Below are 57,671 nucleotides of genomic sequence, written 5' to 3'. Positions count from 1 at the left end.
CAATTCCCGTTACACGGCTTGCCGTAAGAGGAACATAACGTAAAAGGACACCTGCATGAATAGTGAAATAATCTACCCCTTGCTCCGCTTGTTCAATAAGCGTATCACGGTACACCTCCCACGTTAAATCCTCAGCGACACCATTCACTTTTTCTAATGCCTGATAAATTGGTACTGTCCCAACGGGTACTGCAGCATTTCGAATAATCCATTCTCTCGTTGTATGAATATGCTTGCCAGTTGATAGATCCATAATATTATCAGCACCCCAGCGTGTAGCCCATGTCATTTTTTCGACCTCCTCTGCAATCGAGGATGATACAGCTGAATTTCCAATGTTCGCATTAATTTTCACATGGAAGTTACGACCGATAATCATTGGCTCTGCCTCTGGATGATTAATATTGGAAGGCATAATAGCTCGGCCTGCTGCAATCTCTGAACGTACGAAATCTGGGTCCATATTTTCGCGTATCGCTACAAATTCCATCTCAGGTGTAATAATTCCTTTTCGAGCATAATGAAGCTGTGTGACATTTCCATCCTTTTTTGCACGTAAAGGCTTTCTCACCAATTCCGGAAAGACGTTTTCATGGATACGCGGATCATCAGCGCGACGGAAACCATTATCCTCCGGTTTAATCGTACGCCCTCCGTATTCCTCAACATCCCCTCGCTCTTGTATCCAAGTACTTCGTAAAGCAGGTAAGCCCTTTGTAATATCCACACGAAAGGCCGGATCTGTATATGGGCCACTCGTATCATACACCCGAATGGGGGCATTTTCTTCATCTCCAAAGCTACCAGTCGTCGGACTTAATGCAATTTCACGCATTGGTACTAAAATATCTGGACGAGATCCTTCCACATAAACCTTTTTACTTCCTTCAAAGTTAGACATAATCGTAATGTTCTTTTCACTAATTGCTGACATGAGCTACTTCTCTCCCTTAAATGTATTTTAAGCAAGGACCGAATCTAGCTCACCCAACAATCAATACAATAAATAAAGGCCGAATCCAAAATAATAATTGGATCCGGCCATGAATGTAAAGGGTCTATTGATTGCACGTAATAGGCAATAGCTTCTTAACTTTCCCACGCTGGTATGAGCCAGATCAGGTCCAAAGGGTCAAGAAACCTCTATGCGTTTCCCTCTCAGCCTGACTCATCAGACTCCCCTAGTTAATACTATTCAGTTTGATGCTAGTGTAGCAGATATTGCTAAGAGATGGAAGATATCATTAAAATATTTTCTATTAGGTAAACAATACATCCGCAATATAAATCACAATCGTGACCGTTATACAACTCACAATGGTTGAGAATAAAACAGTTTGAGCAGCTGTTGCGGACTCTACATCATATTCTAATGCTAGACTTGAACTGTTGCGGGATGTGGGAAAAGCACTCGCTATAAATAATGATTGTGCCACAACCCCATCTAAACCTAGCGCATAGATAATGACTAAAGCCACGGCTGGTCCGATAAATAATCGTGTGAAGCAGCTGACGAATACTGTTTTATTAAACATCGTTTTGATCTCCAGCTGAGACAATTGGGCTCCTAGCGTGATTAATGCAACGGCAATAAAACCATCTGCTACATGGTCTATTGGTATTTTAATAAACTGCGGAATGCCAATATCAAAATAATTCATGGCCACTCCGATTATTAGAGCGTGAATAATAGGCATTTTTATAAAATCCTTAAAAATCGTCATGCCCGATTTAGTAGAGGAAATTAAATTATATAAACCATACGTATATGTTGTCATGTTTTGAAAGATAACGAGTATAACCTGGATGGCTACACCGATAGGTTGAGTGGCAAAAATCATTTGAGCTACCGGAATCCCATAGTTCCCAGAGTTAATGAGTACTACACTATTTTTAAAAACAGCCGCCTCAGTTTTGGCGAGGCCAAGCCCTTTCGCTAAAAAGTGACTAAGCAGCATTTGACTCCCGATAAAAAGTACAACAAACAATCCGACTTCTCCTAGAACAGACAGCTTTATATTCGTCTCATATAAATTAATAAATACAGCGGCTGGCATAAAACAATATGTAATAAGCTGTGATAATGCTTTTAAATTAAAGCGAAATTTCTTTTGTAGAATAGCACCTAGTACAAGTAATACTAAAATAGGTGCGACAATTTGAAAGAAAATCATTCCAAGATACACCATATTGATGTCCCTCCTCCCTTTTAATAGTAGTGTCGATCATGCACTAGGTCAATGCCACTTACTTTCATAATTAAAACCGTTGACTTCCACTACGGACGGGGCGCGCCTTGTTCATATGGTTGAAAAGATTCAAAAAATCAAATCAATGAAAGAGAACAATGTACACAATGTAAGAATCACCTAAACTCATTCATTTAGGACTGTGTATGATTGGGCAGCAAAGAACTATTTTTAATGAAGGATAAATAAAAAGGGAATCGAGCATGATCTTCTCGATTCCTTTTATCAAAAAGTCTGAGCTACCTTTAGATTCTAGGTGGCCTTTTTCTTTACGCAAGCTTAAATCTATTAACAACCTCTTGCAGTTCATTAGAGATATCATTCATATTTTGCATAGACTCTGCCACTTTTTGCAATTCAGCTTGTTGGTCCATTGCAGAGGCACTTACTTGCTCAGCAGAGGCCGCTGTTTCCTCTGAGATTGCCGAAATACTTTGAATGGACATAATCGCTTGATTTTTATGCTCTAACATAGTAGACAACTGTGTCATTAGTTCACTAATAGAAGTTGCAATTGCACGTGACAAATCACTATTATCTTTAAAGGCCAATTGCGTGCTTTGTACGGACTCATTTTGAGATTGCATTAAGTCTGCATTTGATGCAATGACTGCAACTGTTTGCTGAGAATTTTCTAAAATACTTTCTACCGTGCTTTTAATAATTTCTGTTTCAGTTTTTGATTGCTCTGCCAATTTTCTTACTTCTTCCGCCACGACGGCAAAACCTTTTCCATGCTCACCAGCTCGTGCAGCCTCAATACTTGCATTTAAAGCTAATAGATTAGTTTGCTCCGTAATGCTTTGAATGGAGGCAATAATTTGATTAATATTGGCAATATTAGAAGCTAGCGATTCCATTTGCTGCTGAATACGGCCGTTCATCTCATTCGTCTCTATATTATGTTCATGTAAACTTTGAACCTCTTGCATGCCTTTTTCTGTTGTCACATTTGTCTTGTGAGATAAATCGTCCATTTCATTCGAAAGTGCAGTAATGGCGTCTATTTGTTCCGATAAATCCATCATACGATAGTTCGTTTCTTCAGTATCTTCTGATTGCTTCGATGCACCCTGTGCAATTTCATTAATGGCTACTGATACCTCTTGACTAGAGGACACGATTTCAGTAAACGCCTCATGGACCTGATTAGAAGATTGGTTCAATAGAGTCGTGGAGTTTAACACGGCTTTAATAGCACTATTAGTTTTTTCCAACATATTATTATAGGCCAGTGCGACTGCCCCAATTTCATCTTGTTTAATATATTTCTCCTCTACTTTTTGTGTTAAATCTCCTGCTGCTGCTGTTTCAATTGAAGCACGTAAAAACTTGAGCGGCTTTAACTGTTTGTAAATAAATAGTACACTTGCAGCAGTCATCAGGGCTACCATTATAATGGATGCAATAATCGTATATACAAATACATGGTTATATGTTTCTAAAATTTTTGATTCAGCTAATACGATTTGAACGGTCCAAGTTTCGTCAATGTCCTCTAAAATCATTGGAGCAAACACATTATAAGCTTTATCCTTTAGTTCATTAGACTCTATGTACATACTTGTTAGCTCGCCGTTTTCCATTGTCTTACTTATGCTTGTCCAAGCAGAGTCATCTTGCATATTTTGACCGTCCAGCTCTTTACCGAAACTGTTAGCTGTTAGTACACCGTTATTTGTAATAATTGCTGCATAGCCGCCTTCCGGAGCAACAGACATTGTCAGCTCATTTAAATAATCTATCGACACATCCGCCGTCAATACACCAAAAAACTTCCCTGAAGCATTGACTAATGGTACAGAAATTGTGGTCATTAGTACGGTTTGACCGTTTACACTATAGTCATAGGGCTCCGTTAAAACAGTCCGTCCCTCTTCTTTTGGTACCCAGTACCATTGGGATACATTTTTATCATCTACACCTTCAATAAGAGTGGTCGTTATTTCATTCCCATTTTTACTTAAGTATGGCCCAAAACGTTTTTTGGAATCTACCAATGTAGCCTCATCATTTGGGTTTACAATAAGAGAATTCTGTTCAAAGATAGCTCCTACCCCTAATAAATCATCATTATTGGCTAAATTATTTTCCATGATGTCTAAAACACCTTTGGTAGATAGCGTCTTATTCTTCTCCATACTTTCAACGATCCGTTTCGTTGTTTGTAATGTTGTATTGGCTTTTTTAAAGCGCTCGCTCATAATCGCCGCTGATGATTCAGCCGTTTGCAATGTTCCATACTCTGCATCTTTAACACTTTGCTTTTTTATAATAATCCCCGTTGTCACTGTATAGGATAAAAATAATACTAGAAACAATCCTATTATTAGGGAAGATAGTTTCAATGCAATTCCTCTTGATTTCTTCATCACAAACACCCCCACTTTTATAAATAATCATAATGGATGGAAGGTCGTATCTCAATAAAATATTTAGCGAATAAAGTAGAAATTTACATAATTATAGATAAAAATACAGGCATATTAATAGATTTTCCTTATATATTTCAAAGTACTTATGACTCATTCGAGTTGCACCAATTAGTAAAACATACACTTAAAATACTAAATTATAGTAAAATATGGTATATTATTTATTAGATAAAATGATTGGAGTGACTTGCATGACAAATAAAGCGCTATCAACATTAATAGCCACGGCGATGACAGCGACACTAGTATTACCAGTGTCTACTGCACAAGCCTCTTCTTCCCTAAATCAATCAAGCTTATATGAAGCACAGTTTCAAGTTGCAGCAACAAAAAAAGTGGTCGGCAATGCCGTAACGATTAAAAACATTACAAATGATACGGTCATTACATCAAACGGTACATTTAGAATCCACAATGATTTAAAGCCCCTTTTTGATCATTCAAACAAAACAGCATTAACGAATGCATCGGCCACCATTGTCGTAAAAAACAAGCAAATTATTGATGTGACATCATTAACATTAAATAAAGCTGGTACGAGCAAAAAATCAGTATATTTTGATGGGGGTGACGCTCATGTTTCTGGTGATGTTACTGTGAACGCAGATTATGTAAACATACAAGACATTACAATTGATGGTCAGCTAATCATTACAAACAGAGTAAAAAAAGCTATTACACTTGATGACGTTTCTGTGAGCGATACGATTACACTAAAACCACTAATTATAAAGAAGAATGACTGGCTGTATGTTACGCTAAGAGATATGAAATCATCTACTATCAATGTAGCACGTACGAAGGTGAATATATCTTCTGACCAAGCGCTTTCCAAAATTGATATAGGAGGTAAAGTTCCTACTTTTGAGTTGAAGGCAAATGTGGAAAAGCTAACAATCAATGTAGAGGAAAACTTCAACCTTTTCGGCGAGGGTAAAATTGAACAAATCATTGTCAAAGGCGGATCAAAAGTAGCATTAAACTCCGGACACCAGGTGGGTAAAGTTCAAGTGGACAATAAAAGCGTTTCCGTTATCCTACCTGTTATTGATAAAAAAGAGCTAACTACGCTACTAGCATCCCCCCCTTACGTACAGGTTTCTATAAATGGATACGATATTTTAACAACTGACAAATGGACAATGCAGGTTGATCGTAATATTTTTGATTCTGCTGTGACCAGCGCCAGAGCTGTAGCAAACAACAATAGCGCCTCACAAGAACAAGTAAAGAATGCTATTACACAATACAGAAATGCTTTATCCGTCTATCAAACTGCTCAAAAGTACGGCTTAAAATATGGCTATGGCTACGGCAATAGCGATAAAGCTACTCTTCAATCTTTAATTAATTCAATTCAGTATGTAACGGTTTCGTGGGGCTCAGATGTTTACCATAATAATCCATGGACAACGCAAGCTGAGAGAAACGCTATAGATTCCGCCGTTTCAGCTGCTCAAGCAGTTGTTAATAATTATTACGCTACTCAAACTGATATTACCAGTGCTATCAATAACTTAAACAATGCTATTTGGACTTATAAGAGTGCTTTTAAGTATAATAATAATTATTATTATGGTAATAAATACAGCTTACAAACGCTTGTTAATCAAGCAAAAGGGATATATGTGACTGTTTCAGAGGATGGATCGGGTTTATCGTCTAATACCAATTGGACAACATATATGGAATGGTACATTTTCGACTCGGCCGTATCATACGCTGAAACGTTTTTATCTAATAATTATTTCTCTGACTACGAAGTCTCATATGTCATTAATTATTTAAACAGCGCTATTTCAACCTATAAAGGCCAGTATAAAAAAGGGAAAGATTAAATTCTTTCAGCATGAAAAATAAAACAATGATGCTGACAAAACAAATCAATGAATATAACGTTTGATCCATTAGTTTCATAAACCTGTTAGGACGAAAACTAGCAACAACTATATCATCAACCGTGCGTTAACTTCTCAATGGCTTTTATTTTTTCAATCTAGGGACTCTGCAAACTGCAAGAGTCCTTTTTATAATCAGTATTCTATATAGTTAAACATTCATGTGCGTTAGCGCATTTGTCTGCTTCCATCTTTTATACCAATTCTCAATTTCCTCACTTGGTTCCACAGCCAAATGCTCCTGAAGCGCTTTTTTTAACAGCAAGTATTGCTCCTCAACAGCCGCTACATTATTCAGTAAATCGTAAAGTTTCATCAAGATGAAATAGTTTTCCTCTTCACCTGCAAAAAGAGCTTGAACTGTTTCCTGAACCTTAATAGCAGCCGAATAGTTTTCATTTGTTATATAAAATTCACTAAGCTGATGGGCATGATGTAACCATAGTCGCCTTAAACGCTCTTTCTCACTTTCTGCCCATAGATAATCACAATCCCCTAAATAATCACCAGTATACAGTTGGAATACTTGTTCATGCTGATCCACGGTTGACTTTTCTAGTGAAGGTAAGGCTTTCAAGCTAGACAACCATTGTTCTACATCGACAACAGTTTGTTCCAACAAAAGTTTATAACCTGAATTGAGCAATGGACTTGAAATTTGCACACCTTCCAGCCCATAATTTTTTAATGTTTGACGTATTGTATAAATGGCCGTATAAAGTTGTTTCGATGCTTTATCTCTATCAGACTCTGGCCAAAATAACTCTAAAATGGTATCACGATATATAATTTCATCACGGTGATTAAGTAAGTAGGCAAATAACTCTTTCGCTTTGGAAGTTCGCCATTTTAAAATTTGTGTTTGGCCGTCTGGTAATACGACACGGAGTCCGCCAAATAGATTAATAATTGTAGAGTTCCTCGAACTTTTTTTGTGTTTATTATTAATCTGTTCAAGACGATCCAATGTCTTTTCTAAACGTGAAATTTGTATGGGTTTCAATAAATAATCAACGGCATGTAAATTAAAGGCATCTAAAGCATATTGATCGAACCCTGTTGTAAAAACAATCTCTACATCTGGCAATAATTCTTGAATTTTCTCCCCCAGTGCTAAACCATCCATATCCGGCATGACTATATCTAAAAATACAACACTTGGTTGTAGACTCTGTATCTCATCCATCGCTTTTAGAGAATCAGTGTATTCTCCAACTACTTCTATCCCTGGAACCTTACTTTCTTCAAGCAAGGTTTTTAATCTCGTTATTGATAAATATTCATCATCTATTAGCACGATTCTCATTATTACTCCTCCTTAAAAACTACTCCTTTACTTATTATCGTTTATTTTTCTAAAAAATTGAGGGATAGCATTACTTTTGAAGGATAAATAATCCAATTTGTAGACATCTACTGAAATAGGATATAGGAGTGTGAACCTCCTGAAAAAATTCCATATTTTAATTATTTTTTTCCATTATAAAATAAACTGTCCTAGCCGCTCATTTTCAAATTTTCTCTGTCAGATGATTTTTCGTCATTACAGCCCATTATTATCCGGTAGTACTTAAACAATTCTTTTTTAATGCCGTTTAAATAGGTACTGAAGTTATATACTCTCACTAAAAACACATAACCAATCTACCTATTCGACCAAAAAATGCATAAAAAAATCCTAGGCTATGATAAAATTGATACAACACCATATATTGGATAGATTTGCGTTTCGAATAATATAATTAGGAGGCATCTCATAGTATGAAAAATAAAAAAAAATTAGCCCTGCTGTCTTTAGTGGCGGTCCCATCGCTCCTTTATAGTGCACCAGCATCTGCTGCTAATGTGACTGGACAACCAAGCGTGGCATACATATACAGTACTTCTTACTACAATTCTAACGTGTCAAATGTTATACAATTGATTAACAATATTAACTACACAACCTCTACCTTCCAAGTAAATTTGGAGGCAGCACTAAAAGCCTACAATGCACTAACAGAGCTGGAAAAGCAGTATGTAACAAACTATTCCACATTGTCATCACATCAACAGACAAGAATTTCTTACCGTAAGCTGGCGGCACAAATTGAGGATAAGTTATATTCAGTAGAATCTACAGCTGTTAATTATTATCAAAATGTCATGGAAACAAGAGATTGGTATAATACCTTAAATGCAGCACAAAAAACTTTTGTAAGTGCAGCCGCGCAAAAAATATTAACATCATATATTGCGCCTAATACAACAGTTGATAAAGTAGTAAATAAAATTCAACTCATTAATTCATCTCGTCCAACTTTCCATAAAGATGTAGCTGATGCTCGAGCAGAGCTATATGCCTTACGTAGGTTTTCATATGTTTCTTTACCTACTGGGGTTGAACAACTTCTACTTGACGCTGAACAGCTTGTATTGAAGGATAAGGCTGCTGCTAAGGCTGTAGAAAGTGCCATTGCAGCTCTATCACCCAAAACGTCTACCCCTCAGGATGTACAAGAAGTAAAAACGTCATTTGAAGCTCTAACACCTGTACAGCAGCAACTCGTGCCAAATGTTTGGACTTTGGTTGATTTTGTTCAAGGGAAATATACACTCCCTTCAAAAGGGAACGTCCCTAAAACACCTGTACTATCAGATATGGTAGCTCTACCAGGTAAAACAACGGCTATGACGAAAAGCAAGAATATTTATAAAGCCAAAATAAATGTTTCTGATTCAGAGATTGATACAGAACGCTTTATTTTAACAACAAAGGATAAAATAACAATTATCATTCCGCCACTTTATACATTAATCAATGAAGATGAAGGTGTAATCGACATTCAAGTAACAAAAAGGGGAGATCGCATTACTCTTCAGGCTACATTAAATAAAAAGCAAGTTAAATTCGATGCGAACATGGAGATTATTATTGAAGGTTTATCAGCAAGCTCATCGATCAATCACTTAAATGACTTTGGCAAGCAAGTACCAGCCGACTATATCATTAGTGGAAACCGTCATATTATCCAAACAATGACACCTGGGACATTCCAAATTATTAGAAATTAAACAGTTAAAAGCACTAAAGATACCCATTTCAAAGGTTTCTTTAGTGCTTTCTTAAAGCGCCTCCCTTAACCTGTTGTCCATTTACGAGGCACCCTTTATTTAATTTGCTGTAGCTAATAGACGATTTACAATGAAATCAAGCTGTTTAGTTAATGAATATATATCGTTGTAGTAACAAAAACCAAAATCAATTTCCACAAGTCTGCCTTCTTTAACAGCTGGAATAGCGGACCAAACTGGATGGTCAGTTAAATCTACCATCCCTTCATATGATGAACGAAAAACATAATCTCCTGCATACTCCGTTAATACTTCTAAGGATACATCTATCGCCTCCTGAGTATTATTCTTATCATCTATTTTCTGTTGAATAATTTCTGGCGCACGCATTCCTAAATATTCATACAATGCTTGAGAACCACGTCCGAAGGTATAACTTGTTACAACTGACATTTTCCCTTTGCCGCCTTCCATAATACTAACTGTTTTATCTAATACACCCGCCGCTTTTAGCTGTTCTTTACTGTCTTCTACTTTTGTATAAAAATTAGTCAAAAGATCTTTTGCTTCTTTCTCTTTCCCCAGCACTTCTCCAATTTTTTCTAAACGTTGATCTAGAGATGTTGTGGCGTCATCTATCACAATAGTTGGAGCTATTTTTTTCATCTGCCCATATAGTTCTTCATTCTTTGGAATAATGATGACATCCGGCTTTAATTGAATCACTGCCTCAACATTCGGCTCAAACCATTCACCTAAACTTTCGACTGTTTTTAATGCCTCCTCAAATGCAGCGCCGTCCTGTATCTTAGAAGATCCCACAGGTGTTACACCAAATGCTAGGACGTCACCAGTATAATACATCACAACTACTCGCTCAGGATTAACGGGTATTTCAACGTCCCCTTTAATAGTGGATACAACCTTTGTTTGTGATTTAGTTGCTGTTTGTGCAACAGAGGTCTTTCCCTCGCTCCCCGTATTCGTAGATGTTCCGTTGCTACAAGCGCTTAGTAAAAGTGTTAAGCATAGAAAAAGTGTTGCAATAGTTGATAATCCTCTTTTATTCATTGATTCATACTTCCTTCCTTTATATTGATAACCATTCTCAATATAATCTTGGAAGCTCCAATCGACAATGGAGTATCTTTCAGACATTGAAGGACTATCCTTTACTAGATGATCTATTTGTTCTTTTTGGCGAAACTTTATGGGTGAGATACCTACTCTTTTTTTGAATAGTCTACTAAAATAATAAACATCATGATAGCCAACGCCCATAGCGATATCACGTATGCTAGCATCTGTCTCCACAAGCAAAGTGGAAGCCTTTCCGATTCTTAGCTGAATTAAATACTCAATAGGACTACAGCCTATCTGTTGCTTGAATTGAATAGATAAATGTGATGGACTATAACGTAATGCCTTGGCAATTGTGTCTAACGTCAATGATTTTGCGAAGTTTTCTTCTATGTATGCTTGAATTTGATAAGAGACATTCAACTTTGGTATGTCGAGACTCTCTTGATCTAACTGTATAAAAATTTCATTTAAAAATTGATAAAATAGTGATTTAACTGTAAATTTATCTAGATTACTGGCATTTTTCCATTTACTATACATTTGATGTGTTTTTTCGAACATGGTAACAGGTGAGCTTGGTACAAAACCGTATTGATAGTTGAAAGGATTATTTCTATACACGGCAGCTACTACCCTTTTATTAGAAGCTAAAGGAATGAAGGCTCGATAGAATACCATATAGTATTCAAATCCTTTATCCTTAGCCATGATTTGCAGAGTAGAGCCCTTCCCACTGTGTATAAGATGAAAGCCCTCTAGTGTATATTTGTTTAAGTCTATATAAATATCTGCACTACCTCCTGTAGCATAAAGAAACATATTAGCAGGTAATTTATACAATTTACCAATTTCCTCAGGTTTGAATAGCTCATAACGTATATCTAGTATTTTTGTTGTGGCATGATTCCAAAGAAATAGAAACTCCTCATCAGGTAGCATTCTTTATCATTCCTTTCCATTCAGCTACTCCAAGTTTATTACAATTGATAATAGTTCTCAATTATATTTTTTAATAAATAGATATTAATAAAAAATCACTCTGGCTATACAATGCTAGAGTGATTTTGAACTTATCTTTTATTTTTTTAACTTGTAGGACGATCATTTCCGTTACTTCTTCGATTTGCCCAAGTATAGAAATTGGATCTGAAAACCAGAAACTCCATCCATCGATTTCGAAAATTTGATCATTCTGTACGGCATCGAGTGTTTTCCAAACAGGTTCACTTTTATAATCGTATGTTTCTGTTGCTTTATCAACTGCCACAAAAATATAATCACCTGCATATTCTGTAAGTAATTCAGGGGATAATTGCAACCAAGGTTTTTCAGGATCCATATCATTGATTACTTTTGGGGGTGGCGTTAGTCCAAGCCCATCATAAAAGGATCGCCCTGTATAGCCATTACCGTATAATGTTATATCATTTTTTGCCCCGCCAGCTAGAATAGTAACAGTTTGATCCTTGCTTATAATATTTTGAACGGTTTGTTTGGCTTTTGCTACTCTCTGATGATAGTCATCTAACCATGCCTTCACGTCTTCCTCTTTATCAAATATTCTACTAAACTCCTCCAATGTCTCATCCATTTCTAAAGTAAATGGTATTAAAACGGTAGGGGCTATTTTAGAAAAGGCTTCATATTTCTTTTCATCACCTGTAATAATAAGGTCTGGCTTCAAATCTACTACGGCTTCAAGGGAATCCTCAAAATAAGTAATTCCTTCGTTATAGTCTTTTAAATAAGGGCTTTTCATATAAAGCTCCTGTGTACCTACTGGTTTTATGCCCAAGGTCAATAAAAAACCAGGATACGTATCCGTTACGACACGTTTCGGGTCAACTGGAATTTCTACATCCCCTTTCACAGTAGAAACGATTTTCGTTGTGGACTGCACTTCCGCTGCCTGATTGGTTGCCGCCTTTGTCTCTCCATTATTGGTAGTATTCATAGCACTACCAGAACATGCACTTAGCAATAAAGTGAAACATAGCAATAAAGTCGTCATCATAGAGGACTTTGTCTTTTTATTCATCAGTAAATCTCCTTTTTGTTTATATTGATAATAATTATCATTACCAATATAATGTTGTATCCACTTTTTATCATTAGACAAAGAAAGCCGATACATAGGACGATACGATTTATGTTGATTTGGTTGCTGTTTAAATTTCATGGGGGTTAGACCACTGTGCTTTTTAAAAATACGGATAAAATAAGAAACATCTTCATAGCCAACACTCGAAGCAACCTCTTGCAAGCTTAAAGTTGTATGTATTAATAATTGCCGCGCTTTTTGAATTCTTATTTGAATAAGATAATCAATAATACTTCTACCCGTCTTTTGTTTAAATTGCTTAGCTATATAGGGCACACTATAATTCAACATTTGGGCAAGTGATTCTCGAGTAATTGGTAGACTGTAATATTCATCTATATAATTTTGAATTTGCTCCACGGGATCTGGCTGTTGCACATTGACATGCTGTTGATGTAATTGCTGCAAAAGTTCATAAATAATTTGGTAGAAAAGTGCTTTGACATGGAAATGTCCTAGATTATTCTGTTTGAGCCACTCTCGATGCATAGTTTCTATTTTTTCCTGCAATGTAAGTGCATTTGTAACTTGAAAAACATATTGAAGCTGAACAGGTTTTTCGCGTTCCCATAGCACTAGCATGTCTTTCCTAGATGTAATAGGCAACGTCGCTTTGTAGAGAATTAAGTAGTACTCTAAACTATTTTCTACAGCACTAATATGTAGGCAGCTTCCTTTAACAGCATGCGCTATATTAAAACTTTCTATCTTATAAGATTTATTGTCTAATATTACATTAGCTTTCCCTTTGATAGCGTACAGGAAGCCGCTAGCTGGTAAACGATATGAGCTAGGCTGCTCATCACCATGTATCTTGATATACCGTATATCAAACACTTGGATAGTAGCAGACTTCCACAGAAGGATATGATCATCTATATTCACTGTTTGTATACACACCTTTCAAGTTAAATAATAGAATGCCCCCTCTTGTAAACATTATAAATGATAAACATTCTCAATAATATCAAAAAATGTAATAATAAAAAGAAGCATCTTCACTAGGAAAGATGCTTCTATAAGTTTCTTAATTGAGACGGTTAAACTAAATAATCGCTCACCATTTTCTACTATTTTTTATTCAGTAGCCAATTTGTTAATTCCTCAACTTGAGCCAAGACCGCTGTTGGGTCATAATACCATGAACGTTCCTCTGGCCAAACATAAAGATGGTCATTTTTCACAGCCGGTAAATTTCCCCATATTGGATCTTTCTTATAATCTTCAACCGTTCTATCATTCGAAGTCAAAATAATGTAGTCTCCTGCGTAATCTGCCAATACTTCTTCAGAAATTTCCGCCCACTGCTTTTCCATAATTTCATCTGCCTTTTTAGCTGGTAGCTTTCGACCAAGTGACTGATAGATTGGCTGTCCTCCCCGACCGAAGTTATCACCATAAACATAAATAGATTTACCTGCATCCTCAATAATAGAAAAGCTTGCATCCTCTGGGATAATCGCATCTACCTGTGCTTTAGCATCAGCAATCTTCTGATCATATTGGGAGAGCCAATCCTTTGCTTCTTGCTCTTTTCCAAGTAACTCACCGAAATATGTAAGCTCCTCATGCGCATTTTTCAATTCCCCGTATGGGATAACTACAGTTGGAGCAATTTTACTTAAAGCATCATAGTTTTCTCCATTGCCAGTAATAATCAAATCAGGTTTGAGTCCTAAAATCCTCTCAATGGATGGTTTCCCATAAACACCGATATCCTCTACATCCTTTAATGCATCCTTAACATAATAATTTTCAAGAGCCAAACCAGGAGCTCCTATGGGCTTCACATCTAAAACAAGTAGACTTGCGATATATTCCTCTGCTACAATTCGCTTCGGATTAGACGGAATAACAATATCACCTTTTATAGTCTGAACCGTTTTTGTCTCTGCTTCTTTCGCATCTTGCTCTCCAGTTGGATTAGCTGCCCTTTCCTCTTGGCCGCAAGCTGTTAACATAAGCATTATGAGCAGAAATAATAGTCCTACAATCTTTCTATTTTGTTTAAACAATTTTTTCCCTCCATACACAACAATTGATAATCATTCTCAATAATTGTAGAAGAATGCCAAATAACTGTCTATGCATGAAAGTGATTTATTGCCATGTTATTTTATGATGTCAGTACTTCCATCAATTTTTGTAATTGAACTGCTGTAGATAATGGATCATACCCATAAAATGTTTCATACTGGTTCATAAAATACACCTGTTTCTTTTGGACAGCCGCCAGCGACTTCCATTTATCAGAGTGTAATACTGCTAAGAGACTCTCTTTTCCTGAATCTTTTGTTGGAAGTGCCGTAACAAAAATATAATCAGCTGGAAAATGTACGATTTCTTCAATATTTACTGTTAAATATCCTGTCTTTTCTATATTATGTGCGACAATTTCGTCCGGCCGACTAAACCCTAAATCCTCGTAAAGTATATGGCTTCCCCTCCCATGACTACTATTTAGACAATAAGCTGCATGACTACCTATTTCCCAAACAATAGCGGTACCCCTTGCCCCAAATCGTCGATCAAGAAGCTGGTTACAGTGAACTATCTGTTCATCATATTGTCGAAGCCAATGATTGTACACTTCTCGTCTATCTACTAAATTTGCAATTAGTCCAAATTGTTCGCGCCAACTTAATTGTCTACAGGATAGCTCAAAAACAGGGCCTATTGACAGTAGAGCCTGCTTTTCCATGCTTCCACTATAGTTAATAACGACATCAGGACAAGCAGCTATTATTTCCTGATAATTCGAAGCAATATCTTGCTCATAGCCTGTAAGTTTCTGCGAGGATGGAACAGACTTAATATTTTCCAAAAATGGAGAGTACACCCCCAATACTGGCGTAATCCCTAGGGCCAGTAAGCAGGCAGTATGATTGGCATTCAGTACAATAAGACGTTTCGATTTTTGATAATAAACTGTAGGCGATACACCGACAATTTCTTTAAATTTCCGACTTAAATAGGTCCCCTCTCTGTAGCCTACTACTTGGGCTAAATCATCTAATTTTGGCATCCCTAATAATAGTTTTTTCTGAGATTCCCTTATCCTTAATAATGTTAAATACTCGCTATACGTATATCCAGTGTGCTTATGAAACGTACGAGAAAAATGTTCAGGACTTACCTGCGCTTTTTCAGCCATTTGCTCTCTTGTTAGATCTTCATTGAAATGTAGATTCATATAATCAAGTACCCTATCAATCCACAAACCTTCTTGTTCTTTGTTAGTACGTAAATGGTTGTACAGTTCTTCTAACATTTCAGCAAATAGTTTTTGTAAACGAAACGGATTACTTTCAACTGTAATCTTTGCTTCTCTTTCTATTTCCTTGACTAAATTCATGAGACGATATGGGCAATGTACCATTAAAGTGGTATTTTGTAATAAATTAACTATATTCGGGCCATATGCACGGTATATAATGACAACCCCTATACATTCATTTGCTTTAAGTAGTTGAAAATCGTCTCCATCATCCACAAACATAACAGAATTTGAGCTAAGCTGAAGCTGTCGACCTTGGAGCGTATAGATGGCATGACCCTCATAAACGACAATGATAAATGGGTATGCCAAACGCCCTCTCTTATCGCATAATAGTTCTTCTAGTTTCATAATTTGAATAGGTTGATAAAAAAATTGGCACAGTAACTCATTATCTTTGTACATTCTAGTTCTATCTCCTAATCTCTCCATTGATATTGATTATCATTATCATTATAATGGAATAGAATATTAGAAATCAATTGCATTGGGAGGATTATAGCTTTGACAAATTTTTTAAAAAAGAATTCCTTCTTCACAGGTATTCTCATTTTTTCGATGCTCTTAGCTGCATGTGGAAATCAATCAGTTCCATCAGCAGATAAGGCTAACGTTGATCACTCAAATCGTGTATTAACAGATTCATTAGGTAATGAAGTAACAGTCTCCGAAAGTCCCCAGCGTATTATTGCACCCTACCTAGAAGATCACCTCATCGCCTTAGGTATTAAGCCAGTAGCACAATGGTCAGTAAAAGGTGGGACGTCTATTCAAGACTACCTTCAGGGATCATTAAAGGACATTCCAACAATTGCGTTTGACCTTCCCTTTGAAGCAGTTACAAGCTTTAATCCAGATTTAATTGTAATCGGTTCATCAGAAATCGCAGAAGGGGAAAAATACGAGCAATATAGGAAAATTGCGCCTACATATGTAATGGGGGCAGAAGATAATAATTGGCGTAATAAGCTTCTGAAAGTGGGAGAAATTTTTAATCAAGTAGATAAAGCAAAGGAAGTCCTTACAGATTATGATCAATTTGCTAAAGAGGCAAAGGAGGATATTCACAATAAAGTGGGGAACCCTTCCGCCACTGTCATCTGGAATATTAACAATACAATTTATATGGTAAGCAATACAGCCTCGAGTGGTATTGTTCTTTATGAGGATCTTGGGCTAAAAACTCCTAGCCTAGTGAAAGAAATATCAGCTTCTGCTGCTGGTGATTGGTCACAAGTATCTTTAGAAAAATTCGTACAAATAGATGCAGACTATCTCTTTGTTATTAACAGTGATCGTGCAGGCAGTTCTACATTACTAAGTGATCCTCTCCTAGCAAATATACCCGCCATAAAAAATGGCCACGTTTATGAATTTGACCAAAGCTCAAGCTGGTTATATTCTGGGGCCATTGCCAATCGCCAAATCATTGAAAATGTGTTAGATAGTATCGCTAAGTAGAAATACATTTAGCAGCCTTAAACTGCCCCCAAACATTAGACAAGTTCTACAATTTGGGAGGCAGTTTTTCTATGGGTACATTACTGCTAAGGAAAAAATTATTAGTTGTTTTCGCTATTGAGGAGCAATTAAGCCAAAAAAGTGTGACATATATTACATTACTTTATGATTACTTTATTTATTATCTGTTACAGATTGATTAATTGAAAATTCATTACATATACAATTGAAGCAGTGCCTGTACTCCTTACAAAAATGAGGACTCAAAGTATGTCTCGTAAAACAACTGTTAAATAACTAAAATTAAAATTTTAAAAGTCAAAAAAAAATGTTAAAATAATATAAATAATAAAATTGGGAGATGAGGAAAATTATGGACAATAAATACAAGTTATTAGGACTTTCATGTATGATAATTCCTATATTATCCGCAATATACATTCTGTTAAATAGCAGTATTTTAATACCAAAAGGTTATGATCTTGCAATTGATGGATATGTAATATCCAGAAATTTAATGGTTATTTTTTTACTATATTCACTTTCAAAATTAGGATACTTCTTCTCTACAAAATTGAAACAAGACTAACTATATTAGCTAGTCTTGTTTTAATTAATTGTTACTTAGCATTTATTAATTTAAATTCTCCATATTGTGGAACCTTAACAGTATAACTATTACTTTTCAGTACTTTTCCAGTTACTAAATCATAATACTCTCTAGTACCCGTTTCCACTTTATAATATACTCTATATCCCATATAAACGGTTTTATTAGGGTCAGCATTCAATGTATATCCTATCGAGCTAGTGATAGATTTTGAAGTTGATATTCCTAGTCCATCTATTGCTCCAGATACATCAGTTCCAAAAGTGACACTTTTGGTTGCTGTAATAGAACCGCCTCCTTTGCCTGTCGTTATATTATCAGAAGCTCTTTTATAGCCCGACCATTCATTGAATGTTTTTACATTTACCTTTCGATATCGGAAATCATTAACAAAATAAGGTGTAACCTCTTCTGAATCTACTTCTATTTCTTCTGGATTAACTACCTCTTCTGAATCTACTTCTATTTCTTCTGGATTAACTACCTCTTCTAAATCTACTACTTCTTCTTCTGCTGCTGCTGCTGTCTGCGAATCCATTGTAAATGCAACGGTAACTATAGATAGTAAAATCACAAATGGTAATATTAAATTTTTTAACATAAAATAACCTCCTATGTAAATTATTGTATATTTTTATAATACCATATTTTTCTAAATAAGGAAGTGTAATTTTATATCTTATCCAAAAAGTTTTATACCTTATACAAATTTCCGTTACATTTCATCTGTAAAATTATGGAACAATTCACCTTTTGTCGTTACTGCCTTGTTTATTCAAAATTTTTTACATCGCTGATTATACTAATTAAACGGCTAAATGTTCATGAAACACATTATTTCAACATAAAAGGATGATTGTTACTCTCCGCCAACTTTAATCATTTTAGCTCTATTATCCCTTCCCCATATGCTCAAAAAATTTTTCATATGTTTGAAAATGCTCATGGTTCTTTAAAGTCTCGTGGGCTCAGCCCACATCAATGCGATTTTTGGATAAACCTCAATGAACTATATTTAGTTTGTCCATTGTTCTAAAATAAGGTTTAATTTATGCTAACGTATGATAATGATTATCAATTACGGAGGAAAAGATATGAAAAAAGTAAATCGACATATGTTCATTTGTAGCCTCTTACTACTGGTTGGAGTCCTATTGGCTGCTTGTGGTTCTAACAATGAAGATACTAATCAAAAAGAGACAGCAACGTCAGAACCGACAACACGTATTTATAAGGATTATTTAGGTCATGAGGTAGAAATCCCTGTGAATCCTGAGAGAGTAGTTTATCATGGCGAAGGATACGGGGATGTGCTTGCATTAAATTTCAAAACAGTTGGTGCAGGATTCTCCTGGATTACTGATTATGCTTGGGAAGATCGTGTAAAAGATGTGGAGGACGTTGGTTTTCCGATTAATGTAGAGCAAACATTGTCATTAAAGCCAGACCTTATTATTATTGGTACTGCCGATGATAAAACATATGAACAGCTTTCTAAAATTGCTCCAACTATAGTGTTTGATACGTTCGCACCTTTGAACCAACGTTTAACGGAACTGGGCGATATACTGAATAAAAAAGAAGAAGCCGCTCAATGGATAGCTGATTATACAGAAAAAGCGGATAAAATGTGGGAGTCGCTTGTGGCTGATGGGACGGTTAAACCAGATGAAACTGCATCTGTATTAACATATTATCCAGGTGATCGATTATTTGTAATGGCACGTGCAGGGCTTTCTCAAGTTTTATACGATTCAAATGTTCTTAAGCCTGGTGATAAGATTCAAAAAATACTTGATGATGGCACAGGCTTTGCTGAAATTTCTACAGAGCTTCTTCCTGAATATGCTGGCGATCGAATTTTCATCCTAACACCAGTAGATGATGAAGCAAAACAATCGACAAAAGAAATGATGAATAGTCCAATTTGGAAAAACCTACCTGCTGTAAAAAATGGGCATGTTTACACAATTGATATTCAAAAAAGTGATAGCGATGCCTCAACTAGAGAATGGTTATTAACCGAATTACCTACTATGTTAAAAAAATAGATTTAAAGAGACATTTCATCTTTGTTGAAATGTCTCTTTACTTTTTATACAATAAAGTTAATTGATAATCATTTTCATTTAGCAAGGATGTGAATAAATGGAAGACAATCATTCTTTTAGACATAATTTATTATTTCATTTAGAAGATATTGACTGTATTTCACAGAGCTACCCTTTTATTTGCCCATCACACCATACCATGATACTTTTTACGGATGGCTGTGGGACATTAACAATAGATGACATTCCCTATTTGGTGACCAAAGGAAAGATTTTTCTTATACAACCTCATTCCATGATCGATTTATCGGATCTAACAAATGAATTCTGCTTCTATAAAATAACCTTTACGGCTTTCCAGCTACAACTGGAGCTCCCTTCTCCTTATCTAGGACCTATTTTTTCTGATGAAGTGGAGCATACCGTTTATCCGAATACACGATTTATCCGTCTTACACAAGATCTGTATCAATTAAAGACCCAATCGGATTATTTTAAACAGCAAGGTATTTTATATGAACTATTAAATTTATTATTTGAACATCAGCTTCATAGAAATGTCCAATTAACTATGACGAAGGCAGTCGAGGAAACGATCAATTATGTACATAAATATTATCAACAGCCTTTAACCGTTAAGATGTTAGCTGAACTTGCTCATATAGCCCAATGGCAATATAGTACAATCTTTCAATCTTTAACGGGGAAGAAGCCGCTAGATTATATTACAGAATTACGTCTTACTAACGCAAAGGAATTATTATTACAAACTAATGAGCCATTAAAGGATATTGCACAACAAGTTGGATTTGATGATGAATATTATTTTAATCGCCGCTTCCGACAGGTGATCGGTATTCCGCCAAAACAGTTTGCCCGAAAATATAGGCAACGAACGGTTGTAAAAGATTGGACAGGACATGAAGTCACGATCCCATCCGCACCTCACCGAATTATTTATCACGGAGAAACGTTTGGGGATATGCTGATCTTTGATGTTCAACCAATAGGCGGTGACAAGAAGTCTATTAGTAAATCCTTTTATAAAAACCATGTTCCTTATATTCAAGATGTTGCCTTTCCCATTAATCTTGAAAAATCTTCAAAGCTAAACCCAGATTTAATTATCTTTACAAATAATGATGAGCAGCAATATCAAGCACTATCATCAATTGCTCCAACTATTACCTTAAATTCTTGGGATTCTTTAGAGGAACGCATCCTTCTATTAGGACAATGGCTTAGCCAACAACAACGTGCAGAAGATTGGCTAGCCCGCTATAAAGTCCAAGAAAAAACGATGTGGCAAAAGCTCCAATCAGTCGTAGACCCAGGTGAAACAGCAACGGTCTTGACCTTTGATCATGGTAAACGCCTTTATGTCATGGGCTGTACAGGTCTAGCTCCTGCTCTTTTTCATCCAGATGGATTTCAGCCTCACCAGCAAGTAAAAGAATTGCTTCAAACAGGCAATGGATATAAAGAAATACCAATAGATCAGTTACCAAAGTATGTTGGTGATCGAATTTTCTTGCTTTTATCGGATAAACCCGACTCGCAAATGGCCACGATGAAATTGATGAATAGCGATATTTGGAAGGACCTCAAGGCTGTACAGAACAACCACGTATATTTAGTAGATGCAACAAAGTGGAATTATAACGATGCCTTTACGAGAGAAAAATTACTTGGCGCTTTACCGAGATTAATAATTACTGCAAAGTAATATAAATTCAAGGGGTGACATTTTATATGAAAACAGAAAGTATGACAGATCGAATGACGACGCAAATATCATTAAAGGATATACGTGATTATATTGCTAAAAATCATCACCAGCCTCTGACGATTGAGCATCTCGCAATCATTTCTGGTCTTAGTTCTAGCTACTTTGGAGAGGCATTTAAAAGGGCATTTGGGCTAAGTGCCACAGATTACTTAACAGAGCTGCGTATTGGACATGCCAAACAATTATTGCGTGATACCGACCTATTACTGCGTGAAATTGCTAGAGAAGTTGGCTACAGTGACGAATTTTATTTTAGCCGTAAATTTAAAAAGGAGGTGGGGGTTTCACCCTCCGCTTTTAGTAAATTAGCACGCCAGCGTATTTCTACCTTTTCAGTGTCCACTATCGGAAACTTACTAGCTCTTGGCATCATTCCCGTTGCGGCTCCACTGAATGCTAAATGGAGTCCTTATTATTACAATCATTATCAGGACAAAATCCAAGTGCATGTGAATATATTTGATGCAGAATCAGAGGATAACTTTAGAAAATTAACCTCCGCTAAGCCTGATATTCATATTTTTCAAGAAGAGCCCTCTCTTTCCATGCTTGGTTGGCTTCAAACATTTGGCATTAAAAGTGTTTATATTGAAGCTAAGGATTGGCGAACACAACTAAGAGAAATAGCCGTTGCTGTCAAAAGGCAAAGCGTGTGTGAGTATTTCATACAGTCCTACGAACAAAAGGTATTAGAGGCTAAGCAAGAAATTAAACGAGTGACCAAGGAAGATAGTTTTGCCGTTCTACGATTATGTGGCGATCAATTATTTTTATATTGCAATAAAGGGATTCAGGATGTCCTATTTACAGATTTGCAGCTCTCCCCTATTGATGGGCAACAGCAAACATGTAACGAGCTAATTACGCTTGATCAGCTAGTAGATATAAACCCAGATCGTTTACTTTTTATCGTATGTCCAGATTCTCAGACTAGAAATTATTGGCTTACTTTACAATACCTTGATCGTTGGAAAGAGCTCCAAGCTGTAAAAAATGGACATGTCTATGTTTTGCCATCAAATCCTTGGTTTGAATACTCTGCTATTGCGATAAATCGAATGTTAGATGAAATGTTGCTCATGTTAACCGGAAAAAATCCAAACTCTTTTCCTGTCCCCGTCCATGGTATCGTATCCGATAGTGAATTATAATTCCATTTGAGAATGATTATCAATGGAAGGGGACATTGAACTACAATGAAACACAATGGTCGTAATCAAACGATTATAAAATCTGTCTATATTCTAGCCACTTTAATGCTAGCTATTGGATTACTTTCTGCCTGCAATACCCAATCAAGCAATAACGAAAAAAAGGTAGAAGCACAGGTAAACTCAAACAATAGTAAGGAGCAAAAAGTTTATCCATTAACCATAAAGGATGAGGCTGGCAATGAAGTAACATTACCAGCTAAGCCCACTAAAATATTCGCACCTGTTTTGGAGGATTCCTTACTAGCTCTTGGTATTAAGCCTACTATGCAATGGTCGAATGGTGTTAAACCACAGCTCTATTTACAGGATCAGCTACAAGGCATACCTGAAATTAGCTTTGCAAGCGGCCCCCCATCTCCTGAAACGATTATGGCAGATAAGCCAGACTTAATTGTTTTGCATAATTCGTTTTATATTGAAAATGGCACATATGAAAAATACGCAAAAATTGCGCCAACCTATGTGTTCAAAAATGCAGCAACTGATATAGAAGGTTCAATTAAAGTGTTAGGGCAATTACTAGACGAGCCCGCTAAAGCACAGCAAGCTATACAGAATTATCAAGAAAAGGTGGATGCAGCAAAATCAAAGCTGGCTTCCAAAACGGAAGGCAAAAAAGTAGCGTTAATTCGCTTTAACGCCAAAGGGATGTTTTTCATGACAGATGAATATTTCAGTGGGTATGTGTTAACACATGAATTAGGATTCGAGCAAAGTAGCTACGTGAAAAACGGTGCATTTGAAGTATCTTTGGAAATTCTCCCTGAGCTAGATGCCGATTATATTTTCCTGATCAATGATGGCAATCTTGGAAATTCATTCATTAATGAACTGAAGGACAGTACTATCTGGCAAAGTACAGATGCCTTCAAAAGTAATCAGGTATTTGAAACATCTGAGGATTATTGGCTAAATGGTGGTATTCATGCACAAGAGAAAGTGATAGACGATGTATTGGAGTTTTTAGCACCATGACAACAAAGATAAAGAAACCGTATGTATCAGAAACTTATTTTGAATATGTCATGACATCCCACAACCAGTTAGATTATCGAATATTAATTGCTAACCCGACAGATGCACCACCAGCAGATGGTTATGCTGTTATTTATGTACTAGATGGAGACGCTCTTTTCCCAACGCTTGCAGAGGCGGTAAAATTACAAACGCGCAAACCAAAAGGCTATGAGCCCATTCTTGTTATTGGTATTGGCTATCCCTCTAAGGAACCCTTTGATATGGAACGACGCTGCAATGATTTTACCCTGCCTGTTAGTGATGGAAAGCTGCCAGCACGTCCAGATGGAACCCCTTGGCCACCAAACGGCAAAGCCAACCAGTTTCTAGACTTTATTGAACATGAACTAATGCCTACTGTCGAAAAAGAATGGCCCATCAACAAAAAGAAACAAGCGGTTGTTGGTCATTCCTTAGGTGGTCTTTTCACACTATATGCTTTATGTGCAAGACCTCATTTATTCAGTCATATTGTAGCTGGCAGTCCCTCTGTGTGGTGGGCTGACAATGCGGTACTAAAAGTAATAGACCAATTTTTTGAAGATTGGAAAGGTCAGCATACTATTAATTTCTTACTCACAATCGGTGCTAACGAGCTTCCAGATATGTTAGAGGGAGCTGATTTAGCGGCTGAACGACTGAAGCGATTAAGCGAACAGAACGTTCACACTCAATATGTGAAATTTGATGAGGAAGACCATGTTAGTGTCCTTCCTAGTATGCTTGGTCGACTTCCACGATTTTTAGATACTTAACTATTAAAAAAACCAAGTAGATTTGTAAAATCTACTTGGTTTTTTGATAATTATTGAATGGAAGGATCTTTATAACCAACCTTCGCATAGAACTTGTGGAAATTACCGTATTTATCTTCTAATACAATCGTCACCCAGTCACCATTGAAGAATTTAGCCGGATGTGTAAGTTCTTTTGTAACACGAGCTACATTTGTCCCAACTGTTCCTGTTCCCTTTGATAAAGAACTGTCTGAACCATGTACGACTGCTTGAATCACTTGTGCAGGAGTTCTACCTGTAATAACTGAAGCATCTGTTCCAGCTGTATCAGATAAATAGTAATACTTCAGTAATTCACCATTTTCATAGAATTGTGAAGCAGAGCCAAGTAAATCAAATGTTGCCTGTACTTTTCTATCGTCACCAGGAGAAACCAAATAGTTTAGTTTAATTTCCATAAACTTCGCATCCAATGTTCTGTATAAATATTGTCCAGTATTGACAAATTTATGGCCTTCATAGCCTGGAATCATGAAGTCTCGAGTTTCCTCTTTCATTGTAACTTTTATCGTTTGATTTGCATCACTTAATGTTTTTGGTTTAATAATGAGCTTACTCTCTTTTGTGGTATCTGTCCCAACAGTATAAGTAACTTGCTCGTATTTAGCTGTCACATCTACCTCATTACCATTAATATCCTTTGAGGTAATTGTCAAAATATCCGCTAAATTAACACCTGGACTTTCAAGTTTGGACTTACCATTTTCATCACGCATTATTGTTTCATTAAACGTGATTGTAAATGTATCATCGCTATTACGATAGATAAGTCCTGGGTATTGTTTATTGTCCAATGGAGAAACCATTCCAATGCTTGGTGGTGTACCATCCGAATAGAAATTCTGCTTCATCAAGCCATCAGATGTTCGATCATGGTCATTATATGAATCATTCGCCTTATAGATTGTGAAATTCCCTGGAGTGTCCTCTACACCTACATAAACGACATATTCTGTATGTGGTTTAAGGGATACACCTCTCGCATCCAATGTCCCTGAAAGACCTTTTCCAATTTTTTCAACCGATGGGCTAGCTTTAAGTTTTGATTCTAAATATTTTTCATCTGCGGGTGCAGTTAAATTGGCATCCGGATTATCAATTAGATTGCCATCCTTATCTTTAATTCTTCTTTCAACAAACCAGTAATGAACTTTTGCTGTTTCATTGGTTTCGAAGCTAATAGTGGCCTTTGTATCATCTTTTTCTTTTGCTTTTATCTCTATATTACGTAGTAAAGGAGCTTTAGTATCTTCAAATACTGTCTTAGGACCCGCGATTTTAGAAAGTTCTCCACCACGATCTCTTAGCACCATGTAAACAGTATAACTATTAAACGGATCAAGTTTATTTTGTTCAATAGAGACAGGGAATTTTTGTGTAGCTGTTTCCAAATCTGCAGTACCCGAACCTCGTTGGATATAAATATCCTTTCCACCAATTTGGAAATAACCAGATTTACTAGAATCATTCCCAAATTCATTTATAAAATCACGTTCTGTAATTTTATGATCTGTTAAATACTGTTGGAAAGTCTTCGTTTCGCCATTATCTACTACTGTACTTGGTAGTATCATATAATAATATGTCCCGGCCTTATTCGGTTTAAATTCGATTTCAGCTCGTCGGAAACCATCAGATTCATCTGTTTTATTAATTGTATTTACAATTGTTACTACTGGCATTACAGTATCTTCATGTCGATACTCAGCATAATTACGAATAGGGTCACCTGGCTTCACCGTATTTGTGTTTTCAAATGCATTATCTGCTAAGTCTTTGACACCTGGTAAAACCGTTACACGTAATGTATCACCATTAACAAACCCTGTATCAGATGGAATTGTTAATAATACTTTTTTATCCCCTGCTTTATACTCAACAGCTGAAGGTTTAATTCCTTTTTCTCCAGTTACATTTACTATTACGGTACCCGTTAATAAGTAATTGTTAATATCGTTAGCACTTGCAGGATCTAATGCCTCACTCACAGTCAATTCAAACTGGTTATTGCTCTTTCTAACTAATTTACCTTGTTCAACATAAGGATTAATATTATCAAGCTCTCCCGTTTTGAAATCCTTTACAACAGCAGGATCTACAGAGTAGTTTCCTGAATCGTCCTTCATTACAACATAAAGCTGATAATCTGTCTCCGGATCAAGTCCTGTCAAGATTCCAGTTATGCCAAGTTCACCAGCTTTTGCTTTCCCTTGACCTGTTGGGTTAGCGACGATGTCTGCCGTTGTCGGGTCAGCTGCTGTTGTTTTCTTACGTACATAGTAGTAATAATCTCCAGGCTCACTTGCTGCAAATTTGAATTCAGCTCTTGTGCCTCCGTGTAAAGGTGTAACTTGTAAAGATTTCACTACTGGCGGTGATGCATCTTTCATCTGGAACGCTTGAGAAACAATATCCGATGCATTTTTCGAGCCGTCTACCACCATGATGTAGATGACATATTCTTTTTTCTCACCTAGATTGGATACTTTAACGGAGTTTGTACCTTTTACAGCGGCACCACTTCCATAAGCTACGTTTTCATTTGAAAGGTGATTAACCATTTCACGTTTATTTGGTACCTCGGCACCTTTTTCACGGACAATATAATAGTACGTACCGACTTCATCGGATGTGAAGTCCGCCTGAATCTCACTGCCATTGAGCACTTTGACATTTGTAATGCTAACGATAGGTTTTGTTTTATCATCAGGGTTTTGATTCTCGTTTTCATCTTTATCAATTGGTTTGCCATCTGGGTCAGTAATACTGCCTATATTATCTTTATCATCAAGGAAATCGTCGAAGATATTATTCGGTGAACCATCCTTAGGTAAGATGACCTTATCGATATACGTATAATCTCCAATATCGATTTTACCGTATAAATTATCCACAAATAATGTGCCAATTCGACCGTAGATATATAATTCAAGATCTGTGCGGCTATTGTAGTTGATCCAATCAATATTTCCTGAACCATAAATTGTTAACGGTGTTTCTGTAGTAAGATTTAACGTACCAATATAGCCTTGAATTTCAAATTCGCGAACACTTCCAATAATGTCTACACGTGGTAGTTTCATATTGGATTCGATTTTTGTACCTGTTTGAGATACTACTAGTCTCGAAACAGTACTGTTATAAAATTCAAGATGCTTTTCAACATTTTTCATTTCCTGTTTTTCGTTAGACCAGTTGACAAACGGCTTATCTTTTTCTGGTTTTTGATTCATCCAATTCTGAAGATCGTTTGTTGAATTGTTAATAGATGAATCTTCACCCTTAGTATTATCAGGATCTGACCAGTTGATAAATGAGATATTGTTACTTGCCACACGTCCAATTGATAAAGGCTGATTATAAGTAGTAGCCCCTAAATGTAGTGGTGGACGAACTGTTTCATTGACAAACATAGTACCAGTCATCTTCAGATTATTAAATTCAATATAATTACCATTAACTTCGATAGTAGCACCTAATGAACCATGATCTCCATCGAATTCAAGTAAATCCTTGCTTGTACCACTAGCATTTATAGTTAATTTAGAAATAGATAGAATCTTCTTACTAGAAAGAGTACCTTCAATATAAGCACCCTTTAAAACTGGTGCATTATAGTCGTTAAAAATATGTGAAAGGTTTTCTGCTTTATAAGCCTTCCCATTTATATAAACGGCATCATCATCGACACTTGTAATTTTGTAAGATGTTTCATTATTTTTCTTTTCTTGTGAACGGACAACAAAAGAAGCAAACTGTCCACGATTTACAGGATCAAACGGTGAAAATGTTACAGGTGTCGTTCCTTCCGTAATGTTCAAATCGATTAGTGTTTGAATATAGATTGCATTGCTTGATTTGCTATCTACATCTTTAAAAATGTTGTTGTAACTAGGAGAAACCTCCAGATGGAATGCTAACACTAATATTTTAGCTAATTCTCCGCGAGTCATTACTTCATTGGGCATAAATGTGCCATTTGAATAACCGGACATAATGCCTGCATTTTGCAGTGCCGCTACAGATTTATAAAAATCGCTCCCCTTCGGAACATCTTTATAATAAGGGTCTTGGACATTTCTAGTATCCAATTTTAATGCCGTAGCCAGCATTTTTGCTACTTGTCCACGAGTTACATTGACATCTGGACGGAAGGTATTATCGGCAAACCCGTTAATTACGCCCTGAGAATACAACTTTAATATATCGTTATAATGAACCGAGTATTGATCTATGTCTGTAAAGGGAGAAGTAGCCGCTGCCGCTTTTTGTGGTGAAGGCACTACAACAGCAATCCCACTTGAAGCAAATACTGTTGCTATCAAGGCTTTATTTACTTTTTGGATTTTAGATTTATCCATTCCACTCTTCCTTTCACTTATGTATTTTGATACGTACAAATATCATTTTCATCATACCCTTTATATCGACCAAGAGCAGGTGAATCTTCATAGATAAATGTAAAATAGTCCAGTAAATTTATTGATAAATATAGCACTACGAGACTACTCATACAGCCAAATATTTCTATCCCATTTTCCGACAACAAAAAAGCCAAGGAGCATCGGTGCTCACTTGACTTTCACGATATATAGGCATACATCTAGTCGTACTTGTGGTGTCATAAGGGAAAGGGGGATAACCTTACGTCTTGTCAAGTCGATCGAGAGATGTGACCCGAATTACATATCATTTGAACATAGTTATGGTCATTTGGCGAATGACTTACAAATAGCTTGCCCAAATGATGTTTGCATTAATCAATTACCCCAAAAATCAAAAATATAAGCTTATTTTAATCAATTTTTACTTTATTTTTTGTACGGCAATCTTAACTTGATTTCGTCCAGCTTGTTTCGCCTCATATAAGGCTCCATCAGCCGCTTCAATTAACGTCTCTGTTGTAGCAGCCATTTCTGGATATAGGGCTATCCCTGCTGATAATGTTACGGGTCTACCACATGGACTTTCCATTTCAGCCAATTTCCCCCTCAATTGTTCCGCCACTTGCTGCGCCTCTTTGGCAGCTGTATTCGGCAGAAGCATCACAAATTCCTCGCCACCATAACGACAGCATACATCCCCTTCTCGCGCTACAGATTGCATATGCTTGGCTAAAAACTGCAGGACTTTATCACCAACAGCATGACCATATGTGTCGTTCACGCTTTTAAAGTGATCTAAATCTAGCAAAATAATGGCATGAGGCACCTTATTCTCTAACCACTCCGCCAGCATAGCATCCATCGTTCGACGATTGGTAACACCCGTCAATGGATCTACGGTTGATTGATCCTTGAAAAATGTAACCTGTCCATGTAAAAACGATAGACTTCGAATTAAGACATTCTTCAACGAATGGGCTTCAAAGTACCAGCCACTGACTGATTTTAAGCCTTCTACATTTTTCTTATCTAGACTTTCTTCTGTTAACGTCGCTAATTGTTGTAAAGGATTAGCAATGCGAGTCGCTGCCCAAAGCACAATAACAATTGACACAATCATAAGCGGTACAGATTGAATAATAACTTCCTGTACTCTATCGAATGAAGGTGCCAGTGCTACTTCTAAAGGCTTTTGGGCGACAACTCCCCAACCTGTGGAAGGCACTGTACTAAACCCGGCAAGCATTTTCACTCCTTTTGTGTTGTCAACGATTTGAATCCCACTCTTACCGGACATCACAGCCTGAACGACTTTATTTTTTGTGACAACATCATTGATACGGCTTGGGTCCTGATGATAGATCACACGTCCATCTGAATCTACAACATATACGTAGGAACCATCCTTACTATAATGTTCTCCTAATAACGTTTTAAAGGCGTTTGGTTCTTTTAGATAAATTGTTCCCGCTACCATTCCTAAGTACTCGTTAGATGCCGAAAAGATAGGTTGGGATATAAAAATAATGAGGCGTCCTGTTATCGCCTCGTAAGGCTTAGAAACTAGTGGTATTTTTTTGGCCAATGCCTCTTGTGCGCCAAGAGATGTTAAAACCTCACCTTTAATTTCAATGGAGGGCGGTGATACAGATAAAACAAGTCCCTCTGCATTTGTTATGACTACTGAATTGAACATTTCATTTTGTAATCTTAGACGGTCTGTTTCTCTATTTAAAATTTGCTCATCATCCAAATTTCCACTCACTTGATTCGCGCTATAACTTAAAATTTGAAAGGCTTCATGAAGATAAGCGTTTGCTGTTGAAGCTAATTTCTGTGCATACACTCGATTTGTTTCAAGTGTATTTTCCTTGATGGAGTCAACATTCATTCTATATCCGCCCCAAACACTACCTATGCTTGTAAAGAAGAATGCAGCCATAGCTACTCCCATAATTAAATGCTTTAATTTTAACTGATGTGATTTCATTACTTCCCACCTATATATGTTAGTATGTTTATATTTTTTTACAATTAGTGCCTATTATAAGCAACAGCTCTTCAAGAGAAAAGGAATTTTCTGAAGAAATTCCTTCCGTTAAACGCTAGAACATATCCCTAGGATTGTATCAATAAAGAGGGTCGAATAATATGGCTATCCTGTAAACTTTCTCTATCCAATGAGCTCTTTACTTCTCACCGAATTTTCTAATATTTGACAATAGTTGTCTGACAATTGCTACAAAATCTAAATTCTAAATTTTTTTACTTTTATTGTTATTCTGACATATAAAAGTAGAATTGTTTATTCTATAATAAAATTAACATAGGCAAGGAAAGATTCATTCTGTTATAATACTGATTAAAATTAAATATTCTGTATTATTACAGTTTTGTACAACGCTTTTCGCACAATGGGGATTATGAGAAAAGCGCTACTCAACCATCCTTGATGGTCGTGTAGCCTACACAAAAAGGGGTTGAAAGATTTGGGTATTTTAAAGGGGTTAAAAATTCTCGATTTTTCTGCATTACTACCAGGGCCAATGGCAACAATGATTTTTGCTGATTTAGGAGCCGATGTCATACATGTTGAATCTTCCAAACGCGTGGATTTAACAAGAATTATGCCTCCTTACGATGATGATCATGAAGCATATATCCATCAACATTTAAATCGTTCTAAAAAATCGATTACGTTAAATTTGAAATCACTAGAAGCTATTGAAATTGTAAAATCTCTTGTACAAGAATATGACGTAATAATTGAAGGTTTCCGTCCTGGGGTTATGCAAAGACTTGGGATCGGCTACGAAGCTCTTAAAGAAATAAATCCACGGGTAATTTATTGTGCGATTACAGGTTATGGTCAAACGGGACCATATAGCAATCGACCTGGGCATGATAATAACTACCTTTCATTAGCCGGTGTCCTTGATTATTCTCGCCATAAGGATAAAAAGCCTGTTTCCATGGGAATTCAGCTAGCTGATATTGCAGGTGGAACGATGCATGCTGCGATTGGGGTACTAGCCGCTGCCCTTCAACGTGAGAAAACAGGTAATGGTCAATTCATTGATATTAGCATGACGGATGCTGTATTTTCACTAAATGCTATGTATGGCTCAGCCTTTATTGGAGGTGGACGTGTACCACAGCCAGAACAGGAAATTTTAAACGGTGGCAGTTACTATGATTTTTATAAAACAAAGGATGGCCGCTTCTTCTCTGTCGGTAGTTTAGAGCCTCAATTTCGGAAATTGCTTTGTGAAGCACTGGATATTCCTGAATTGATTGATAATACTTTCAATGATTCCTACTACACACAAATTCGTTTTAAAGAAGCTGTTCACGATGCTTTTTTATCGAAAACGTATGAGGAATGGCTAAAAGTATTTAATGAGGATTTTGAAGGTTGTGTGGAGCCTGTTCTCACATTCCCAGAAGCCTGTGAGCATCCGCAGCTAAAAGCAAGAGAAATGATTGTTGAGATTCCTAAAGGGGATGGCACAGTACAACAGCAAATTGCTTCACCTTTTAAATTTGATGGCTCTGCACCAGAATACAAGCATGTTGGTGCTAAGCTAGGTGAGCATAATGAGGAAATACTAAGTTCATTAGGCTACGATACCGAACAAATCAAGGCTTTAAAGGATAGAGGCGTTTTGGAATAAAAAAAGTGTCTAATACTGTCGATGAAGGACGTATTAGACATTTTTTTATACATAGGCACTAATAAATACTCGAAGATTTTCAAAATGATCATCAATTAATAAATATTTTTTATAGATTTCCATTAATTTCTCAAAAAGCTCAAATTGCTCCGTTACAAATAACACCCGTAAAATATTTAGCATATGCAAGGAAGCACTTTGAGCCACGATATAGTAAGGGACATCCGGTTGACGATAATTTTGTCGCCACTCCTCTACTGACAAACCAATATGCTGTAATGAGTTGTTCACCTGTAGAGCAATATCCTGTTGAACGTATGCCTCAATAGCAATTAGCTGTTCACTGCTATAGTTTTTTTGTACTAAAGAAGTATTTATTTTTTTGTTAGACGCTAATACATGTTCCTTTAAAAGCAGTAAGCCATCTTCATAACGTGTCGCTTTTACATAATGATCAAGTAAAATCGCATATAAGTTTTCTAAATAATTTAGTTGATAATTTTTTATAATTGCAGGTGGTGTAGGTTTCCGATTTGGCAAAAGATCTTTATATTCCAATAAAATTTCGATAGCATAATTATTTAAGCGCTCATCCTCTAATAAATATTCACCATAATGTATAACATTTTCACTGTGCTGTTCTCTATTTGCTATATGAAATAAAATATAGGCAATTAACACTTTTTCCTTCTCTGTTAGAGCATACATAGAGTATCGCCATTCCGCTTCAAATGAAGTTATAAAGTCTTTGACGCGATGATAGTCACCTTCCGATAAGCAATAATGTGTCACAATTTGGTAAAGTCGTAGCTGTTTCTTAGCCAAACAGCTAGATTTATTTTTATCCACATGAGTTATACACTTATCCAGTATCACTTTATAGTTATTCACAAAGTTATCCACATGTTCACAGCTCATTTTCATAGAATGCTCGAAATGTCCCATTATTTCATAAAGAAATGTGAATTGTTCTAATGGTCTGTGGATAAAAAGTGAATAAACTTTTTTTGTGAACAGCCAATGCCAAAAAGATGTATGTTCCTTATACATCATATGCACTAAATACTCATCCTGAAATTTATACAACATAATTGTCTGTAGCTCATTCACTGGCATTTCCATCTGCATTCTTTTCCCAAAAACCAGCCAAATTAATCGTTCAAGGTCTATTGTATGTTGGGCAAAGAGCTGCTCAAAGAAAGTTTCTTTTCCTTTTTGCGTATAAAAAAAGGCATTGAGCCGATCATTCACAAATTTTGCATCTAAACCATATTTGTCAAAATACATTTGCATTTCTGTTGATGCACGGCCCCAATATTTACGTGCTGTGGAAAAGGCAATATTCATAGCCATTTCTTCGTTTACTAAAAATCGTTTGGATAAGAGCGAAGTACCAAGTATTTTTGGATCTTCTTGCAGATCTACCTCTGCCTCTAGCCATGTTGCAAGTAAATTTTCAGCACCCTCTACATTACCTTGTTTATATGTCATGAATAATTGCTCATCACAGTCCAGCAGCATACAATTGGAGCCTCCCATCAAGTTCGACCAACAAAGATCTTCCCCTATCTTTAAAATTCATGTTTTTAACACTCTTTCTTCAATATAACAAATCTTACCTAACATATGCTAAAAAAATAGTGGTATGCCTATCAAAAATGCATGCGAATAAAAAAAGCCATCTATGAAGTGAATACTTCGCAGATGGCATCTTGATCACCAAAATTGTGGATATTTTCGTGTTTCTCTTAAATTATTTATTAACAGACCAAAGAAAACAATAATGATTGCCCCAATTAATACAGGCATAATTAAGTAACTCCAGCTATAGCCTCCTAAAATAATAATGATAGGATTGGCGCCTGCAGGTGGATGAATAATGCCTAACAAGGCCATGAAAAATATAGTTAACCCAACACCAAGGCTGATGGACAACATACTCGAACCTAATGTTGAATATAACACTAGACCAATAAATGCAGAAACCAAATGACCACCGATAATATTTCGAGGCTGAGACAATGGCGCATTCCAAACGACAAATACAAGAACACAGCTCCCACCAAGAGATGCCATTAACCAAGGTGCATTTGTATAATTTGTTAACAAAAGCAACACAAAAATACAGATTAGACCACCTATCGCTCCAGTAAAGGCATCAGCAAAATTTGTCCGAGAGGGCGCATGTCCGCCTCCCTTCATCTTTAACATAAAGGGCTTTATAATATTCTTTTTTTCAATTTTATTTCCTATTCGCACTAATTCTGACATTCAGCACCGACTTTGCTATTTCTCTATTTTTTATACTTATATATTGATGGATATTAAACTTTTATCATTATATCAATCCATCATAACATTTCAATTCTAACTTCAAATTTCCGACAAATAATCACTTTTTCCACTCACAACTCCTACAAAAAAAGCAAACCATTGAAAGTTTGCTTTCCTACAAATTGATTGGTTAATCGTATTGTTTTTTCACCGTTTTATAAATTCGGACCTTTTTCAGTATCGTTTTAGGTACTTGGAAAGTGGCTGTGACAACGCCTGGATGACGACCAATTTCTATAGAGCCTGTGATGGTTGCTCTATTTAATACCTCTGGTTCAGGTAATTCGAATAGCTTGGAAGCACGACGAATAGCATTATCAGTTGCCTCATTTAATGTTTTGCCAGAACCAACGATGGATACAGGGAATGCCTCTTCAACCTGTTTTACGCCAAATTCCTCTGCTAGTTCGCGAGCACGACGCTTTTCTTCCTTTGTAAAAGGCTTTGCTGTATACGGTAAATCTTCCTCATTTGGTAGTAATATAGGGCCTTCCAATGCTACTTTCTTCAAGACACTAACTTGAAGCTGTACAATTCCTGCTACATCAGTTGTATGTCCTGCAATCTCACCATCTCCCTGCATGGCATGCATATCTCCAATGTATACGCCACCGCCAGGAACCTTTACAGGACAAATAATCGTTGCACCTTCACGAACTCTGCTAATATCCATATGTCCATCAGTACGATGTAAATCCAATTCATCCTGTGTAAAGGCATATTCATGTGGTGCCCCAATTAAAAATGAACCAAAATCACCCGCATTATGAGAATCGGGCATTGCCTTTGAAGGGGTTGTACCAAGCTGACCTAAAAATGGGCGCATTCTGGCCATGACACCTATTATGTCACTTGGTGCTAGTGCAACAACAGGATTTTGAGTAGAGTTTTCGGGTGTTCTCATGTAATTTTTGGCATCAAGGGCAATACGACGGGCACCCTCTCGTCCAATCGTTACACCTATTTGCCCTTTATGATCAAACGTCATTGTGTAGCCATTCGTCATTTTGAATGGTGCTGTATCTGTGTCACATGTCGAACAGCGAATGGCTTGAGGACCAATACCTTTTACAACTGTGCTTGGGTGGAGCTTGCCACAGCCTGGGCATTTTACGGAAACAAATGGATCACCAATGAATCGATCTGTAATCGCCTCATCATGACCAGAGGAAGTGGCCAGGGAAGTAACCTGAATAGACTTAATTTTAATGACGATGGCGTCCCCCACCTCAGCCCCCTCCACAAAAACAGGCTTCGTTACTTCATGTCCACCCCGTATAGTTGGTGTTAGCATGGGTCCCCAGCAGCCAGGTGTGGTATTGGCAATAATTGTTCCTCCATCTTTAACTGGCCCAAGCATTTCTTGAGAAGGGTCTAAAATACCATCTATAAACTCATTTACGAACAATGTCTCAGCGGCTTGCGGTTGCTGTATAAAGTCACTTTCTAGTCCCTCTTTGTCAAGCACTTGCAATTCGTTTGTCATTTTTCGTCACGCTCCTAGTTTGTCTTTTTATGTATGAGATTATATGTAAAAAAACGCTCTCCACATACGCAGAGAGCTATTCTTTTCTATCATGAGCAGCCTAAACTACTAGGCACACAATTAATTATTCATATATAAATCAAAAATATGTGAGAAATCTTCTTTTTTGTACTGATCTTTATGATCAATCATCCAAGTGTTCGCAAAGCGGGTAATTGCCTCAAATGATGCTGATGGAGAAATATTATCATTGCCTATTCGTCCAAGTGATGAAGAAGCAATATGTAAGCTTTTTTCTGCTACTTCTAACTTATAGGCATTGTTCTTTTGTTCGTAGCTAATCGCATGTAGTGCTTTATATAAATCTTTAATGTCATCAATAAAGCGTTTATGAATGTCGATGGAAAGTGGAGAATTACCGATTGTAAACTTAATTTCGACATCAAGGTCAATTGTTCCTGCTGTTTCGAGAAAAACATCTGTAATAGCGTACATAGAATAGTCATAGCGACGTAGTAATCGTTTTTTACTCATAGCGCTTTCGCCATCTACATGGAGAATGGCACGGTTTGTAAAGCAGTATTCATCTGCCTTCGTTTTAATTAAAAAGTAAATTTTCTCATCAATTTCATGTAGTATAAAATCATCTGCATCTGTTTTATCATAGTCCTCTCGTTGAACGACTACTCCAATATCAGATAATCCTAATGCATCGGCAGCTATTTTTTTAAACATTGCCATTCCTCCTCATTCGTTTATACTCTTTTTACGTTTAATGGCTGTAAAGGTTTCATTCCCCCAACTTCATTTTTAATAATTGTGAACGTAAGTTTACAAAGTCTTCTCTTAGTAATACTTCGTTTCCTCTTTTCAGTACATTTCATTTATAATGATGTTCATAACATAGAAAGATTCTTTCAAAAAGAAAGTATTCATCAAAAAAAAGGTGTGTGAATAATGCAAGAGCCAACCATATTAGTAGTGGATGATGAGGTAGATTTAGCGAATCTTCTAAAGGTAAGCCTGCAAAAAGAAGGCTATAAACAAATTTATACAGCTGGCTCTATACACGATGCTTGGACAAGCTTTCAGCAAACAAGTCCCGATATTGTGCTTCTAGATGTCATGCTTCCTGATGGGGAAGGCTATGATTTATGCAGACGAATTCGCGAAGTATCGCATGTCCCCGTGCTCTTCATGTCTGCTAAAAATGAAGAAATTGATAAAATTTTAGGACTTGCCATTGGAGGTGACGATTATATTACAAAGCCCTTTAGCCCTAAGGAAGTTGCCTACCGTGTAAAGGCACAGTTACGAAGAGCTGGCTATCAAACACACGATACAATTTTGAGCATTTCAGAAAAAACGATACAAGTTGGACCCTTCCTGCTTAACGGTGATGAAACTGAAGTACACAAGGATGGAGTTTTATTGGAGTTAACAGCTAAGGAAATTGGTTTAATGGCATGTTTTATGCACAACCCTAATCGCATTTTAAGTAAAGAGACTCTTTTTGAGCGTGTTTGGGGAGAGGATTTTTTCGGTTCTGATAATACTGTTATGGTTCATATTCGACGTCTGCGTGAAAAAATTGAGCAGGATGCCTCAAAACCTTTTTTTATCACAACTGTAAAAGGACTTGGGTATAAGTTCGTCATACCAAAAGAGGCGCAAGGATGAAGTGGAAATTGACTGCACGCTTCCTCTTTTCTGTGCTATCCATTGTAATCATCGTTATATTCGTCAATACAGCCATTCTCATCGGGCTACTGTCATATAGACTTATTAATGATTCTCATGGAGCTACTGAATCGAAAGAAGAAGACTTCGTACGGAATTTTCAGCAGTATATTGACATAGAAAATGGAGCAGCTTCTATAAGTACAGAAGGACTCGAACAGTTGCATCAGCGAAATGCTTGGATTCAATTACTTGATATGAATGGTCAAGTCATTGGTTCTCAATTTGCTCCAGAAGAAGCACCTTCCCATTACAAACCCATTGATTTGATACAAGTGTACAAATATAAAGAATTTGATGCTGATACGACGGTTTATGTTGGTGTCAAAGATGAGGTTAGTTATCTTGTAGGCATTAAAGGCAGTAATGTTGCGCGATTAGTCATGCATATTTCTGGCCCCTCCTTGTTACAGTTTGCTGGTAAATTTGGATTATTCATTGTTATTGCTGATTTAATTGTCGCTGCATTGGTTGGCTGGCTATTTGGTCGTACGCTAACCAAGCCTCTCTATGCTTTGATAGAACGTATTCGTCATTTAAAAAACCATGAGCATCAGCCAGTAAAAACGCCTGGTGGTGTATATAAAACTGTCTTTGAAAATTTAAATGAAGTATCCAGAGAACTAGCCACACATGAGCAGGAACGCAAGCGTCTTGAACTGCTGCGTGAGGAATGGATTAGCAATGTCTCTCATGATATGAAAACACCGCTAGCCTCTATTCGTGGCTATGCAGAGCTTTTAGACGACGAGACACTCCCCTCTCAAGAACAGGCCGAGTATGCTCAGATTATCGAGAAACAGTCATTGCATATGCAAGATTTGCTTGATGACCTAAATTTAACGATGCGCTTAAGACATCAGCAACTACCGCTTACTTTACAAGACGTCAATATGGTTCCGTTTATTCGTGAGATTGTGATTGATACATTAAATACCCCACAGTTTGAACTCGCCAATATAGAGTTTGAAGCAACCTCAGAGAACAATCACCATCTCATTGACGAACATTTTATGCGCAGAGCCATTATGAACTTTTTACACAATGCCCTACTTCACAATCCGCCAGATGTATCTGTCCATGTATCTATCGATAATGACTCCATTACGATAGCGGATAATGGCAAAGGGATCTCCGCAGAGGATTTAGAGCATATTTTTGAGCGCTATTACCGCGGTACAAATACGGATAATACAGTTGGTACGGGCTTAGGAACCGCTATTGCTAGAGATATTATTGAAGCCCATGGAGGTACTGTTACTATCACTTCAGAAGAAGGAAAGGGTACAATCGTTACCATCTATATAAAAAAGGAGCAGCCCTAGTTAGACTAGTGGATGCTCCTTTTTGCTATTTCATTTGATCTTGCACTTTATTCGGTAACTCGTGGAATTTCACCTCATCATAGGAAGTGACTTCTGTCTCTTTTTTAACGTAAAGCTTTAAATAAGCATCATGGCGTAAATTTTTGTGAGCGGAGAACTTTAATGTTTTTTCTTCGCCATTTTTATTGTAGGCAGACAGCTCATACCAATACATTTTAAAAATTTCACCATTACTTGCCTTATACTCCTCTACCTCACCATCAGCCGTAATATGGACATAATAAGTGTCTTTATTTAAACGGTTAAAATCTACAGTCATCAATACAACTAACCCTGCTATGAATAAGATAAGCAATGCGCCTATCCCTAAAAATACTTTTTTCATATTAATTCCCCTGTCTTACAATTTTGTAGAACGAACGTACAGTAAATATATAATAGATGAAATAAATAGCAGAATACGCAATCATCCATAATATCACTGGCTTCGTAATATTCATACCAAATAACTGTGAAAATGCTAGTAACGCAAATGCACTATGCACAATACCTACGATAAGTGGTGCACTAAAGATGACAGCCACTTGTCCGGCTACAGTCTTTAAGATTTGCTTACTGTTTACACCAATTTTATTTAAAATCGCATATTTCGCCTGATCTTCCTCGGCTTCCGTTAAGATTTTAAAATAAATGATACTTCCTGTTGCCGCTAGGAAAACTAGTCCAAGGAAGCTACCAACAAACAGTAATGCACCTACTGTTGCTATACTGTCCTCATAGCTTTGCGGAACACTAGAGAAAGATTCTTGCTGTTCTGTCGACAATTGCTTGACTATGTCTTGTGAAACGGCCTGTTGTTTCAAATCATTATCTAACCCAATAGCCTGCATCTGTACTTCTTCTGCATTAGTCGTAGCAAACTCTTGATCATTCACGACAAGTACAGTCCCCGCCGGAATAAAGTTAAGAACACTCTCTGTGTACATTTTTTCAACATGGAAGGAATCTCCATTTTTTAACTTAAAATCTTCCCCAGTAAAGTCATGTGAAAATCGTTCATCATAAGCTGCGTCCAGCAGCACGGCCGATCCACCAGCAATATGCAGGTTTTGATCTTTACCTTGTAATTTTGCTAAACGATTATAATCAGATTCCTTAAGTAATGTATATTCGAAAAATGAAAATTCATTATCGACACGTAAATTCTTCACAGACAGTGATTCATGATAGATAACATCTTTCTGTGAAAACTCGACGGGATCGCCTTTCCACATAAATGTATTGGGCAGCATCTGACGTACCGATGCTTCTGCATTATAATACATACCAAAGACGCCACCGCCTGCTGTAATTGTCGTCGCACTTAAAATGGCAATAATCGACAATGACTTAGCATTTGCTCGGATACGATACAGTAACTGGGAAACTCCGATTAAATTTAACCCTTTCCATGACCAAGATGTCGCTCTTTTTAAAGCTGTTAACACAAAGACACTTACACTATGGAATAAAAGATATGTCCCGACAATAGTTACGCCGATGACCATTAGTGGCGTGCCTAGAACCGTAAAGAATCGCCAAATTTCACTCGTAAACATATCAGAGGCAGCTGTATAATAACCAAATGCGATAAGCGCCGTTCCTAAAACAGCAGCTACTAAAGAGGCACGTGGAATTTGCTCACCCTGTTTTTCTGCATGAAATAAGTCAATCAATTTAAATTGATAAATAACACGATAGCCCTGTAACGACGTGAATAAAAACAGTATTGTAAAAATGACTGCTGTATTCACCAGTGCCTCTACCGAAAATGTTAGGCTTCCAACAATTTCATACCCCATTAAGCGGACTAATATCATTAATAATCCTTGAGACATAAAGAATCCTAAAACGATGCCCAATACTAGAGAAACTAATCCTATGACTAGATTCTCGAAAAACAGCATGAGACCAATCTTTTGCTTACGCACACCTAATAGTGAGTAGAGTGCTACTTCCTTTTTCCGTTTCTTCATAAAAAATGAATTAGAATAGGCCATAAAGATGACAATGAAGAACAATAAAACAACAGACGATGCACTCATCAATCCTTTAATTTGCTGAGAGGATTGTTTTAAGGCTGAAAGATCATCATTATATTTCAGTGTCACAAATGTAAAGTAAATGACGATACTGAATACCATTGAGGCAATATATAAAAAATAGTTGGATAGATTACGTTGAATATTTTTACGTGCTAAACTAAATAACGTCATTTACTCCACCCCCGATGCTTGACAGCACCTGTAGAATCTCTTGGAAAAATTGTTTCCTTGTTAGAGTCCCACGATGAATTTCCTTGGATAACTGTCCGTCCTGAATAAATAATATGCGTTGACAGAAGCTCGCTGCAAAAGCGTCATGAGTAACCATCATAATGGTTGCCGCCTGTGTTTGATTTAAATCACTTAAACTTTCCAGCAAATCGGTTGCTGATTTTGAATCAAGTGCACCTGTAGGCTCATCCGCAAAGATTAATTTTGGCTCTGTCACTAAAGCGCGTGACGAAGCTGTACGCTGCTTTTGTCCGCCAGATATTTGATAAGGATATTTATCCAATAAATCACTAATGCCGAACAATGAAGCAATACGATCAACTCTAGCGCTAATAGCCTTTGTTGGCATTTTTGCAATAGCCAACGGCAAGACTATATTTTCACGTACCGTTAAAGAATCAAGTAAATTATAGTCTTGGAATATAAATCCTAAGTTATCACGACGAAAATCAGCTAATTCAGCATCTTTCATACGCGCTAAGTTCGTATCACCAATTATGATTTCACCAGTCGTCGGTGTATCAATCGTAGCTAATACATTAAGAAGCGTAGATTTCCCAGCCCCTGAAGGACCCATTACGCCCACAAATTCACCTTTATTTACTTCAAATGATATATTAGACAACGCTGTAAAGGTATTAGCGCCCTTGCCGTAAGTTTTCTCAACATTTTGTACCTGTAATAATGGCGTCATATACGCTCCTCCTCTTCTTTCTGACTTTAGTATACGCCCCCAAACTTACAGCAAAATTGTCGCAAGCTTACAGCAACCTTAAATCATCTATTCTCAATAAATTAATTTGTGTTATCCACATCCATTGCCTTTTTTGCTTATATTGATAAAAAAAAGATTCATACACAGTCTGTGCATGAATCCTTCTAACTATTAGGCTAAAACTTTTTTAATATCCTCTTCAAAGCTACTTGGTTTATCTGCCGATGCGTAGCGTCCAACAACCTCTCCATCTCGATTCACTAAGAATTTAGTAAAATTCCATTTAATGCTGTTGCCTAAAAAACCTTTAGAATGTGAAGTGAGATAATCAAAAATCGGATGCGCTTCCTTACCATTCACCTTAACGATTTTATGCATCGGGAAGGTTACCCCATATTCCAGTCGGCATTGTGAAGCGGCTTCTTCAGCAGTCGCCAGCTCTTGCTTGAATTGATTGGACGGGAAACCTAGAACAACAAGACCTTCTTCCTGATACTTTTCAAAGAGACCTTCTAATTCCTCGAATTGCGGTGTAAAGCCACATTTTGAGGCAGTATTGACAATTAACATCGGCTTTCCTTTATAACGCTCTAGGCTATAGTCAGTACCATCTTCTAACGTCACGTTAATATTATAAATACTCATTGCTACCTACCTCCTATTTATAAACGTCCATTCATTCTTGCCACCTGTTGTAAAGGATCCCATACGCCGTTAAATGGCGGTGCATAAGCTAAATCTAAATCTAGCAAATCTGGTAATGTCATTTTACTATACAATGCGGTTGCAAACACATCAATACGCTTATCAACACCAGCTGGCCCAACAATTTGTGCACCTAATAGCAACTGATCTCGTTTACGTACAACTACTTTAATGTACATACGTTGTGCACCTGGATAATAGCCTGCAATATGGCGAGCTGATAATTTAAAGGCCTCGTAATCAAAGCCTAGCTCTTTCGCATGGCTTTCATTTATACCCGTTGTAGCAATTGTTAAGTTGAAGAATTTTAAAATAGATGTCCCGACAATGCCTCTGAACGGTGCAAACTTTCCTGACATATTAAGACCCGCTAGACGGCCCTGTTTATTGGCAGTTGTCCCCAAAGGTATATAATCTATGCGCTCCTTCACAATATTAAAATGAGTGGCACAATCTCCTGCCGCATAAACATTCTCCACCGAAGTTTCTAAATGACGATTGACGATAATCGCCCCATTTTTTGCAAAAGCTATACCAGTACCTTCTAGAAACTTTGTATTGGGTCTAATACCTGAAGCAACAATGACTAAATCTGTTTCCAAGACACCATTATTTGTGATGACCCTTTCCACTCGTTTATTCCCTTCAAAAGCTTCTACATCTGTATTTAATAATAGCTCTACATTGTTCTTTTTTGCTTCTTCATGAACATGTTGGGCAAGCTCTTCATCTAAAATTTTTGCCACATGGCTTCCTCGTTGAACAAGTCTTACCTTTTTCCCACAGGCATGTAACGTTTCTGCCATCTCTAAGCCGATATAGCCGCCACCAATAATAGTTACCTGTTCAATATCAGGCGTTAAATCAGCCATTAAATCTTCTAATTGAGGAATTGTTTTTACGGTGTGGATACCTTCTAGTTCTACACCTCTTTTAACAGGTACAACTGGATCTGCCCCTGTTGCAATAAGAAGCTTATCATAGGAAATTTCAAATACTTCGCCACTTGCCTGTACCCCCGAAACAACCTGCTTCTCTACATCTACCTTTTCTACCTCATAGCCAACTCTTGCATCGATGCCATATTTACCTCGAAAAGTTTCAACATCTCTTGCAATCAATCGTTTGGTTGATGAAATACGACCATCTACAACATATGGCAATCCACATTGTCCATATGAATAAATAAAGCCACGTTCTAAAGTAGTTATTTCCGCTCCTGGTACATTACGATAGATTTCCATAGCTGCAGACATCCCTGCAGCATCTCCCCCAATGATGACGTATTTCATTCCACTTGCCCCCTTATTTTTTCCTTGTTGCCATTAAATCTGCGTATTGGTCGATATACAACCGACGCTTTCCTCCGCTAACAATGACACGTATAACATGAATAGCTATTATCATTGTAAGTGCAAAACCTCCTAATGAGGCTAGTAAAGAAATGACAATTTGCAGAACATAAAATGGTGAATCCATATCTAATTGAATCTCACCGACTGTTGAAATGGCCTCTAATAGACATACGGTCGCAACAATCGCTACACAGCGTCTCCATGATTGCTTTACTATACTTTTGCCCTTCTTATGGACCATTGTAAAGCGCATAATTTTCATACCTACTGTTGCGCCATTCATCATACTTGGTATGAAGCCAAAGATAGTCATGTATAGTGTAATGACAACTAAGAACTCAAAAGTGCCACTATAACCCGTTAGAGCGCCGATAATGAACCAAATTACTTGTACGATAAATAAATCAATAACCAATGCTAGTAAAATGGATATTGGTTTTACAATATCCTTTTTTTCCATTTCCGCAGCTTTAGCCTCGACCTCTTCATGAGAAGGAAATAGTGCCCACACGATAGGAGCTAAAAAGAAGCCTAATAATGCACCTATGCTGTTTAGCAATAAATCATCCACATCAAATATGCGGTAGGCACAATTAAAAATGCCATAAATACCTGTTCTTTGTGTGATCTCATAAAACAATGTTAGCAAAAAGCTTATTATAAATGCACGTTTCCAGTACCTTCTTTCTTGAAGAAAATATCGCAAGTACACACCAAATGGCAGTAATAATAGGAAATTAAAAAATGCTTGATAAAATGCTTGCTGTTTTGTGATAGCAAGCCATGTCGATGGATTGGTTAAGACAACACCACTGTCCTTTAAAATATCCTCGACAAATTGAAATAGTCGTAAATTTGTATGGACTGTATCTGGCGATTGAAGAGAGCAAGTATCCCTTGTAGATGGGAATGGCAGTAATACTAAACAGAGCGCAGATAAAAAGTAAAAAATAAAGGAGAACATAATAATTGTTTTTGACATAGACAAGTAACTATATTTCCGATACGTATAAATTAACCATGGAATAACAAGAACAAATGATAAAATAATCGTTATGAAAAATGCAATAAGAATGGATTGCGTGTAAGTTGACATATATAAGCACCTCTCTATTTAAACTGCCCGAATTAATGAAACCTAAAACTCAGTTTAATCCCCACACTCTACGCGAATATGTCAATAAGCTTACATAATCCTTAAGTCCATCCATTCACCCCAGATTTTTGAGCAATACGATGCTGATTAAGCCGACATAACCCCTTGCTCACAAACCGTTCCTGTAGGTAGCAGACCTCCACATCTTCAAAATAAAAAAACAGGTAAAGAATATACTCTCTACCTGTTTCGTTTTATGCCTTTGTTATTTCCTCTTTACAAAATACTAAAATTTCCTCTAGTTCATCATCCTCTAAAGCAAAATCTAAGTATTCACCCTCTGCTTTTTCCATGATGAAGTAATTTAAAATATATGGCTCTCCTGCCTTTTCACCTATAAGAACACGAATTTCAATACCTGCTTCGTGATATAGCTCATCTTCTTCATCAATTTCAATATCTAAAATAAATTCGTAACGCTTCCCTTCTATAATATTTGTTGGGTCTAAAATTTCTTCCATTGAGAATTGTGTAATTTCCATAATGCTAGCTCCTTTATCTTTAGCTGTTCCTTTCTATATTAAATCAATTTCAGCATGGGTCAACTAGAAAAGCCATATACACTTGTAAGTAATTATGCCAAAATAAAGTGAAATCTACCCTAGCGTAAACTGTACCTACATAAAAAGGAGGCTTTTACTTGAAAGATTTATTATATTATCAGGACGTTATGTTACGTGAGTTTGATGCTCATATTATTAGTAAAGAAACCGACGAATTTGGTCGTCATTATGTTGTATTATCTAATACAGCATTTTATCCAACTGGCGGAGGACAACCCCATGATACTGGCACATTGAACGGGATAGAAGTGATAGATGTAGAGAAAGTCGGAGAAGAGATTCGCCATTACATGCAGGGTCATGTATCAGAATTGGAAGGCTTCGTGCACGGTACATTAAATTGGCCTAGGCGATTCGACCATATGCAGCAACATGCTGGTCAGCATATTTTAACAGCGGCATTTGTAGAACTTTTTGATGCTCAGACGGTTAGTTTTCATCTAGGAAGTGAGCATGTCACAATTGATATTGCTGTAGATACTTTGACAGAACAACAGCTAACAGCAGCAGAAATACGAGCTAATGAAATCATTTTAGAAAACCGTCCGATAGAAACTACGTGGATTACAGAAAATGAACTGTCCGATTTTAACCTTCGGAAAGAAGTTGCTGTAACTGGAGATATTCGACTTGTTATCATTCCTGACTATGATTACAACGGCTGTGGTGGGACTCATCCAACATCTACTGGGCAGGTCAATGCCATAAAAATTCTAGGTACTGAAAAAATGAAGGGCAATGTGCGTGTCTCATTCGTTTGTGGTCAACGTGTTTTAAACGAACTTGCTATGCGTAAAAAAGTATTAGGTGATGTGGCACGTCAGCTAAGCGTTCCTGAGGTAGAGGCAGCTACAGCTCTCGCTAAAATACTAAGCGCTCAGAAACATACAGAAAAAGCACTTGTTGTAGCCAAGGAGGAGCTCCTAACATACGAAGCAAAAGCGCTCGCTATAAATAGCTCAGGTCTTGTTACTGCTGCTTTTCAACAACGAACTATGCAAGAGCTACAAAAATTAGCTCGTACGATTGTTTCTGAACAAGAAGATATGGTCACTTTGCTTGTTTCTGAAAGTGAAGGCAAGCTACAGTTCGTTGCTGCTAGAGGAAAACATGTATCTAAAAGCATGAAGGCTATTGCCGAAAAGGCATTACCGCTCATTAATGGTAAGGGTGGCGGAAGTGATCAAATGGTGCAAGGTGGCGGTGAATGTATTATTTCTAAAGAAGAACTACTAGAAGCTATGCAAAACGTTTAATATCGCTAACAAAAGAGGAGCTGTCCAATTATGACAGCTCCTCTTTCTTTAATATTTAAATTTTTGAATGGCTCCATATAAACGTTTCGCCATTGCTGATAGTTTTTCAGTTTGATCATTCATCGTTGTAACTGTATTTAACTGTTCTGTTGTAGCATCAGTTACCTCATGCACATAATCACTGGCAGCATGTGCTGTGGCAGCCATTTCTTCCATAGACGCTGAAACTTCCTCTGTATTGGCAGACATTTGTTCCGCAGAGGCATTCATTTCTTCGACTTGGCCAGCTATTTCTCCAACAGCTTGAACTATTTCCTCGAAGCGTTCACCCACTGCATCAATGGATGCCAATCCTCGTTCCACATTATCTTCACCTAATTCTGCTGCCTTCACCACCTCTAATGTGTACGATTGAACTCGCTCAATTAACACATTAATTTTAGTAGCAGACTCGGCTGTTTGCTCTGATAACTTGCGAACCTCTTCTGCCACAACGGCAAATCCTTTACCAGCATCTCCGGCTCGTGCAGCTTCAATGGATGCATTGAGTGCTAATAAATTTGTTTGATCAGAAATAGCTGCAATCATATTAGAAATTAAGTTAATTTCCTCTGACTCTTTTTCTAATTTATGAATAATCATCAGCTCGGCGGTAGTCCCTTCCTGAATCTCATTCATGCGACGGATTGATTGCTGGACAGCATCATTACTTTCACTAATTTTCTGGGAAATAAAATCTGTATTTGAGGCAATAGTTGAAGCTACTTCAGCTACATTTTGTATACCTAATGCCATTTGCTCCATAGCAGACGCACTTTCCTCTGCCATGACAGTTTGGCTTTGTGCTCCTCTATCTATTTCATTGATTGCGCCTGCTATTTGTTTAGAATGTTTTGTTACAGCCATTACATCTCCCATTAAATCACATGAAGCTTCATTCACAGTTGTCGCTTCATGGCTCACTTTTGCAATCATTTCTCGCATATTTACAGTCATGCGATCCAATGCACGCGACATTGTCCCCATCTCATCAATACGTTTCAAATACTTCTCAGGAATCTCTTGTGTAAAGTCACCCTCTGATAAGCCTTCGCTAATACGGAGAACATGACGAAGTGGTCTACTAACAGATCGTGAAATAGCAAATGAGATAAATAGCCCTAGTAACGAAACAATAATAGTTGTGACTATAAAGTTTGTCTTGAGCTTAGAAAGCCCCGAAAACATCTCATTTTCTAAAGCAATAACGCCCATTTTCCAACCATTATCAAGTGTATGGTAGCCCATTAAGTTTGTACCTGCATCCTCTGTTTCAAATGAAAAATAACCGCTTTTATGTGCAATCATCTCTTTTGCAGCCAATGCTCTCCCTGTCATTACACCTGTTTCTTCTGCTTCCTCGATGGGGTTATTTTGCTCTTTCACATAGGCATGATTATTATGGCCAATGATAGTTCCTTTAGCGTCTAACATAAATGCATACCCACTGTTTCCAACTTTTATATCCTCTACAATATTGGACAAATAATAGCCATCCATACGAGCTAGTAGTAAAGCTTTCTCACCTGATACCGTGTCGATTGGAGAGACAATTAAAATAACAGGCTCCCCGGTTACGCGGCTAATCGTAATTTCGGACATAACGGATTTACCCGTAAAGCCCTCCTTTACATAATCACGATCACCTAAGTCAGCAGTAGTATCATCCAAATAATGAGCGACTCCGTCAGCTTTAATAATGCCAAATCCAAGATAATTTTTATTATCCGCAAGACGTTTCGATAAATATTGTTTTTGCTTGTCAAAATCCATACTACGTACTGCCTCTTGCTCCGCTATTGCCTCAACCTCTACTAACGTTAATTGAAAGTGTTCTTCTATGTATTGTGAAACATCCTCAGCTCTAGATACCAAGTTTGATTCCACTTGCTCATTCATTGCCTTCGTACTATTTATCCAAGTTGACAGTCCCAGTGTCCCACACGTCACAAAAACAAGAGCTATAATGGCAACGACTAATTTACCACCAATTCCTTTTATCCACATTCCCTTTTACTCACTTCTTCCATTTTTAGCTATAAAATTCAGTTATTTATGCATTACTTTCAGAGTAAAGTCAGCAAAAGGAGAAGTCAACAAAACTTTTCCAATAAGATTAATTAATGTATAATAATACCATTTACCCTATTGCTATAGTGCTAACAATTTTCTACATTTTTTTAACTTATCGGTATCTTTTGCTATAGGTAGACAAAATTCATTGGCTTTAATGGATGAAATTAAAACTTTTTCCAACAAAAATTGATTATAATTCACATTTTTTGCTGATTATTAGAAATAGGATAGATTCAAAACATTTTGAGGGGAGGATTACGATGAGTTCAGACAAGAACAATGTTTCACGTCGTGACTTTTTAAAGACAACTGGTATAGCTGCTGGTACATTAGTCGGCGGTGGATTAATTGGAGGACTAGTAGGCTACAACATCAATGGTAAAGGTACATCTACTCTGGAGCATGATGGACACGGTACTACAAACGAGGCTCTTGGTTCGCCAAAAGCAAAAATGTTTTTTAGAAATGAAAGAGATTTCAGTATTTTATCAAAGGCTACCGAACGCATTTTTCCTGAAGATGATTTAGGGCCAGGTGCTATAGGATTGGATGTCCCTTATTTTATCGATCATCAATTAGCAGGAAATTACGGCAGTAATTCTAAGGAATATATGCAAGGCCCTTTTGATGTAGGTTCCCCTACTCAAGGCTATCAAAGCCGCCTAACGCGAGCTGAAATTTTCAGACAGGGCATTCAAAGAATGGACGATGAGGCGCAAAAACGTTTTAAGAAGAGCTTTAACGATTTGGATGGTAAACAAATCGATGAAATTTTAACAGCCTTTCAAAAGGGTGAAGTTGAAATGGTTGGTGTACAATCAGCATTCTTCTTTACACTGTTACGAGCCGCTACATTAGAGGGCGCTTATTCTGACCCAATGTATGGAGGGAATCGTAATATGGATGGCTGGCGCATGAAGAACTTCCCTGGCCACCAAATGGCTTATATATCACAAATTGAAGATAAGAAATTCCAAAAAATTGAGCCTAAATCTTTGGGCAACCACTAAGGGGGTTAAAACATGGCCAAAACATTACCAAGTGTAGACGTTGTAACAGTTGGTGTAGGGTGGACAGGTGGTATCGTTGCTGCTGAATGTGCAAAAGCCGGTTTAAAGGTAGTTGGTTTAGAGCGAGGGCAAAAGCGTGGTACTGAAGATTATTTAAACGTTCATGATGAATACCGTTATGCCATTCGTTATGATTTAATGCAAAATCTATCCAAAGAAACGGTTACTTTTCGCAATGATCGTAATATGAAGGCATTACCGATGCGCCAGTTAGGTTCCTTCTTACTCGGAGAGGGGCTAGGAGGGTCAGGAACACATTGGAACGGAATGACGTATCGTTTTTTACCCTATGATTTCCAAATAAAAACGCTAACCGATAAACGTTATGGTCCAAACAAACTTGGGCCAGATTATCTCATTCAGGATTGGGGTTTAACATACGATCAACTTGAGCCTTATATGGACAAGTTTGAAAAAACAGCTGGTATTTCTGGAGATGATAAAAATACATTTAGCGGAAAACGTTCAAACCCTTATCCAACAGGACCTATGAAGAAAACGCCGATGCTTATGCAATTTGAAAAGGCGGCACAGGACTTAAAGCTAACACCTTATATGGTGCCATCAGCAAACGTCTCTGAGGTTTATAAAAACCCAGATGGTGAAACCATTAATGCTTGCCAATATTGTGGCTTCTGCGAACGTTTTGGTTGTGAATATGGCGCAAAATCCTCTGCAGAAATTACAGTTGTCCCTACTGCATTAAAAACAGGCAATTTTGATTTACGCTACAATTCCAATGTTGTTGAAATTTTAAAACAAGGCAATAAGGTTACGGGTGTAAGATATATCGATACCGTATCAGGAGAAGAATTTATTCAGCCTGCCAGCGCTGTCGTTTTAACGAGTTACGTCTTTAACAATGCCAAGCTATTAATGGTCTCTGACATAGGCGAAAGATATGATCCTACTACTGGTAAAGGGACACTTGGACGAAATTATTGCTATCAAATATTACCTGGGGCTGCTGGTTTCTTTGACGAACAATATAACACATTTATGGGGGCAGGCTCTTTAGGCATGTGTGTAGACGACTATAATGGCGACAATTTTGACCATAGTGAATTAGATTTTATTCATGGTGGAAACATCGCTCTTACACAAACAGGGACCCGACCAATTGGGTCAAATCCAACCCCTCCTGATACACCTACTTGGGGACCAGAATTTAAAAAGCAATCTATTCATTACTATACACGTTCATTCGGGATTGGTGCGCAAGGCGCATCCATGCCACATAAGCAAAATTATTTAACATTAGATCCAACCTACAAGGATGCATATGGGCTTCCATTAATGCAACTAACGTACAACTTTACGGATCAGGATCGTGCGCTTCATAAATTTATTTCTGCGCGTGCAGCAGACCTTATGAAGCAAATGGGTGCAAAAACAATCGTCCCAAATGCTGAAATTACCGATTATAATATCGTGCCTTACCAAACAACACATAACACAGGTGGGACTGTAATGAGTTTAACGCCAGAGCAAGGTGTCGTGAATAATTACTTGCAGCACTGGGATGTTGATAATCTCTTTGCTGTAAGCGCTGGAAACTTTGCACATAATAGCGGCTACAATCCAACTGGAACGTTGGGAGCACTAGCCTACCGTTGTGCAGAAGGTGTCATAAAGTATAGTCAATCAGGTGGCTCTTTAGTATAAAAAAATCATTCTAAAGGAGGCAAGACTTATGGGAGGTCTAGGAGCAATTGGTGTACCTGGGTTAATTATTATTTTAGTTATTGTATTAATTGTATTTGGCCCAAAAAAATTACCAGAAATCGGTGGAGCAGTTGGTAAAACGTTTGCAGAATTTAAAAAGTCCACTAAGGGACTTATAGACGATGATGATGATTCGGTGAAAAAGGTCGAAAAAAAATCTGATGCTTCGTAGGAGGGTTTCCTATGGATCCTTATGAGGATGGAAAAAGAAAGTTTTTAAGCCCTCTTGATAAACCACAAGCTGAGCCTCCGTTACCTATGGAGGCTTTAGTTGAAATACAAGCGGTAAAAATGGAAGAGCAGCATATAGCAGATGAACCTCTTATACCAGTTAACTCGTTATTGGAACATCTTTCAGAACTACGTAAACAAATAATAAAAGGGCTTACAGTTTTTGTCCTATTTTTTATTGTTGTTTTTTCTACTATTAATATTTGGTTCCCCTTTGTAACTCGTGGTCATTCTCTCATTATTTTAGGGCCACTTGAGGTCGTTAAATTTTATATGACCATTTCAACTACAATATCATTTGGTCTTGCTATGCCATTTCTTGTTCATTTTATGTGGAGTTTTGTAAAACCAGGGCTAAAAGAAGCGGAAAGTCGATTTTTAGGACTTTATGCACCCGTTATGCTGGCACTGTTCTTATTGGGAATCGCTTTTGGCTATTTTGTTGTAAACCCTCTAAGCTATTCATTTTTAGTCGGCATAGGTGCTACCAATTTTGATGTCATGGTATCCGCTAGTGAATATATGCATTTTTTAATTATGACTACAGTACCACTTGGACTATTATTCGAATTACCCATCGTTGCCTTGTTTTTATCGGCTATTGGGGTACTGACTGCTGAATCCATGAAAAAAATACGAGGCTGGTCATATATCGGAATGGGTGTAGGCTCCGCTGTCATAACACCGCCCGATTTTATTAGTCAACTCCTCGTATTAATACCTATGATTATTTTGTATGAAATAAGTATCTATCTTGTCAAACGCATAGAACGAAAACAAATTGAAAGCACTGCGTAAATTTTACGCAGTGCTTATTTTTTCTTTAAATCCATGACAATAATTTCTGGTAGATTAAAAATGCGGTATGGTACCGAGCTATTGCCCAGACCACGACTAACCACCATCTTAGTCGTTCCTTCATCATAGACACCAGCCGTATATTTTGGAAATAGCCCCTGTCCAGGTGCAACAAGTCCTCCAAGACCAGGAATACGAACTTGCCCACCATGTGCATGCCCAGAAAATACTAAGTCTATGCCATCATTTACATACGTATTAAACACTTCAGGTCGATGTGCCAGTAACATCTTAAACATATCATCTGGTAAATAAGCTGTAGCCAACTCCAACATTTCTTCTGTTGATCTACCCATTAACGGATCTTCAATTCCAACAATCGCCAAGCGCTCCCCGTCGCGCTCTAACACGGTCGATTCATTGGCCATTATATGTACTCCTAACGATGATAGCGCCTCATAAATTTCACTTACCTTATTCGTCGCCACTTCATGGTTTCCTAGTACATAATAAACATCCGTTATTTCAACTAGTCCCTTCACTGCCTGTAGACTTTGTTTTAAATCATAGCGATTGCTATCAATCACATCACCTGTGATAAAAATATAGTCAGGATTTGTTTCCTTAACTTTAGCAATCAGTTTTTGCTGATTGTTACCAAAGAGGGCATCATGTAAATCCGATACTTGTACAATGCGTAGCCCATCAAAGCTGGCAGGTACCTTTTCTGATTCGAATACATGCTTACTAACGACTAGCCAGTGATTGTTTACGTACAAAAAAATGACTATAAAAACAACGAAAAAAACACCATATAATAATTTTTTCAATCGCAATCGCTCACTTTGCGGCTACTTTTTTTCAGAAAAAAATTCTGACTTCCCTATTATAAGCAAAAAACAAATTGATTGTAAGTATATGCACTTTAATTACATAAAATGCACAAAATTCAACTATACCCCTCCCCCCTTTATAGGAAATCATGCGCATTTAATCTATTCGTAGTCAGCTTTCACATGATATAATATGGGTATAATTTCATAATTATGTACATTCAAAAATTTCAACTATCTGTACCTTCCAATTTGACAAGAATGAGAGAACAAAGATGAGAAAGCTATTACTTATTTTTATTGTTATTAGTATTGTAGTGATTGGGTTAACAACTCAATTACTTAATAATGAAAGCCCAAATGCGCCTAAAGCTGTTGCAGGAGTAATCGATCTTAGGCAGTATGACTTGCACGAAAACACTGTAAGTTTGGATGGAGAATGGGATTTCATTCCTGATAAATTATTGAATTATTCAGAATTTGACTCCTACCATTCTTATTTAGTCAATGTCCCTTCACTATGGTCTAGGTATAAGCTGGATGATCAAACTTTCACTTCACTTGGTAGCGGTACCTATCGTTTAAAAGTTCTTATTAATCATACGGATGCTATATTAGGCATAAAAACAGGTAATATTCGAATGTCGAATGCCATTTACATAAATGAAAAACGTATTGGACAAAGTGGAGAACCTGCTGAGAATTCGACATATGTACAACAAAATGTACCGTATGTTGCTTATTTTTCGCCTGACAAGGATGAACTTGAAATCATCATTCATGTCGCTAACTTTGATTATGCATCCGGCGGAGGAATTATTGGTTCCATTTTTATCGGGGATCAAGAGAGTATTGGTAAGTTAAGAGAAAGTTCGCTTTTCTACGATTTAATTACCATTGCTGCCTTTTTTACTATGTTTATTTATTTTGCTGGTTCCTACTTATATGCCAAGCTTGAAATTGAGCAGCTTTATTTTTCTTTATTCTGCTTTATGGTTGGTTTATACAGTATATCTCATGGAGAAAAAGTATTAATGGAATTACTCCCTATCACCTATGAATCCCTGATTCGAGTCCAAATCATTTCAAGTATCGGCTCAGGTATCTTCATGCTGCTGTATTTTTACCATGCCCTCCAGCAAATTGCCTATAAAAAGTTCGTGAAAGTACTTTGTATGATTGGCATTGTCTTATCAGCTACGGTGATGCTCCCGATATCCATTAGCTCATACTTACAAGCCGTCTATTCTATTTATATTTTAATCAATATCTTTTATTTGCTTTATATTCAAACGATCGCAATCTTTAAACGTTTAGTAGGCGCTATTTATTTATGGATTAGTACTATGGCAATTCTTATCTATATGGTTGTAGCTACTTTAAATCTCAATATTAATTTAGAAATCTACTCTTTACCTCCTTTGCTTCCCTTTATTTGCTTAACGATGCTCTCTCTTTATATTTCGCATCGTTTTACAGATTCTTATTTGGAAAAAGGACGATTAACAAATGCTTTACTCCGCGTGGATAAATTAAAGGATGAATTTCTCGCAAAAACGTCACATGAGTTTCGCACGCCATTACACGGTGTAATTGCCATTTCTCAGTCCATGTTAGAGCCCCCTGAGAGCTCAACACTAACGATGGAACAAAAGGAAAAAATATCACTTATATTTAATATTACCGAAAAGTTATCACATCTTGTTAATGACATAGTAGATTTTTCAAAGTTAAAAGAGGGTGAGCTAAAATTACGCCTGGCTAATGTAGACCTTTATTCTGTCACCCATGTGATCGTTGAAATATTGTCGTACATCGGCAATAAGGACGTCAAGATTTACAATTACATTGAACGAGGAAAATTTATTGTTGCAGACGAGGATAGACTGCGACAAATTCTTTATAACATTATTGAAAATGCTGTTAAATATACTAGGCATGGAAAAGTGGAGATATCCTGCTATGAAGAGCAGGGGTTCCTTACTATTGAAGTAAGTGACACTGGTCGAGGCATTGCCCCAGAGCATTTAGAGTCGATCTTTGAGCCATTCCGACAGTTAGAGGATGCAAGTAAAGGGGCCGGACTTGGTCTAAATGTCACAAAAGAACTTGTCAATTTGCATGGCGGGGAAATCACCGTCCATTCAGTGGTCGATCAAGGAACGACTTTCTGTGTCAAACTACCAGTGGAGCCAATTAAGCAAGATCAACAAGAAAAGCAACAGCAAAATAAAATTATATTAACAAAAGACTATTTACCAATAACATTCCCCTATTTTAAGGAAAGGAAATCGGGTAAGAAAATATTGATTGCGGATGATGATCATATTAATCTCAAAGTACTAATCGATATTCTTGCAAAGGAGAACTACGCTATCATTGCTGTTGATGATAGTCGGCAAGTTTTTGAACAATTAACTTTGCATCCAGATATAGACTTATTAATTTTAGATATTATGATGCCCAACCTTTCTGGATATGAGGTTTGCCAACAAATTAGAAAAAACTATTCTTCGGCGGAATTACCCATTCTAATGCTTACTGCAGCCATTAGACCAGAGGATTTACTAGCAGCATTCCAATCTGGAGCAAATGATTTTCTCCATAAACCATTAGATACTGCTGAATTGAAGACTAGAGTGCGAAATCTTATTTTATTAAAGGAATCAGCGGAAACTGCCATTAAAATGGAAACAGCATTTTTGCAGGCACAAATAAAACCACATTTTATTTATAACGTTTTAAATTCAATTTTATCGCTAAGCTATTTAGACTTGGATAAGGCCCGTATTATGATAACTGATTTTGCTACGTTCTTAAGAAGTAGCCTTGCTTTTGAGAATACCAATAGCCT

Annotated in this window: 42 protein-coding genes and 1 riboswitch (2 of these 43 cut by a window edge); of the genes, 18 read left to right on the top strand and 24 right to left on the bottom strand. The window is 37.0% G+C overall.

Features of this window, described 5'->3' with window-relative positions; translation table 11 throughout:
• The 3 genes from thiC to PI85_RS13435 all read right to left on the bottom strand — a co-directional run.
• Positions 1 to 934 carry the 5' portion of a phosphomethylpyrimidine synthase ThiC gene (gene thiC / locus PI85_RS13445; protein ID WP_036122290.1) on the bottom strand. The gene continues 845 nt to the left of window position 1, outside the view, so only the first 934 of its 1,779 coding nucleotides appear in the window; the start codon lies at positions 932 to 934; its stop codon lies beyond the left edge, outside the window.
• Between the two features lie 144 nt (positions 935 to 1,078).
• Positions 1,079 to 1,193: riboswitch (TPP riboswitch) on the bottom strand.
• 66 nt (positions 1,194 to 1,259) lie between these two features.
• Positions 1,260 to 2,189 carry an AEC family transporter gene (locus tag PI85_RS13440; protein ID WP_036122288.1) on the bottom strand — a complete coding sequence of 310 codons (930 nt, stop codon included), beginning with the start codon at positions 2,187 to 2,189 and terminating at the stop codon, positions 1,260 to 1,262.
• Between the two features lie 329 nt (positions 2,190 to 2,518).
• A complete protein-coding gene (locus PI85_RS13435; protein WP_036122285.1) occupies positions 2,519 to 4,621 on the bottom strand; it encodes a methyl-accepting chemotaxis protein in 2,103 nt (700 codons plus the stop codon).
• A gap of 254 nt (positions 4,622 to 4,875) precedes the next feature.
• Between PI85_RS13435 and PI85_RS13430 the strand changes: the two genes are divergently transcribed.
• Positions 4,876 to 6,522 (top strand): hypothetical protein, encoded by a 1,647-nt coding sequence (locus tag PI85_RS13430; RefSeq protein ID WP_042737490.1) that lies wholly within the window; start codon positions 4,876 to 4,878, stop codon positions 6,520 to 6,522.
• Positions 6,523 to 6,733: 211 nt separating this feature from the next.
• Here the strand turns inward: PI85_RS13430 and PI85_RS13425 are convergent, their stop codons facing one another.
• The gene (locus PI85_RS13425) at positions 6,734 to 7,888 is read right to left on the bottom strand and encodes a response regulator (RefSeq protein ID WP_036122284.1); all 1,155 of its coding nucleotides are present in this window, start codon (positions 7,886 to 7,888) and stop codon (positions 6,734 to 6,736) included.
• A 455-nt stretch (positions 7,889 to 8,343) separates the two neighbouring features.
• On the opposite strand from PI85_RS13425, the gene PI85_RS13420 reads away from it, so the two are divergent.
• Entirely contained in the window at positions 8,344 to 9,636 is a 1,293-nt protein-coding gene (locus PI85_RS13420; protein WP_036122283.1) for a hypothetical protein, read from the top strand.
• A gap of 99 nt (positions 9,637 to 9,735) precedes the next feature.
• Here the strand turns inward: PI85_RS13420 and PI85_RS13415 are convergent, their stop codons facing one another.
• From PI85_RS13415 to PI85_RS13400, 4 genes are all read right to left on the bottom strand, one after another.
• On the bottom strand, positions 9,736 to 11,658 hold the full coding sequence (locus PI85_RS13415) for an AraC family transcriptional regulator (RefSeq protein ID WP_036122282.1): 1,923 nt from the start codon (positions 11,656 to 11,658) through the stop codon (positions 9,736 to 9,738).
• Positions 11,659 to 11,728: 70 nt separating this feature from the next.
• Positions 11,729 to 13,705 (bottom strand): AraC family transcriptional regulator, encoded by a 1,977-nt coding sequence (locus tag PI85_RS13410; protein ID WP_144422601.1) that lies wholly within the window; start codon positions 13,703 to 13,705, stop codon positions 11,729 to 11,731.
• 185 nt (positions 13,706 to 13,890) lie between these two features.
• On the bottom strand, positions 13,891 to 14,835 hold the full coding sequence (locus tag PI85_RS13405) for an ABC transporter substrate-binding protein (RefSeq protein ID WP_036122281.1): 945 nt from the start codon (positions 14,833 to 14,835) through the stop codon (positions 13,891 to 13,893).
• A 101-nt stretch (positions 14,836 to 14,936) separates the two neighbouring features.
• Entirely contained in the window at positions 14,937 to 16,502 is a 1,566-nt protein-coding gene (locus PI85_RS13400; protein ID WP_036122274.1) for an ABC transporter substrate-binding protein, read from the bottom strand.
• A 99-nt stretch (positions 16,503 to 16,601) separates the two neighbouring features.
• Here PI85_RS13400 and PI85_RS13395 point away from each other — a divergent pair, with 99 nt between their 5' ends.
• Positions 16,602 to 17,558, top strand: a complete 957-nt coding sequence (locus PI85_RS13395; RefSeq protein WP_036122272.1) for an ABC transporter substrate-binding protein — start codon at positions 16,602 to 16,604, stop codon at positions 17,556 to 17,558.
• A gap of 71 nt (positions 17,559 to 17,629) precedes the next feature.
• Positions 17,630 to 17,761: a hypothetical protein gene (locus PI85_RS25060; protein ID WP_255350101.1), complete on the top strand. Its 132-nt coding sequence runs from the start codon at positions 17,630 to 17,632 to the stop codon at positions 17,759 to 17,761.
• 417 nt (positions 17,762 to 18,178) lie between these two features.
• Here PI85_RS25060 and PI85_RS23610 read toward each other — a convergent pair whose 3' ends face one another.
• Positions 18,179 to 18,769 carry a hypothetical protein gene (locus PI85_RS23610; protein ID WP_052323522.1) on the bottom strand — a complete coding sequence of 197 codons (591 nt, stop codon included), beginning with the start codon at positions 18,767 to 18,769 and terminating at the stop codon, positions 18,179 to 18,181.
• A 493-nt stretch (positions 18,770 to 19,262) separates the two neighbouring features.
• On the opposite strand from PI85_RS23610, the gene PI85_RS13385 reads away from it, so the two are divergent.
• From PI85_RS13385 to PI85_RS13365, 5 genes are all read left to right on the top strand, one after another.
• Positions 19,263 to 20,219 (top strand): ABC transporter substrate-binding protein, encoded by a 957-nt coding sequence (locus PI85_RS13385; RefSeq protein WP_036122270.1) that lies wholly within the window; start codon positions 19,263 to 19,265, stop codon positions 20,217 to 20,219.
• Between the two features lie 97 nt (positions 20,220 to 20,316).
• Entirely contained in the window at positions 20,317 to 21,945 is a 1,629-nt protein-coding gene (locus PI85_RS13380; protein WP_036122268.1) for an ABC transporter substrate-binding protein, read from the top strand.
• Positions 21,946 to 21,971: 26 nt separating this feature from the next.
• Complete coding sequence (locus tag PI85_RS13375; RefSeq protein WP_036122266.1) at positions 21,972 to 23,159, top strand: AraC family transcriptional regulator; 1,188 nt, start codon at positions 21,972 to 21,974, stop codon at positions 23,157 to 23,159.
• Positions 23,160 to 23,204: 45 nt separating this feature from the next.
• A complete protein-coding gene (locus tag PI85_RS13370) occupies positions 23,205 to 24,197 on the top strand; it encodes an ABC transporter substrate-binding protein (RefSeq protein ID WP_036122264.1) in 993 nt (330 codons plus the stop codon).
• Entirely contained in the window at positions 24,194 to 24,994 is an 801-nt protein-coding gene (locus PI85_RS13365) for an alpha/beta hydrolase (RefSeq protein ID WP_036122262.1), read from the top strand. Before PI85_RS13370 ends, PI85_RS13365 begins: the two co-directional genes overlap by 4 nt.
• A 50-nt stretch (positions 24,995 to 25,044) precedes the next feature.
• Here the strand turns inward: PI85_RS13365 and PI85_RS13360 are convergent, their stop codons facing one another.
• Together PI85_RS13360 and PI85_RS13355 are read right to left on the bottom strand one after the other, a co-directional pair.
• The gene (locus PI85_RS13360) at positions 25,045 to 29,397 is read right to left on the bottom strand and encodes an S-layer homology domain-containing protein (protein WP_036122259.1); all 4,353 of its coding nucleotides are present in this window, start codon (positions 29,395 to 29,397) and stop codon (positions 25,045 to 25,047) included.
• 445 nt (positions 29,398 to 29,842) lie between these two features.
• On the bottom strand, positions 29,843 to 31,411 hold the full coding sequence (locus tag PI85_RS13355; protein ID WP_036122257.1) for a sensor domain-containing diguanylate cyclase: 1,569 nt from the start codon (positions 31,409 to 31,411) through the stop codon (positions 29,843 to 29,845).
• Between the two features lie 499 nt (positions 31,412 to 31,910).
• On the opposite strand from PI85_RS13355, the gene PI85_RS13350 reads away from it, so the two are divergent.
• Positions 31,911 to 33,095: a CaiB/BaiF CoA-transferase family protein gene (locus tag PI85_RS13350; RefSeq protein ID WP_036122256.1), complete on the top strand. Its 1,185-nt coding sequence runs from the start codon at positions 31,911 to 31,913 to the stop codon at positions 33,093 to 33,095.
• 45 nt (positions 33,096 to 33,140) lie between these two features.
• Here PI85_RS13350 and PI85_RS13345 read toward each other — a convergent pair whose 3' ends face one another.
• From PI85_RS13345 to PI85_RS13330, 4 genes are all read right to left on the bottom strand, one after another.
• Positions 33,141 to 34,616: a hypothetical protein gene (locus PI85_RS13345; protein WP_036122255.1), complete on the bottom strand. Its 1,476-nt coding sequence runs from the start codon at positions 34,614 to 34,616 to the stop codon at positions 33,141 to 33,143.
• Between the two features lie 195 nt (positions 34,617 to 34,811).
• Positions 34,812 to 35,366: an HPP family protein gene (locus PI85_RS13340; protein ID WP_036122252.1), complete on the bottom strand. Its 555-nt coding sequence runs from the start codon at positions 35,364 to 35,366 to the stop codon at positions 34,812 to 34,814.
• A gap of 193 nt (positions 35,367 to 35,559) precedes the next feature.
• On the bottom strand, positions 35,560 to 36,915 hold the full coding sequence (locus PI85_RS13335) for an acetamidase/formamidase family protein (RefSeq protein ID WP_036122250.1): 1,356 nt from the start codon (positions 36,913 to 36,915) through the stop codon (positions 35,560 to 35,562).
• A 120-nt stretch (positions 36,916 to 37,035) separates the two neighbouring features.
• Positions 37,036 to 37,650 carry a PH domain-containing protein gene (locus tag PI85_RS13330; RefSeq protein ID WP_036122248.1) on the bottom strand — a complete coding sequence of 205 codons (615 nt, stop codon included), beginning with the start codon at positions 37,648 to 37,650 and terminating at the stop codon, positions 37,036 to 37,038.
• Positions 37,651 to 37,872: 222 nt separating this feature from the next.
• Here PI85_RS13330 and PI85_RS13325 point away from each other — a divergent pair, with 222 nt between their 5' ends.
• Positions 37,873 to 38,595 carry a response regulator transcription factor gene (locus PI85_RS13325; protein ID WP_036122245.1) on the top strand — a complete coding sequence of 241 codons (723 nt, stop codon included), beginning with the start codon at positions 37,873 to 37,875 and terminating at the stop codon, positions 38,593 to 38,595.
• Positions 38,592 to 39,980 (top strand): HAMP domain-containing sensor histidine kinase, encoded by a 1,389-nt coding sequence (locus PI85_RS13320; RefSeq protein WP_036122244.1) that lies wholly within the window; start codon positions 38,592 to 38,594, stop codon positions 39,978 to 39,980. The genes PI85_RS13325 and PI85_RS13320 overlap by 4 nt, the downstream gene beginning before the upstream one ends.
• Positions 39,981 to 40,005: 25 nt before the next feature.
• On the opposite strand, the gene PI85_RS13315 is transcribed toward PI85_RS13320, so the two are convergent.
• The 7 genes from PI85_RS13315 to PI85_RS13285 form a co-directional block, all read right to left on the bottom strand.
• Positions 40,006 to 40,365, bottom strand: a complete 360-nt coding sequence (locus PI85_RS13315) for a YxeA family protein (protein ID WP_036122241.1) — start codon at positions 40,363 to 40,365, stop codon at positions 40,006 to 40,008.
• Between the two features lies 1 nt (position 40,366).
• Positions 40,367 to 42,235, bottom strand: coding sequence for an ABC transporter permease (locus PI85_RS13310; protein ID WP_036122238.1), 1,869 nt, complete (start codon positions 42,233 to 42,235; stop codon positions 40,367 to 40,369).
• Positions 42,222 to 42,989 carry an ABC transporter ATP-binding protein gene (locus PI85_RS13305; protein ID WP_036122233.1) on the bottom strand — a complete coding sequence of 256 codons (768 nt, stop codon included), beginning with the start codon at positions 42,987 to 42,989 and terminating at the stop codon, positions 42,222 to 42,224. Before PI85_RS13305 ends, PI85_RS13310 begins: the two co-directional genes overlap by 14 nt.
• 192 nt (positions 42,990 to 43,181) lie before the next feature.
• Positions 43,182 to 43,655, bottom strand: coding sequence for a glutathione peroxidase (locus tag PI85_RS13300; protein WP_036122229.1), 474 nt, complete (start codon positions 43,653 to 43,655; stop codon positions 43,182 to 43,184).
• 17 nt (positions 43,656 to 43,672) lie between these two features.
• A complete protein-coding gene (locus tag PI85_RS13295) occupies positions 43,673 to 45,007 on the bottom strand; it encodes an FAD-dependent oxidoreductase (protein WP_036122225.1) in 1,335 nt (444 codons plus the stop codon).
• 13 nt (positions 45,008 to 45,020) lie between these two features.
• Complete coding sequence (locus tag PI85_RS13290) at positions 45,021 to 46,166, bottom strand: VanZ family protein (RefSeq protein WP_036122222.1); 1,146 nt, start codon at positions 46,164 to 46,166, stop codon at positions 45,021 to 45,023.
• Positions 46,167 to 46,420: 254 nt separating this feature from the next.
• Positions 46,421 to 46,708 carry a DUF6509 family protein gene (locus tag PI85_RS13285; protein ID WP_036122218.1) on the bottom strand — a complete coding sequence of 96 codons (288 nt, stop codon included), beginning with the start codon at positions 46,706 to 46,708 and terminating at the stop codon, positions 46,421 to 46,423.
• 158 nt (positions 46,709 to 46,866) lie between these two features.
• Between PI85_RS13285 and PI85_RS13280 the strand changes: the two genes are divergently transcribed.
• On the top strand, positions 46,867 to 48,045 hold the full coding sequence (locus PI85_RS13280) for a serine-tRNA(Ala) deacylase AlaX (protein ID WP_036122215.1): 1,179 nt from the start codon (positions 46,867 to 46,869) through the stop codon (positions 48,043 to 48,045).
• 48 nt (positions 48,046 to 48,093) lie between these two features.
• Here PI85_RS13280 and PI85_RS13275 read toward each other — a convergent pair whose 3' ends face one another.
• Complete coding sequence (locus PI85_RS13275; RefSeq protein WP_036122213.1) at positions 48,094 to 50,091, bottom strand: methyl-accepting chemotaxis protein; 1,998 nt, start codon at positions 50,089 to 50,091, stop codon at positions 48,094 to 48,096.
• 329 nt (positions 50,092 to 50,420) lie between these two features.
• Between PI85_RS13275 and PI85_RS13270 the strand changes: the two genes are divergently transcribed.
• The 4 genes from PI85_RS13270 to tatC are packed head-to-tail and all read left to right on the top strand — an operon-like array spanning position 50,421 to position 53,984.
• Positions 50,421 to 51,170, top strand: a complete 750-nt coding sequence (locus PI85_RS13270; protein ID WP_036122210.1) for a gluconate 2-dehydrogenase subunit 3 family protein — start codon at positions 50,421 to 50,423, stop codon at positions 51,168 to 51,170.
• Positions 51,171 to 51,182: 12 nt separating this feature from the next.
• On the top strand, positions 51,183 to 52,895 hold the full coding sequence (locus PI85_RS13265; RefSeq protein WP_036122207.1) for a GMC family oxidoreductase: 1,713 nt from the start codon (positions 51,183 to 51,185) through the stop codon (positions 52,893 to 52,895).
• 28 nt (positions 52,896 to 52,923) lie between these two features.
• Complete coding sequence (tatA, locus tag PI85_RS13260) at positions 52,924 to 53,127, top strand: twin-arginine translocase TatA/TatE family subunit (protein ID WP_036122204.1); 204 nt, start codon at positions 52,924 to 52,926, stop codon at positions 53,125 to 53,127.
• 11 nt (positions 53,128 to 53,138) lie between these two features.
• Complete coding sequence (gene tatC / locus PI85_RS13255) at positions 53,139 to 53,984, top strand: twin-arginine translocase subunit TatC (protein WP_036122201.1); 846 nt, start codon at positions 53,139 to 53,141, stop codon at positions 53,982 to 53,984.
• 14 nt (positions 53,985 to 53,998) lie between these two features.
• On the opposite strand, the gene PI85_RS13250 is transcribed toward tatC, so the two are convergent.
• On the bottom strand, positions 53,999 to 54,814 hold the full coding sequence (locus tag PI85_RS13250; RefSeq protein ID WP_036122198.1) for a metallophosphoesterase: 816 nt from the start codon (positions 54,812 to 54,814) through the stop codon (positions 53,999 to 54,001).
• 278 nt (positions 54,815 to 55,092) lie between these two features.
• Between PI85_RS13250 and PI85_RS13245 the strand changes: the two genes are divergently transcribed.
• Positions 55,093 to 57,671: the 5' portion of an ATP-binding protein gene (locus PI85_RS13245; RefSeq protein ID WP_036122194.1), read on the top strand. It continues 445 nt past the right edge of the window; only the first 2,579 of its 3,024 coding nucleotides appear in the window; its start codon is at positions 55,093 to 55,095; its stop codon lies beyond the right edge, outside the window.

It is taken from the genome of Lysinibacillus sp. A1, assembly GCF_000801965.1.
Lineage (GTDB): Bacteria > Bacillota > Bacilli > Bacillales_A > Planococcaceae > Lysinibacillus > Lysinibacillus fusiformis.
Note: the sequence above shows the minus strand (reverse complement) of the source record. Positions and strands in the feature narration are given on the sequence as shown.

Coding starts and splice junctions, on each gene's coding strand:
- PI85_RS13440 (WP_036122288.1), bottom strand. CDS start 2,189: ATGGTGTATCTTGGAATGATTTTCTTTCAAATTGTCGCACCTATTTTA.
- PI85_RS13435 (WP_036122285.1), bottom strand. CDS start 4,621: ATGAAGAAATCAAGAGGAATTGCATTGAAACTATCTTCCCTAATAATA.
- PI85_RS13430 (WP_042737490.1), top strand. CDS start 4,876: ATGACAAATAAAGCGCTATCAACATTAATAGCCACGGCGATGACAGCG.
- PI85_RS13425 (WP_036122284.1), bottom strand. CDS start 7,888: ATGAGAATCGTGCTAATAGATGATGAATATTTATCAATAACGAGATTA.
- PI85_RS13420 (WP_036122283.1), top strand. CDS start 8,344: ATGAAAAATAAAAAAAAATTAGCCCTGCTGTCTTTAGTGGCGGTCCCA.
- PI85_RS13415 (WP_036122282.1), bottom strand. CDS start 11,658: ATGCTACCTGATGAGGAGTTTCTATTTCTTTGGAATCATGCCACAACA.
- PI85_RS13400 (WP_036122274.1), bottom strand. CDS start 16,502: ATGTACAAAGATAATGAGTTACTGTGCCAATTTTTTTATCAACCTATT.
- PI85_RS25060 (WP_255350101.1), top strand. CDS start 17,630: ATGGGTACATTACTGCTAAGGAAAAAATTATTAGTTGTTTTCGCTATT.
- PI85_RS23610 (WP_052323522.1), bottom strand. CDS start 18,769: ATGTTAAAAAATTTAATATTACCATTTGTGATTTTACTATCTATAGTT.
- PI85_RS13385 (WP_036122270.1), top strand. CDS start 19,263: ATGAAAAAAGTAAATCGACATATGTTCATTTGTAGCCTCTTACTACTG.
- PI85_RS13380 (WP_036122268.1), top strand. CDS start 20,317: ATGGAAGACAATCATTCTTTTAGACATAATTTATTATTTCATTTAGAA.
- PI85_RS13375 (WP_036122266.1), top strand. CDS start 21,972: ATGAAAACAGAAAGTATGACAGATCGAATGACGACGCAAATATCATTA.
- PI85_RS13370 (WP_036122264.1), top strand. CDS start 23,205: ATGAAACACAATGGTCGTAATCAAACGATTATAAAATCTGTCTATATT.
- PI85_RS13365 (WP_036122262.1), top strand. CDS start 24,194: ATGACAACAAAGATAAAGAAACCGTATGTATCAGAAACTTATTTTGAA.
- PI85_RS13360 (WP_036122259.1), bottom strand. CDS start 29,397: ATGGATAAATCTAAAATCCAAAAAGTAAATAAAGCCTTGATAGCAACA.
- PI85_RS13355 (WP_036122257.1), bottom strand. CDS start 31,411: ATGAAATCACATCAGTTAAAATTAAAGCATTTAATTATGGGAGTAGCT.
- PI85_RS13345 (WP_036122255.1), bottom strand. CDS start 34,616: ATGCTGCTGGACTGTGATGAGCAATTATTCATGACATATAAACAAGGT.
- PI85_RS13340 (WP_036122252.1), bottom strand. CDS start 35,366: ATGTCAGAATTAGTGCGAATAGGAAATAAAATTGAAAAAAAGAATATT.
- PI85_RS13335 (WP_036122250.1), bottom strand. CDS start 36,915: ATGACAAACGAATTGCAAGTGCTTGACAAAGAGGGACTAGAAAGTGAC.
- PI85_RS13330 (WP_036122248.1), bottom strand. CDS start 37,650: ATGTTTAAAAAAATAGCTGCCGATGCATTAGGATTATCTGATATTGGA.
- PI85_RS13325 (WP_036122245.1), top strand. CDS start 37,873: ATGCAAGAGCCAACCATATTAGTAGTGGATGATGAGGTAGATTTAGCG.
- PI85_RS13320 (WP_036122244.1), top strand. CDS start 38,592: ATGAAGTGGAAATTGACTGCACGCTTCCTCTTTTCTGTGCTATCCATT.
- PI85_RS13315 (WP_036122241.1), bottom strand. CDS start 40,365: ATGAAAAAAGTATTTTTAGGGATAGGCGCATTGCTTATCTTATTCATA.
- PI85_RS13310 (WP_036122238.1), bottom strand. CDS start 42,235: ATGACGTTATTTAGTTTAGCACGTAAAAATATTCAACGTAATCTATCC.
- PI85_RS13305 (WP_036122233.1), bottom strand. CDS start 42,989: ATGACGCCATTATTACAGGTACAAAATGTTGAGAAAACTTACGGCAAG.
- PI85_RS13300 (WP_036122229.1), bottom strand. CDS start 43,655: ATGAGTATTTATAATATTAACGTGACGTTAGAAGATGGTACTGACTAT.
- PI85_RS13295 (WP_036122225.1), bottom strand. CDS start 45,007: ATGAAATACGTCATCATTGGGGGAGATGCTGCAGGGATGTCTGCAGCT.
- PI85_RS13290 (WP_036122222.1), bottom strand. CDS start 46,166: ATGTCAACTTACACGCAATCCATTCTTATTGCATTTTTCATAACGATT.
- PI85_RS13285 (WP_036122218.1), bottom strand. CDS start 46,708: ATGGAAATTACACAATTCTCAATGGAAGAAATTTTAGACCCAACAAAT.
- PI85_RS13275 (WP_036122213.1), bottom strand. CDS start 50,091: ATGTGGATAAAAGGAATTGGTGGTAAATTAGTCGTTGCCATTATAGCT.
- PI85_RS13270 (WP_036122210.1), top strand. CDS start 50,421: ATGAGTTCAGACAAGAACAATGTTTCACGTCGTGACTTTTTAAAGACA.
- PI85_RS13265 (WP_036122207.1), top strand. CDS start 51,183: ATGGCCAAAACATTACCAAGTGTAGACGTTGTAACAGTTGGTGTAGGG.
- tatA (WP_036122204.1), top strand. CDS start 52,924: ATGGGAGGTCTAGGAGCAATTGGTGTACCTGGGTTAATTATTATTTTA.
- tatC (WP_036122201.1), top strand. CDS start 53,139: ATGGATCCTTATGAGGATGGAAAAAGAAAGTTTTTAAGCCCTCTTGAT.